This is a genomic window from Rhodococcus sp. ACT016, from assembly GCF_050477185.1.
Lineage (GTDB): Bacteria > Actinomycetota > Actinomycetes > Mycobacteriales > Mycobacteriaceae > Prescottella.
The window spans coordinates 5,593,494-5,651,164 of sequence record NZ_JBEAET010000001.1; the positions used below are offsets into that span (position 1 = coordinate 5,593,494).

The 57,671-nt window shown below is 68.4% G+C and carries 45 protein-coding genes, 1 tRNA gene, 1 other RNA gene and 1 pseudogene (2 of these 48 cut by a window edge); 24 read left to right on the plus strand and 24 right to left on the minus strand.

The window, feature by feature from the left end:
• Positions 1–558, minus strand: the 5' portion of a protein-coding gene (locus tag ACQ5DX_RS25635; protein ID WP_430335274.1) for a class I SAM-dependent methyltransferase. It extends 207 nt beyond the left edge of the window; the window shows 558 of its 765 coding nt (coding positions 1–558); the start codon lies at positions 556–558; the stop codon falls past the left edge of the window.
• A gap of 130 nt (positions 559–688) precedes the next feature.
• Between ACQ5DX_RS25635 and ACQ5DX_RS25640 the strand changes: the two genes are divergently transcribed.
• The 5 genes from ACQ5DX_RS25640 to ACQ5DX_RS25660 all read left to right on the plus strand — a co-directional run bounded on the left by ACQ5DX_RS25640 (position 689) and on the right by ACQ5DX_RS25660 (position 8,571).
• The gene (locus ACQ5DX_RS25640; protein ID WP_430335275.1) at positions 689–1,288 is read left to right on the plus strand and encodes a TetR/AcrR family transcriptional regulator; all 600 of its coding nucleotides are present in this window, start codon (positions 689–691) and stop codon (positions 1,286–1,288) included.
• Between the two features lie 28 nt (positions 1,289–1,316).
• The gene (locus ACQ5DX_RS25645) at positions 1,317–3,650 is read left to right on the plus strand and encodes an MMPL family transporter (protein ID WP_430335276.1); all 2,334 of its coding nucleotides are present in this window, start codon (positions 1,317–1,319) and stop codon (positions 3,648–3,650) included.
• Between the two features lie 100 nt (positions 3,651–3,750).
• Positions 3,751–5,484: an ABC transporter ATP-binding protein gene (locus ACQ5DX_RS25650; protein ID WP_430335277.1), complete on the plus strand. Its 1,734-nt coding sequence runs from the start codon at positions 3,751–3,753 to the stop codon at positions 5,482–5,484.
• Entirely contained in the window at positions 5,481–7,406 is a 1,926-nt protein-coding gene (locus tag ACQ5DX_RS25655; protein WP_430335278.1) for an ABC transporter ATP-binding protein, read from the plus strand. Before ACQ5DX_RS25650 ends, ACQ5DX_RS25655 begins: the two co-directional genes overlap by 4 nt.
• Before the next feature lies 1 nt (position 7,407).
• Positions 7,408–8,571: an acyl-CoA dehydrogenase family protein gene (locus ACQ5DX_RS25660; RefSeq protein ID WP_430335279.1), complete on the plus strand. Its 1,164-nt coding sequence runs from the start codon at positions 7,408–7,410 to the stop codon at positions 8,569–8,571.
• Positions 8,572–8,630: 59 nt separating this feature from the next.
• Here the strand turns inward: ACQ5DX_RS25660 and ACQ5DX_RS25665 are convergent, their stop codons facing one another.
• Positions 8,631–10,409, minus strand: a complete 1,779-nt coding sequence (locus tag ACQ5DX_RS25665; protein WP_430335280.1) for an acyl-CoA dehydrogenase — start codon at positions 10,407–10,409, stop codon at positions 8,631–8,633.
• Between the two features lie 192 nt (positions 10,410–10,601).
• Between ACQ5DX_RS25665 and ACQ5DX_RS25670 the strand changes: the two genes are divergently transcribed.
• Positions 10,602–11,063, plus strand: a complete 462-nt coding sequence (locus ACQ5DX_RS25670; protein WP_430335281.1) for a PPOX class F420-dependent oxidoreductase — start codon at positions 10,602–10,604, stop codon at positions 11,061–11,063.
• 41 nt (positions 11,064–11,104) lie between these two features.
• On the opposite strand, the gene ACQ5DX_RS25675 is transcribed toward ACQ5DX_RS25670, so the two are convergent.
• Complete coding sequence (locus ACQ5DX_RS25675) at positions 11,105–12,283, minus strand: hydroxylase (protein ID WP_430335282.1); 1,179 nt, start codon at positions 12,281–12,283, stop codon at positions 11,105–11,107.
• A 392-nt stretch (positions 12,284–12,675) separates the two neighbouring features.
• On the opposite strand from ACQ5DX_RS25675, the gene ACQ5DX_RS25680 reads away from it, so the two are divergent.
• A complete protein-coding gene (locus tag ACQ5DX_RS25680) occupies positions 12,676–13,515 on the plus strand; it encodes a class I SAM-dependent methyltransferase (RefSeq protein WP_430335283.1) in 840 nt (279 codons plus the stop codon).
• A 23-nt stretch (positions 13,516–13,538) separates the two neighbouring features.
• Positions 13,539–14,804, plus strand: coding sequence for a tRNA guanosine(34) transglycosylase Tgt (gene tgt, locus ACQ5DX_RS25685; RefSeq protein WP_430335284.1), 1,266 nt, complete (start codon positions 13,539–13,541; stop codon positions 14,802–14,804).
• On the opposite strand, the gene ACQ5DX_RS25690 is transcribed toward tgt, so the two are convergent.
• From ACQ5DX_RS25690 to gluQRS, 3 genes are all read right to left on the minus strand, one after another.
• Positions 14,771–15,523, minus strand: coding sequence for a queuosine precursor transporter (locus ACQ5DX_RS25690; protein ID WP_430335285.1), 753 nt, complete (start codon positions 15,521–15,523; stop codon positions 14,771–14,773). The two genes, tgt and ACQ5DX_RS25690, sit on opposite strands and share 34 nt — an antisense overlap.
• Before the next feature lie 133 nt (positions 15,524–15,656).
• The gene (locus tag ACQ5DX_RS25695) at positions 15,657–16,190 is read right to left on the minus strand and encodes a hypothetical protein (protein ID WP_430335286.1); all 534 of its coding nucleotides are present in this window, start codon (positions 16,188–16,190) and stop codon (positions 15,657–15,659) included.
• Between the two features lie 517 nt (positions 16,191–16,707).
• On the minus strand, positions 16,708–17,622 hold the full coding sequence (gene gluQRS / locus ACQ5DX_RS25700; RefSeq protein ID WP_430335287.1) for a tRNA glutamyl-Q(34) synthetase GluQRS: 915 nt from the start codon (positions 17,620–17,622) through the stop codon (positions 16,708–16,710).
• A gap of 208 nt (positions 17,623–17,830) precedes the next feature.
• Here gluQRS and ctaD point away from each other — a divergent pair, with 208 nt between their 5' ends.
• Positions 17,831–19,624: an aa3-type cytochrome oxidase subunit I gene (gene ctaD / locus ACQ5DX_RS25705; protein WP_430335288.1), complete on the plus strand. Its 1,794-nt coding sequence runs from the start codon at positions 17,831–17,833 to the stop codon at positions 19,622–19,624.
• 23 nt (positions 19,625–19,647) lie between these two features.
• On the opposite strand, the gene ACQ5DX_RS25710 is transcribed toward ctaD, so the two are convergent.
• Both ACQ5DX_RS25710 and ACQ5DX_RS25715 read right to left on the minus strand, forming a co-directional pair.
• A complete protein-coding gene (locus tag ACQ5DX_RS25710; RefSeq protein WP_430335289.1) occupies positions 19,648–20,205 on the minus strand; it encodes a TIGR03086 family metal-binding protein in 558 nt (185 codons plus the stop codon).
• The gene (locus tag ACQ5DX_RS25715; RefSeq protein ID WP_430335290.1) at positions 20,202–21,011 is read right to left on the minus strand and encodes a helix-turn-helix domain-containing protein; all 810 of its coding nucleotides are present in this window, start codon (positions 21,009–21,011) and stop codon (positions 20,202–20,204) included. The genes ACQ5DX_RS25710 and ACQ5DX_RS25715 overlap by 4 nt, the downstream gene beginning before the upstream one ends.
• Positions 21,012–21,089: 78 nt before the next feature.
• Between ACQ5DX_RS25715 and ACQ5DX_RS25720 the strand changes: the two genes are divergently transcribed.
• A complete protein-coding gene (locus ACQ5DX_RS25720) occupies positions 21,090–21,584 on the plus strand; it encodes a COG4315 family predicted lipoprotein (RefSeq protein WP_430335291.1) in 495 nt (164 codons plus the stop codon).
• 9 nt (positions 21,585–21,593) lie between these two features.
• On the opposite strand, the gene ACQ5DX_RS25725 is transcribed toward ACQ5DX_RS25720, so the two are convergent.
• The 4 genes from ACQ5DX_RS25725 to ACQ5DX_RS25740 all read right to left on the minus strand — a co-directional run bounded on the left by ACQ5DX_RS25725 (position 21,594) and on the right by ACQ5DX_RS25740 (position 25,523).
• Positions 21,594–22,640: an ABC transporter ATP-binding protein gene (locus ACQ5DX_RS25725; protein ID WP_430335292.1), complete on the minus strand. Its 1,047-nt coding sequence runs from the start codon at positions 22,638–22,640 to the stop codon at positions 21,594–21,596.
• Complete coding sequence (locus tag ACQ5DX_RS25730; RefSeq protein ID WP_430335293.1) at positions 22,637–24,193, minus strand: ABC transporter permease; 1,557 nt, start codon at positions 24,191–24,193, stop codon at positions 22,637–22,639. The genes ACQ5DX_RS25725 and ACQ5DX_RS25730 overlap by 4 nt, the downstream gene beginning before the upstream one ends.
• Complete coding sequence (locus tag ACQ5DX_RS25735) at positions 24,177–25,211, minus strand: iron ABC transporter substrate-binding protein (RefSeq protein ID WP_430335294.1); 1,035 nt, start codon at positions 25,209–25,211, stop codon at positions 24,177–24,179. The genes ACQ5DX_RS25730 and ACQ5DX_RS25735 overlap by 17 nt, the downstream gene beginning before the upstream one ends.
• A gap of 224 nt (positions 25,212–25,435) precedes the next feature.
• Positions 25,436–25,523 (minus strand) — tRNA-Ser (locus tag ACQ5DX_RS25740).
• Positions 25,524–25,620: 97 nt separating this feature from the next.
• Here ACQ5DX_RS25740 and ffs point away from each other — a divergent pair.
• Both ffs and ACQ5DX_RS25750 read left to right on the plus strand, forming a co-directional pair.
• An RNA gene (gene ffs, locus ACQ5DX_RS25745) (signal recognition particle sRNA small type) lies at positions 25,621–25,715 on the plus strand.
• 43 nt (positions 25,716–25,758) lie between these two features.
• On the plus strand, positions 25,759–27,051 hold the full coding sequence (locus tag ACQ5DX_RS25750) for an aminotransferase (protein WP_430335295.1): 1,293 nt from the start codon (positions 25,759–25,761) through the stop codon (positions 27,049–27,051).
• A 65-nt stretch (positions 27,052–27,116) separates the two neighbouring features.
• On the opposite strand, the gene fepB is transcribed toward ACQ5DX_RS25750, so the two are convergent.
• On the minus strand, positions 27,117–28,148 hold the full coding sequence (fepB, locus tag ACQ5DX_RS25755) for a Fe2+-enterobactin ABC transporter substrate-binding protein (protein WP_430335296.1): 1,032 nt from the start codon (positions 28,146–28,148) through the stop codon (positions 27,117–27,119).
• 71 nt (positions 28,149–28,219) lie between these two features.
• On the opposite strand from fepB, the gene fes reads away from it, so the two are divergent.
• From fes to ACQ5DX_RS25780, 5 genes and pseudogenes are all read left to right on the plus strand, one after another.
• Positions 28,220–29,380 carry an enterochelin esterase gene (gene fes / locus ACQ5DX_RS25760; protein ID WP_430335297.1) on the plus strand — a complete coding sequence of 387 codons (1,161 nt, stop codon included), beginning with the start codon at positions 28,220–28,222 and terminating at the stop codon, positions 29,378–29,380.
• A 124-nt stretch (positions 29,381–29,504) separates the two neighbouring features.
• A complete protein-coding gene (locus ACQ5DX_RS25765; RefSeq protein ID WP_430335298.1) occupies positions 29,505–30,839 on the plus strand; it encodes a hypothetical protein in 1,335 nt (444 codons plus the stop codon).
• Positions 30,840–30,886: 47 nt separating this feature from the next.
• Positions 30,887–31,471, plus strand: coding sequence for an HhH-GPD-type base excision DNA repair protein (locus ACQ5DX_RS25770; RefSeq protein WP_430335299.1), 585 nt, complete (start codon positions 30,887–30,889; stop codon positions 31,469–31,471).
• A 10-nt stretch (positions 31,472–31,481) separates the two neighbouring features.
• A pseudogene (locus tag ACQ5DX_RS25775) lies at positions 31,482–31,769 on the plus strand (ankyrin repeat domain-containing protein); the annotation flags it as partial.
• 479 nt (positions 31,770–32,248) lie between these two features.
• Complete coding sequence (locus ACQ5DX_RS25780) at positions 32,249–32,689, plus strand: VOC family protein (RefSeq protein WP_430335300.1); 441 nt, start codon at positions 32,249–32,251, stop codon at positions 32,687–32,689.
• A 493-nt stretch (positions 32,690–33,182) separates the two neighbouring features.
• Here the strand turns inward: ACQ5DX_RS25780 and ACQ5DX_RS25785 are convergent, their stop codons facing one another.
• Positions 33,183–33,386 carry a cold-shock protein gene (locus tag ACQ5DX_RS25785; RefSeq protein WP_430335301.1) on the minus strand — a complete coding sequence of 68 codons (204 nt, stop codon included), beginning with the start codon at positions 33,384–33,386 and terminating at the stop codon, positions 33,183–33,185.
• A gap of 1,713 nt (positions 33,387–35,099) precedes the next feature.
• Between ACQ5DX_RS25785 and ACQ5DX_RS25790 the strand changes: the two genes are divergently transcribed.
• Positions 35,100–36,971, plus strand: a complete 1,872-nt coding sequence (locus ACQ5DX_RS25790) for a DEAD/DEAH box helicase (protein ID WP_430335302.1) — start codon at positions 35,100–35,102, stop codon at positions 36,969–36,971.
• A gap of 86 nt (positions 36,972–37,057) precedes the next feature.
• Positions 37,058–37,543, plus strand: coding sequence for a hypothetical protein (locus tag ACQ5DX_RS25795; RefSeq protein WP_430335303.1), 486 nt, complete (start codon positions 37,058–37,060; stop codon positions 37,541–37,543).
• Between the two features lie 51 nt (positions 37,544–37,594).
• On the opposite strand, the gene ACQ5DX_RS25800 is transcribed toward ACQ5DX_RS25795, so the two are convergent.
• The gene (locus ACQ5DX_RS25800; RefSeq protein WP_430335304.1) at positions 37,595–37,993 is read right to left on the minus strand and encodes a VOC family protein; all 399 of its coding nucleotides are present in this window, start codon (positions 37,991–37,993) and stop codon (positions 37,595–37,597) included.
• A 246-nt stretch (positions 37,994–38,239) separates the two neighbouring features.
• Here ACQ5DX_RS25800 and ACQ5DX_RS25805 point away from each other — a divergent pair, with 246 nt between their 5' ends.
• The gene (locus tag ACQ5DX_RS25805) at positions 38,240–38,623 is read left to right on the plus strand and encodes a hypothetical protein (RefSeq protein ID WP_430335305.1); all 384 of its coding nucleotides are present in this window, start codon (positions 38,240–38,242) and stop codon (positions 38,621–38,623) included.
• A gap of 2 nt (positions 38,624–38,625) precedes the next feature.
• Here the strand turns inward: ACQ5DX_RS25805 and ACQ5DX_RS25810 are convergent, their stop codons facing one another.
• Entirely contained in the window at positions 38,626–39,936 is a 1,311-nt protein-coding gene (locus ACQ5DX_RS25810; protein WP_430335306.1) for an ammonium transporter, read from the minus strand.
• A 186-nt stretch (positions 39,937–40,122) separates the two neighbouring features.
• Here ACQ5DX_RS25810 and ACQ5DX_RS25815 point away from each other — a divergent pair, with 186 nt between their 5' ends.
• Both ACQ5DX_RS25815 and ACQ5DX_RS25820 read left to right on the plus strand, forming a co-directional pair.
• The gene (locus ACQ5DX_RS25815) at positions 40,123–42,357 is read left to right on the plus strand and encodes a DNA polymerase III subunit gamma and tau (protein ID WP_430335307.1); all 2,235 of its coding nucleotides are present in this window, start codon (positions 40,123–40,125) and stop codon (positions 42,355–42,357) included.
• Positions 42,358–43,395 carry a DUF6670 family protein gene (locus tag ACQ5DX_RS25820; protein WP_430335308.1) on the plus strand — a complete coding sequence of 346 codons (1,038 nt, stop codon included), beginning with the start codon at positions 42,358–42,360 and terminating at the stop codon, positions 43,393–43,395.
• On the opposite strand, the gene ACQ5DX_RS25825 is transcribed toward ACQ5DX_RS25820, so the two are convergent.
• Positions 43,326–43,895: a carboxypeptidase regulatory-like domain-containing protein gene (locus tag ACQ5DX_RS25825; RefSeq protein WP_430335309.1), complete on the minus strand. Its 570-nt coding sequence runs from the start codon at positions 43,893–43,895 to the stop codon at positions 43,326–43,328. The two genes, ACQ5DX_RS25820 and ACQ5DX_RS25825, sit on opposite strands and share 70 nt — an antisense overlap.
• A 38-nt stretch (positions 43,896–43,933) precedes the next feature.
• Positions 43,934–44,899, minus strand: coding sequence for an AraC family transcriptional regulator (locus tag ACQ5DX_RS25830; protein ID WP_430335310.1), 966 nt, complete (start codon positions 44,897–44,899; stop codon positions 43,934–43,936).
• Between the two features lie 215 nt (positions 44,900–45,114).
• On the opposite strand from ACQ5DX_RS25830, the gene ACQ5DX_RS25835 reads away from it, so the two are divergent.
• Positions 45,115–45,477, plus strand: a complete 363-nt coding sequence (locus ACQ5DX_RS25835; protein WP_127917123.1) for a YbjQ family protein — start codon at positions 45,115–45,117, stop codon at positions 45,475–45,477.
• 86 nt (positions 45,478–45,563) lie between these two features.
• Here the strand turns inward: ACQ5DX_RS25835 and ACQ5DX_RS25840 are convergent, their stop codons facing one another.
• From ACQ5DX_RS25840 to wecB, 6 genes are all read right to left on the minus strand, one after another.
• The gene (locus ACQ5DX_RS25840; protein WP_430335311.1) at positions 45,564–46,730 is read right to left on the minus strand and encodes a hypothetical protein; all 1,167 of its coding nucleotides are present in this window, start codon (positions 46,728–46,730) and stop codon (positions 45,564–45,566) included.
• Positions 46,731–47,065: 335 nt separating this feature from the next.
• The gene (locus ACQ5DX_RS25845; protein ID WP_430335312.1) at positions 47,066–48,235 is read right to left on the minus strand and encodes a hypothetical protein; all 1,170 of its coding nucleotides are present in this window, start codon (positions 48,233–48,235) and stop codon (positions 47,066–47,068) included.
• A gap of 338 nt (positions 48,236–48,573) precedes the next feature.
• Positions 48,574–50,133 carry a beta-propeller fold lactonase family protein gene (locus ACQ5DX_RS25850; protein ID WP_430335313.1) on the minus strand — a complete coding sequence of 520 codons (1,560 nt, stop codon included), beginning with the start codon at positions 50,131–50,133 and terminating at the stop codon, positions 48,574–48,576.
• Between the two features lie 531 nt (positions 50,134–50,664).
• The gene (locus ACQ5DX_RS25855) at positions 50,665–52,137 is read right to left on the minus strand and encodes a beta-propeller fold lactonase family protein (RefSeq protein WP_430335314.1); all 1,473 of its coding nucleotides are present in this window, start codon (positions 52,135–52,137) and stop codon (positions 50,665–50,667) included.
• 626 nt (positions 52,138–52,763) lie between these two features.
• Complete coding sequence (locus tag ACQ5DX_RS25860) at positions 52,764–54,317, minus strand: beta-propeller fold lactonase family protein (RefSeq protein WP_430335315.1); 1,554 nt, start codon at positions 54,315–54,317, stop codon at positions 52,764–52,766.
• A 276-nt stretch (positions 54,318–54,593) separates the two neighbouring features.
• Positions 54,594–55,775, minus strand: a complete 1,182-nt coding sequence (wecB, locus tag ACQ5DX_RS25865) for a non-hydrolyzing UDP-N-acetylglucosamine 2-epimerase (RefSeq protein ID WP_430335316.1) — start codon at positions 55,773–55,775, stop codon at positions 54,594–54,596.
• 270 nt (positions 55,776–56,045) lie between these two features.
• Here wecB and ACQ5DX_RS25870 point away from each other — a divergent pair, with 270 nt between their 5' ends.
• A protein-coding gene (locus ACQ5DX_RS25870; protein WP_430335317.1) for a LuxR C-terminal-related transcriptional regulator crosses the window boundary here: on the plus strand, positions 56,046–57,671 show its 5' portion. Its footprint extends 1,134 nt past the window's final position; the window shows 1,626 of its 2,760 coding nt (coding positions 1–1,626); its start codon is at positions 56,046–56,048; its stop codon lies beyond the right edge, outside the window.

The following is a 57,671-nucleotide window of genomic DNA, read 5'->3' on the forward strand; positions in this document are numbered from 1 at the left end:
GGACAGTTCGGTGACGCGCAGGCCCGACGACGCCGCGAGGTCCGGATACTCGTCGGGATCGACGTGGATGAACGGGGGAGCGAAGCCGGCGAACCGGTCCACCCATCGCACCGAGCCCGCCACCTCCATGGCCACCGTCTCGAGGCTCGGGCGGTCTCCGGCGCACACCATCTGGATCAGCACCCGCGCTCCCGGGCGGGCCGCCGCCGCGATCGATCCGAGGGCGCGTCGCTGCTCGCGCACCCAGTGCAGGGCGTTGAACGAGACCACCACATCGAATTCGGCGTCGAACGGCATGTCGCGGACGTCGGCGAGGACGAACTGCACGTGGTCGTCGGTCGCCGCGGCCTTCGCGATCATCTGCGGTGACGCGTCGACCCCGACGGCGCGGCCGTCGGGAAGCCGCGCGGCCAGCAGTCGCGTGACGAACCCGTCGCCGCAGCCGACGTCGAGCAGGTGGTCGTCCGAGCGCAGGACCAGTCCGTCGATCGCGCGGGTCGCCATCGTCCGCTGCAGATCGCTGGTCCGTGAATAGTGTTCGCCGTCCCAGTCGGCCATGGCATCAGCGTAGGTGCGCCGACGCGGATCGATGACGTGGATCACGCAACGGCGCGGATGTGCTCGAGTCCACAAAGGTGCACTCGACTGCAACATTGCAGAGCTCTGCAACTTCGGTACCTTCGAAGAGGTGAGTGAAGCACTCGGTCTGCGGGACCGGAAGAAGGTGGCGACGCGCATCGCGCTCAGCGAGGCCGCCGCCCGCCTTTCCAAGGAGCGGGGCATCGAACTCGTCACCGCCGAGATGATCGCGTCCGAGGCCGGCGTATCGGTTCGCACGTTCCACAACTACTTCTCCTGCAAGGAGGAGGCCGTTCTCCACCATCTCGAGGCCCAGGTCCTCGAGTGGGCAGAGTGGCTGCGGGAGCGTCCCGCCGACGAACCCGTCCTCGATTCGCTCGAGCACATCGTGCTGCGGGCGCTCACCGAGTCCGAGCAGCAACTCGAGGAGATGCAGGCACTCGCCGATCTCATCGACTCGAGCCCCACGCTGCTGGCCAAGAAGATGGAGATGCACGTCCGGCTCACACCGATGCTCGACGAGGTCATCACCGAGCGGACCGGTGCCTCCGGCCTGTATCCGAACCTCCTCCAGATGGTTGTGGGCGCCGCCTGCAAGGCGTCGCTCGATCTGTGGATGAGCGGCCGCTCCGGCGCCGACAACCCCGCGCAACTCGTCCGTGAGGCTTTCGACCACCTGCGGTCCGGCCTCGCTGTTCCCCCGCGCTAGACCCCACCCGATCACGAAGGAGCCGCGCATGGCCACCTATCTCTACCGGATCGGTCGATTCGCCTATCGGCGAAAAGGCACGGTCCTGTCCATCTGGTTGGCCATCCTGGTCCTGATGGGCGTCGGCGCCGCCACCCTGTCCGGCCCGACCAAGGACTCGTTCTCCATCCCGGGCACCCCCGCGCAGGAGGCGCAGGACCTGATGTCCGAGCGCTTCGGCGATCAGGGCAGCCCGATGGACTCGCTGTCGGCGCGGTTCGTCATCGCCGCCCCGGCCGGGCAGACGCTCGACACCCCGGAGAACCAGGCCGCGATGGACACGATGCTGACGGACATCCGCGGCATCGAGAAGGTCAGCGCGCCGGCCAAGGCCGACCCGGCCGCGGGAACGCCTGGCGCCCTGGTCAATCCGGTCACCGCGGACGCCGCTCTCGCGGAGATGGCCAAGGCCTCCGCGGCGAAGGAAGGGATGCCCGAGGACGTCGCGCTCGCGAACGCAAGGGCGTTGTCGCCGCTGAGTGCTGATCGCACCGTCGGTTACATCGAGGTGCCGTTCGACGGCGAGTTCAGCGACGTCGATCAGGCGATGCGCGACCAGATCAAGGCCGCCGCCGACATCGGCCGCAGCGCCGGGCTCAACGTGCAGATCAGCGGCTCGGCCGCCAACGAGGCGGAGATGCCGGGTGGCGTCACCGAGTTGATCGGCATCGCCGTCGCCGCCATCGTCCTCGTCATCACGTTCGGTTCGCTGGTCGCCGCGGGTCTGCCGCTCATCACGGCGATCATCGGCATCATGATCGGCAGCCTCGGCATCACCGTGGCCACCGGCTTCATGAACCTCAGCTCGATGACCCCGACGCTTGCGGTCATGATCGGCTTGGCCGTCGCCATCGACTACTCGCTGTTCATCGTCTCGCGCTTCAAGCACGAACTGACGCTCACCGACGACCGCTCCGAGGCCGCGGGACGCGCGGTCGGCACCGCCGGGTCCGCCGTCGTGTTCGCCGGCCTGACGGTCATCATCGCGCTGGTCGCGCTCCGCGTGGTCGGCATCCCGTTCCTGTCCGACATGGGTGCGGCCGCCGCATCCACGGTGTTCATCGCCGTCCTCATCGCGCTCACCCTGCTGCCGGCCATCCTCGGCCTGTTCGGCCGCAAGGCGTTCGCCGGCCGCATCCCGGGTCTGAGCCAGCGCGACTCCGAGGGCAACGACGGCAAGGTGACCTTCGCGCGCAAGTACGCCGGCGCGGTCGTCCGCCGTCCCGCAGTCGGACTGATCGCCGGTGTGCTGCTGCTGGGTGTCCTCGCGATCCCCGCCGCCAAGCTGGAGTTGGCGCTGCCCAACGAGGGCAGCGGCGACCCGGCGACCAGCGCCCGCCAGGCGTACGACCTGGTGAACGAGGGCTTCGGGCCCGGGAAGAACGGTCCGCTGCTGGTGGTCGTCGACGCGCAGGACGCGACCGTGCCGAAGGGCGAGGCGTTCGGCGCCGTCGTCGCGAAGATCTCCGAGCAGCCGGACGTCGTCAACGCGCAGGTCGTCGGCATGAACGAGGCCGGGGACACCGCGCAGATCCTGGTGACCCCGCGCAGCGGCCCCAGCGATCCGTCGACGATGGACCTGGTCGCGGACATCCGTGGTGCCGAGTCCGACCTGCACGACAGCATCGGCGTCAACTACGGCGTGACCGGTCAGACCGCGCTCGAGGGCGACGTCTCCGAGCGGCTGCAGGACGCGCTGGTGCCGTACCTCGCGGTGGTCGTCGGGCTGGCGTTCGTGCTGCTGATGCTGGTGTTCCGTTCGCTGCTGGTGCCGCTGACCGCGACCCTGGGCTTCCTGCTCAGCGTCCTGGCCACGTTCGGTGCCACCGTCGCGGTGTTCCAGGAGGGCTGGGGCGGACTGTCCGCCAACCCGCAGCCGATTGTCAGCTTCATGCCGATCTTCCTCATCGGCGTGGTGTTCGGCCTCGCGATGGACTATCAGGTGTTCCTGGTGACCCGCATGCGTGAGGAGTACGTGCACGGGGCGTCCGCCAAGGACGCGGTGACCCTCGGGTTCAACCACGGTGCCCGCGTCGTGACCGCCGCGGCGATCATCATGATCTCCGTGTTCGCGGCGTTCATCGCGGAACCGAACTCGTTCATCAAGTCGATGGGCTTCGCGCTCGCGGCCGCCGTCTTCTTCGACGCGTTCGTCGTCCGCATGCTCGTCATCCCGTCGGTGATGGCGCTGATGGGCGACAAGGCGTGGTGGCTGCCGAAGTGGCTCGACAAGATCCTGCCGAACGTCGACATCGAGGGCGAGAAGCTGGCCCGCGCGCTGCCGCGGGAGACGCGCGAACTCGAAGACGCCACGGTCTCCTGAAAGACACTGTGAACATTCGATGAAGAGGGAGGGATCGGACCCGAGAATGCGGGGCCGATCCCTCCTTTTTCGCCCTCTGGATTGGTAACCTTCGCAAACCATGCTGATCAGACTCCTCGGCACCTATCTGGGGCCATACAAGCGCGAACTTGCCGGCGTCGTCTTCCTTCAACTGGTCGCCACCGGCGCCGCGCTGTATCTCCCCAGCGTCAACGCCGACCTGATCGACAACGGTGTGGCCACCGGCGACACCGGCTACATCATGGCGGCCGGCGCGAAGATGCTCGTCGTGACGGTGGTGCAGATCATCTGCTCCATCGGCTCGGTGTACCTCGGCGCCCGCGCCGCGATGGGCTTCGGTCGCGACGTGCGCCGCGAGGTCGTGAGCCGGGCACGGAACTTCTCGTCCCGTGAGTTCGGCCGCTTCGGTGCGCCGTCGCTCATCACCCGCAGCACCAACGACGTCCAGCAGGTGCAGATGATGGTGGTGCTCAGCGCGACCATCCTGGTGATGGCCCCGATCATGTGCATCGGCGGTGTCATCATGGCGATCCGCGAGGACCCCGGGCTGTCGTGGATCCTCGCGGTCAGCGTCCCGCTCCTCGCGCTGACGATGATCGTGATGATCACCAAGCTGGTGCCCGCGTTCCGGACGATGCAGACCCGCATCGACGCGGTGAACCGCGTGCTGCGTGAGCAGATCACCGGCATGCGAGTGGTCCGCGCGTTCGTCCGCGAGCGTTCGGAGGCCGAGCGGTTCGACGAGGCGAACGGTGCCCTCACCGACACCGCCCTGCGCGTCGGCCGCATGACCGCGATGATGATCCCGATCGTCATGGGCATCGCGAACCTCACCAGCGTCGCGGTCATCTGGTTCGGCGGGCACGAGATCGACAGCGGCGGCATGGGCGTCGGCTCGCTGACCGCGATGCTCAGCTACATCATGCAGATCCTCATGTCGGTGATGATGGCGTCGATGATCGCAATGCTCGCCCCGCGCGCCGCGGTGTGTGCCGAGCGCATCACCGAGGTCCTCGACACCGAGCCGTCCGTCCTGCCGCCGGTCTCGCCGGTGACGGTGATGGATCGTCCCGCGCTCGTCGAACTGCGTGACGCGGAGTTCCTGTACCCCGGTGCCGACGAGCCCGTGCTGCGCGGTATCAGCTTCACCGCTGAGCCCGGCAAGACCACCGCGATCATCGGTGCCACCGGATCGGGCAAGACCACGCTGCTCGGCCTGATCCCGCGGCTGATCGACGTCACCGCCGGCTCGGTCGCGGTGTCCGGGACCGACGTCCGCGAACTCGATCCGGAGCTGCTTCGCTCCCACATCGGCCTGGTGCCGCAGAAGCCGTATCTGTTCTCCGGCACCGTCGCCAGCAATCTGCGCTACGGCAAGCCGGACGCCACCGACGACGAGCTGTGGCGTGCGCTCGAGATCGCACAGGCCGCGGACTTCGTCCGCGCCATGCCCGACGGGCTCGAGACCGCGGTCGCGCAGGGCGGCACCACGGTGTCCGGCGGCCAGCGGCAGCGCCTCGCGATCGCGCGGGCACTGGTGCGGCGCCCGTCCGTCTACCTGTTCGACGACTCCTTCTCGGCGCTCGATCTGAGCACCGACGCCCGGCTGCGCGCGGCGCTGCGGCCCGAGACCGAGGATGCCTGCGTGATCATCGTGGCCCAGCGCGTGTCGACGATCATCGACGCCGATCAGATCATCGTTCTGGAGGAGGGCGCTGCGGTCGGTATCGGTACGCACGAGCAGCTGCTCGAGACGTGCTCGACGTACGTCGAGATCGTCGAGTCCCAGCGTTCGGTCCAGGAGGCGCTGTGAGCACCGCGACCCAGTCCTCGCCTCCGATCCCGGGCGGTCCCGCGCCCGTCGCCAAGGCGGAGCACTTCGGCGCGTCCATGAAGCGGCTGCTCGGACGCCTGCGCCCGCACCGGGTGGCGGTCTCGTTCGTGCTGCTGCTCGCGGTGATCAGCGTCGTGCTGTCGGTCATCGGCCCGAAGCTGCTCGGCCACGCGACCAACCTGATCTTCGACGGCGTCATCGGCCGCCAGCTGCCCGCCGGGCTGACCAAGGACCAGGCCGTCGAGGGCCTGCGCGTGGCGGGCCAGAACCAGTTCGCCGACATGGTCTCGGGCATGGACCTCGTGCCGGGCGTCGGCATCGACTTCTCCGCCGTCGGCCGGGTGCTGGCACTGGTGCTCGCGCTGTACCTCGTGTCGTCGCTGGTGTCGTGGGCGGCCGCGTACCTGCTCAACAACATCGTGCAGGGTGTCGTGCGGCGGCTGCGCAACGACGTGGAGCGCAAGCTCAACCGGCTGCCGCTGCGCTACTTCGACACGAACTCGCGCGGCGACCTGCTCAGCCGCGTCACCAACGACATCGACAATGTGTCGCAGAGCCTGCAGCAGACGCTGAGTCAGCTGCTCATCTCGACGCTCACGGTGTTCGGCATCCTGGCAATGATGATCTCCATCTCGCCGCTGCTGGCGCTCATCGCGGTGCTCACGGTGCCGCTGTCGGCGATCGTCGCCGCCAAGATCGCCAAGCGTTCCAAGCCGCACTTCGCGTCGGTGTGGAAGACCACCGGTGAGCTCAACGGCCAGATCGAGGAGTCGCTCACCGGCCACGAACTGGTCACCGCGTACGGCCGTCACCGCGAGGTCGACGCCGAGTTCCAGGAGAAGAACGAGCAGCTGTACCAGTCGGGGTTCAAGGCACAGTTCATCTCCGGCATGGTGATGCCGGCGATCATGTTCCTCGGCAACCTGAACTACGTCGCGATCGCCGTCATCGGCGGTATGCGGGTGGCGTCGGGCACGATGAGCCTCGGCGACGTGCAGGCGTTCATCCAGTACTCGCGCCAGTTCACCCAGCCGCTCACGCAGATCGGCTCGATGGTCAACCTGCTGCAGTCGGGCATCGCGTCCGCCGAGCGCGTCTTCGCGGTCCTCGACGAGGAGGAGGAGTCCGCGGATCCGGATCCCGCCGCCACGCCGGCCCAGGCCCGCGGCCGCGTCGAGTTCGAGAACGTCCGGTTCAGCTACGACAAGGAGACCCCGCTCATCGAGGACCTGTCGCTCACGGCCGAGCCGGGGCAGATGGTCGCGATCGTGGGCCCCACGGGCGCCGGCAAGACGACGCTGGTGAACCTGATCATGCGGTTCTACGAGGTCGACGGCGGTCGCATCACGCTCGACGGCACCGACACCTCGCAGATGACCCGCGACGACCTGCGCTCGCGGATCGGCATGGTCCTGCAGGACACGTGGCTGTTCGGCGGCACCATCCGCGACAACATCGCGTACGGCCACCCGGATGCCACCGAGGAGCAGATCCGCGAGGCCGCCCGGATGAGCTACGTCGACCGCTTCGTGCACATGCTGCCGGACGGCTACGACACCGTCATCGACGAAGAGGGCAGCAACCTCAGCGCCGGTGAGAAGCAGCTGGTCACCATCGCCCGGGCGTTCATCTCGCAGCCGTCGATCCTGATCCTCGACGAAGCCACCAGCTCCGTCGACACCCGGACCGAGCTGCTGGTGCAGCAGGCGACGGCGGTGCTGCGCAGCGACCGCACGAGTTTCGTGATCGCGCACCGACTCTCCACCATCCGCGACGCCGATCTGATCGTCGTCATGAAGGACGGCCGGATCGTCGAGCAGGGCGGCCACGACGAGCTGCTCGAGCGGCGCGGCGCGTACTTCGATCTGTACAACAGCCAGTTCGTCGGGGCGGTGGAGTGAGATGACCATGCAGCCGTTGGACCTGTTCGGGATCGACGCCCTGCTCGACGAGCAGGAACGCGACATCCAGGGCACGGTCCGACGGCTCGTGGACGCGCGGCTGCGGCCCCGGCTGCCGGAATGGTTCGAGTCAGCGACCCTGCCGCGCGAGATCGCCCGCGAGCTGGGCGAACTCGGCCTGTTCGGAATGCACCTGCGGGGCTACGGCTGCGCCGGCACCAACGCCGTCAGCTACGGGCTCGCGTGCCTCGAACTCGAGGCCGGCGACAGCGGCCTGCGCAGCTTCGTCTCGGTGCAGGGCTCACTGTCGATGTTCTCCATCCACCGGTACGGCTCGGAGGAGCAGAAGCAGGAGTGGCTGCCGCGGCTGGCCACCGGCGAGGCGCTGGGCTGCTTCGGGCTCACCGAACCGGACTTCGGTTCCAACCCGGCCGGCATGCGCACCCGCGCCCGCCGGGACGGCGGCGACTGGATCCTCGACGGCACCAAGATGTGGATCACCAACGGCAGCCTCGCCGACGTCGCGACCGTGTGGGCGCAGACCGACGACGGTGTGCGGGGCTTCCTCGTGCCCACGGACACACCGGGATTCACCGCCAACACCGTGCACGGGAAGCTGTCGATGCGGGCGTCGGTGACGTCGGAGTTGGTGCTCGTCGGCGTTCGGGTGCCGGCGTCGGCCCAGCTGCCCGAGGCCCGAGGGCTCAGCGCCCCGCTGTCGTGCCTCAACGAGGCCCGCTTCGGCATCGTGTTCGGCGCGCTCGGCGCGGCCCGCGACAGCCTCGAGACCGCGATCGAATACGCCGGTACCCGTGAGGTGTTCGACCGTCCGCTGGCCGGATACCAGCTGACGCAGGAGAAGCTCGCCGACATGACCCTCGAGCTGGGCAAGGGCATGCTGCTGGCGATCCAGTTGGGCCGCATGAAGGATCGCGGCGAGATCACGCCCGACCAGATCAGCGTCGGCAAGCTCAACAACGTGCGTGAGGCCATCAAGATCGCACGGGAGTGCCGAACCATCCTCGGCGCCAACGGCATCACGCTCGAGTACTCGCCGCTGCGGCACGCCAACAACCTCGAGTCGGTGCTCACGTACGAGGGCACCAGCGAGATGCACCTGCTGTCGATCGGCCGGGCGCTCACGGGTCACGCCGCTTTCCGCTGACGATCACAGCGAGGCCGTCGGGCAAGTCGTGAATGGCTGTGGGGGAGTGGATCTTGCAATTAGAAGAGATCCGCGGACGTCTCCAGGAGGGTCGTGTCCAGTTTCTCCACGAGATCCAACATCGGATGCACTTTGGGTAGCTCGAAGGCGTAGAAGTACCGAGCGGCCGCGTGCTTGCCGAGATGGGTCTTGGAGTTGCCGGACGCCGCGAGCTGCTGTTCGAGCCATACCCATGCGAGTGCAACGTGCCCGAAGGCCTCCATGTAGGGGGTGGCGTTCGCCAGGACACGTGCCGGGTCCCCGGAGGACCACACTGAGGCAGTTACTTCCAGGACTCGCGGCCACGCCGTCGCGAGTGCTTCTCCGTGGTCTGCGACGTCGCCGGAGGACTGGCGCGCGGTCGAAATCGTCTTCTGTACACGCTCGTCGAGTAGCTGCAGGGACCGTCCGCCCTCGGCAATGACCTTCCGCCCCAACAGATCGAGGGCCTGGATGCCGTGGCTGCCCTCATGGATCGGATTGAGTCTGTTGTCGCGGTAGAGCTGCTCGACATCGTATTCGCGGGTGTATCCGTAGCCGCCGTGGACTTGGATGGCCAGATTGTTCGCCTCGAGGCACCATTGCGAGGGCCAACTCTTGGCGATCGGTGTCAGGAGATCGAGAAGCAACTCGAGATCGTGCGCCTCGCCTTCGTCTGCGGCGATGGTCTGCCTGTCGAGCAGGTGTGCGCAGTAGAGCAGAAGGCCGAGTGAGCCTTCCGCATAGGACTTCTGGGCGAGCAGCATTCGACGGACGTCGGGGTGCTCGATGATTGCGACGGGGCGCCCCGTCGGATCCGGATCGGTCAGCGATCTGCCCTGTGTCCGGACGCGCGCGTACTCGACCGATCGCTGGTATCCCGCATAGCCCAAGGCCGCGGCACCGAACCCGACGCCGAGCCGCGCTTCGTTCATCATGTGGAACATGTAGCGGAGTCCATGGAACTCCTGCCCCACGAGATAGCCGACAGCGCCGGGGGTGGCGTCCGGTGCGTAGGTGCCGTCACCGAAGTTCAGCAGCGTGTTGGTCGTTCCGCGATACCCCATCTTGTGATTGAGCCCGACGAGCGCGACGTCGTTGCGCTCGCCCGACTCGAGGAACTTGGGCACGATGAACAGCGAGATCCCCTTGACTCCCGCAGGCGCATCCGGTGTCCGCGCGAGGACGAGATGAACTATGTTCTCGGACAGTTCGTGGTCGCCCTCCGAAATCCACATCTTCGTGCCGGTGATCCGGTAGGAGCCATCCGCCGCGGCGACCGCGCGGGTTGTGATGTCGGCCAGCGACGACCCCGCCTGAGGTTCGGACAGGCACATGGTTCCGAAGTAGCGCCCCTCGAGCATCGGGCGGACCCAGGTGTCTATCTGCTCCCGAGTCCCGTGCGCTGCCAATAGATTTGCGTTTCCGATAGTGAGAAACGGGTAGGCGGAAAGTGCGATGTTTGCTGCTTGGAACCACATCATCGACGCGTAGGTGACGGTATGGGGAAGCTGCGCGCCGCCCAACTCCTCGCCGAATCGGGCACTCAACAGCCCCGATTTCAGGAACTCCTTCAGCGCGCCGGCGACCTCGGGAACGAGCTCGACCGTCCCTGCCTCGGTCCTACGGGGTTCGACCCGGTCGAGGAGCTTGTAGTGCGGCGCGAAGCAGCGCATCGCGATGTCCTGACTCAGCTGCAGAACTGCGTCGAAGGTCTCCCGGGAATGCTCCGAATACCGCGGATGCTCGGTGAGTTCCTCGACGTCGAGCCAGTCGTGGAGCACGAACGCGAGATCGTCTGGGTTGAGCGGCAACGTCATAGCTGGAGTCCTCGGTGTCGTCGGGGGTGTCGATGAGATCGGCTTCGGCCAGCAGGGAGCGCGACACGTAAACAATACCGTCAGTACCGGCGAAGTAGATCTGGTCCGAATATCGCCCGGGAGCGGTGTTTCGAGCATGTTCGCCGCCGTTAGGCTGAGATTGCACAGCCCGACCTACGAGGAGAGTGCGCCATGGCCGTCGCCACCGCCGAACACGTCACCCGCGAACAGTTGCTCGACTTCATCCGTCCCCGCCATCGAAGTGTGCTCATCACTCGTAAAAGTTCTGGCGGACTGCAGATTTCGCCGGTGACGTCGGGTCTCGACACGGAGGGGCGGATCGTCGTCTCCACGTATCCGGAGCGGGCCAAGGCCGTCAACCTGCGTCGGGATCCCCAGGTGAGCGTGTGCGTGCTGTCCGACGAGTTCAACGGCGCGTATGTGCAGGTCGACGGCACCGCCGAGGTCCTCGACATGCCCGACGCGCTCGAACCCCTCGTCGAGTACTTCCGGTGCATCTCGGGCGAGCACCCGGACTGGGACGAGTACCGCGAGGCGATGCGCACGCAGAACAAGAGTCTCGTCCGGATCACCATCGAGGACTGGGGCCCGATCGCGACCGGCGGCTTCCCGCCGAACCTCGCGCGCGACTGAACGACCGCCTGGCCCGCAGGCGCGGGCCAGGCGACACGTCGTCAGATCATGGCGCGGTGGATGCCCTGCGGCTCGCCGCCCAGTTCGGTCAGCGCGGACGCGTAGTAGATCGACCCGGGCACGTGGATGGCGTGCACCAGGCCGGCGTGGGCGTCGCGCCAGAACCGCTGCATCGACGTCTTCATCTGCAGCGCACCGCCGCCGGATCGGGCGAAGACCTCGTCCACGGCGCGCACGGCCCGCCATGCAGCCGCCGTCTGGGTGCGGCGGCCGACGGCCCGCTGCTCGAAGTCGACGGTCTCACCCCGCTCGGTCATGCCCCAGAACCGGTCCACGGTCGAGAGGACCGCGGCCCTGGATGCGGCGACCTCCGCGGCGGCCTCGCTGATCGCGAACAGCACGTGCGGATCCTCCTTGGTGGCGGTGCCCGCGACCGTGATCCGGGTCCGTTGCGCCGCCATGTGGCACGCCAGCGCGCCCTCGGCCATGCCGATCAGTGACGAGGTGATGCCGAGCGGGAAGATGCACGAGAACGGGAAGTTGTACAGCGTCTCGGTCCGGCCCGCCTCCTTCGGGGCGGTGCCGTCGAACACCTTCGACGCGTCCAGCGTGCGATGCGCCGGGATGAAGGCGTCCTTGACGATCAGGTCCTTGCTGCCGGTGCCGCGCAGGCCGACGACATCCCAGCTTTCGTGGTCGATCTCGTAGTCGCTGCGGGGCAGCAGCACGTGCAGGATCTGCGGTGGCATCAACCGGTTGCCGTCCTGATCGCCGACGGCCGCGCCGATCATGACCCACTGGCAGTGGTCGGTGCCCGACGAGAAGGACCACCGCCCGTTGAGGATGTATCCGCCGTCGGTCGGCACCGCGACGCCCATCGGCGCGTACGGCGACGCCATCCACGTGTCGGGGTCCTTGCCCCAGACCTCGTCCTGGGCCTTCGGGTCGAAGAATGCGAGCTCCCAGGAGTGGACGCCGACGATGCCGCCGACCCAGCCGGTGGCGCCGTCCATGGCACCGATCGCCATGGCGGTCTCCGCGAATTCGCGGGGGTGCACCTCGAAGCCGCCGTGACCCTTCGGCTGCAGCATGCGGACGACGCCGGCCTCCCTCAGCCGCTTGGCGTTGGCGTCGGTCAGGCGCATGAGCTTGTCGCCCTCGACGCCGTCGGCGCGGATCTCGTCCGCGTACTGCTCGATCCGATCCAGCACGTGTCCCATGATTTCTCCCGTTCCATCCGTGGTCCGATTCCCGCGACAACGAATCGATACTAGAACGTGTTCACTTCCGATGCGTAGGGGACTGGGTCATCGGGATCATTCGAGGGGCAATGTTGAGCCGAGGTGGCGATTCGGTCGCGATACCGCATCTAGCAGTATCGACAATGATCATTTCTGCCGTGTGGACGAGCGAACTGCGGGCATACGAGTCGCGACGAGAGCTTTGCCCCGCCGGGAATCGGACAAAAAACTGAAACAGGTTGCACTTCGGGTCTGCTCTGTGTGGAACGGGAGATCCCGGGTGCCGCGTGGGACCGATCGGACTCCAGGGTGGCCGTCGGCAACCCCTCGGGGGTCTTTCGCCGGGCCCCGTCGCGGCGCAGGCTCGGATCATGAGCGAATCACTTGTTGCGAAGGAAGCAGACCGCACGCTCAAGGCCAAACATCGGGCGGTGTGGGCCTCGGGTGACTACCCGGCCGTCGCCGCGGACGTCATCCCAGACCTCGGCGGGGTCCTGGTCCGGGCGTCGGGCGTGCACAGCGGACAACGGGTTCTGGACGTCGGCGCGGGAAGCGGCAACGCGGCGATCCCGGCGGCGTTGACCGGCGCCGACGTCGTCGCATCGGATCTCACGCCCGAACTGTTCGACGCCGGACGGCGGCTCGCCGCCAAGCGTGGCGCCGAACTCGATTGGCAGGCGGCGGACGCGGAGGCGCTGCCGTTCGGGGACACCGAGTTCGACGTCGTGATGTCGTGCGTGGGCGTGATGTTCGCGCCGCATCACCAGACCAGTGCCGACGAGATGATGCGGGTGTGCAAGCCGGGCGGCACCATCGGGTTGCTCAGCTGGACGCCGGCCGGGTTCATCGGCCGGATGTTCGGGGTCATGAAGCCGTATGCCCCGCCGCCTCCGCCCGGGGCGCAGCCGCCGCCGCTGTGGGGCGACGAAGCTCACGTCCGGGAACTGCTCGGGGATCGCGTCACCGACGTCGTCGCGCAGTGCGACACCGTCCGCGTCGACCACTTCGACAGTCCCCAGGGGTTCCGGGACTACTTCAAGGCCAACTACGGTCCGACGATCGCGGTGTACAAGGCGATATCCGCCGACCCGGACAAGGTCGCGGCCCTCGACGTGGAGCTTGCCGACCTGGCCCTACAGTTCGGCGTCGGCGAGGGTGCGTTCGCGATGGACTGGGAGTACCTGCTGCTCACCGCACACAAGGCGGCATAGCCGGCCTGTGACACTATGGCCACGTGAGTGATGTAGTGCCGACCCCGTCCGACCCGTTCTTCACGGTGGGCACCCGCCTGCCGGACCGGCTGGGCCGCACCGGCACCATCCACACCCCGCACGGCGACATCCAGACGCCCGCGTTCATCGCGGTCGGCACCAAGGCCACCGTCAAGGCGGTGCTGCCGGAGGCGATGAAGGACCTCGGCACGCAGGCCGTGCTCGCCAACGCGTACCACCTGTACCTGCAGCCGGGTCCGGACATTGTCGACGAGGCCGGCGGCCTGGGCAAGTTCATGAACTGGGACGGCCCCACCTTCACCGACAGCGGCGGCTTCCAGGTGATGTCGCTCGGTGTCGGGTTCAAGAAGGTCCTCGCCATGGAGGCCGTCGGCGTCCAGTCCGACGACGTCATCGCCGACGGCAAGCAGCGCCTGGCGCACGTCGACGACGACGGCGTCACGTTCAAGTCGCACCTCGACGGCTCGCCGCACCGGTTCACCCCCGAGGTGTCGATGCAGATCCAGCACCAGTTGGGCGCCGACATCATGTTCGCGTTCGACGAGCTGACCACGCTGCTCAACACCCGCGGCTACCAGGAGCAGTCCGTCGAGCGGACGCAGGCGTGGGCGGTGCGCTGCATCGCCGAGCACGAGAAGCTCACCGCCGAGCGCGCGCACCGGCCGTACCAGGCGTTGTTCGGTGTGGTGCAGGGCGCGCAGTACGAGGACCTGCGCCGGCAGGCGGCGTGTGGGCTCGAGTCCATCACTGGTGTGAGCGGCCGCGGCTTCGACGGCTACGGCATCGGCGGCGCGCTCGAGAAGCAGAACCTCGGCACCATCGTGCGCTGGGTCAACGAGGAGTTGCCCGAGCACAAGCCGCGGCACATGCTCGGCATCAGCGAGCCCGACGACATGTTCGTCGCGATCGAGAACGGCGCCGACACCTTCGACTGCGTCAACCCGTCGCGGGTGGCCCGTAATGCCGCGATCTATCACCCCGACGGCCGCTTCAACATCAACACCGCGCGGTTCCGTCGGGACTTCACCCCGATCGACGACGAGTGCGACTGCTACACGTGTGCCAACTACACGCGCGCCTACATCCACCACCTGTTCAAGGCGAAGGAGATGCTCGCCTCGACGCTCTGCACCATCCACAACGAGCGGTTCACCGTGCGTTTGGTGGACCGGATCCGGGAGAGCATCGAGGGCGGCTACTTCGACGAGTACAAGGCGGAGATGCTGGGCCGGTTCTACGGCAACAAGCCGTCCTCGACCGGCGCATAGGTCGGCTCGCGCTTCTTCACGTACGCGATCACCCGGTAGGTCACCGGCATCACCAGGATCTCGACGAGGGTCTTCCATACGAAGCCGACGATCACGTAGTTGACGAAGTCGTGCCACGTGGAGATGCCGATCGCGCCGGCGGCGATGGAGCAGAAGATCACGGTGTCGGCGAACTCGCCGACGACCGTCGAACCGATGAGCCGTGCCCACAGGTGCTTCTCGCGGGTGCGTTCCTTGATGAGCACCAGCACCGCGGAGTTGAGCAGCTGGCCGACGAGGTAGCCGGCGAGCCCGGCGATCAGCAGCCGGGGCACCACACCGACGACGGCGTCGAACGCGGCCTCGTTGTCGTAGAAGTCGGCCGACGGCAGCTGCTGGGTGATCCAGAAGCTCAGCGCCGCCAGCAGCAGCGAGCCGAAGCCGATGTAGATCGCGCGGCGGGTGGCCTTGAAGCCGTACACCTCGCTGAGGACGTCGCCGACGACGTAGGCGAGGGGGAAGAGGAAGAATCCGCCGTCGGTGATGATCGGCAGGACCTGGAACGGGCCGACCGAGACGTTCTGGTCGACGAAGAATGCCACCCCCTTGGTGGCGCAGATATTGGAGATCAGCAGTGTCGCCGTGAACAGCGCCACCATGGTGGCGTAGTAGCCGCGGTTGACGTGCGCAAAGGACGCCGGATCGGACGCGTGGGGCGGGGACTGTACTGACTCTGTCACCGCGCCATCCAAGCATTCGACCCAGTGTGACGCCGATCCGCACCCCGCCTGCGCCCGTTTTGCGCGCTTATCGCTGGTCCGGGGATCGTCCGGTCAGCGACAAGTGCGCAAAACGGGGCTCGGGGGGGCGCCGTCAGCGACTGACGGGACCGCCGACCGTGACCCGGTACGCGTAGGTAGACGCGATGATCGTCATCGGCACCGTGATGAAGAGGCCCAATCCGAGGGGGATCAGGCCCAGGATGTTCAGACCGATCAGGGCGAGCGCGAGCAACAGCAGGGTGCCCCAGTTCGAGGAAATCGCACCGAAGCTGGACTTGATCGCCGTGAGCGGGTCCTGGTTCTGGTCGATGACGAACTGCAGCGTCCACCAGCTCAGGAACACGAAGATCAGGCCCGGAATGATGAGCAGGATGAAACCGACCGTCGTGAGCACACCCACGAGGAAGCACGCGACGATGATCGCTCCGACGTTCCGGAGTTGGAAGAACGAGCCGATCGACGGTTTGGTGCCGTCCGTCTCCTGCAGCGCGCCCGTCACGAACGCGGCCTCGAGCAGATACCCGACGATCGTGATGACCAAGGTTCCGACGACGCTGGTGACGAACGTGTCCCGGTCGTTGAACGCCCAATTGAGCAGGCCCTGGATGATCCCTGCGATGAGCATGAGCACCACCCAGGAGAGGGCGTTGCCCGCGAATTTGTGCCAGGCGTACGAGATCGCGTCACCGACGCGAAGGGTGCCTCCGGGACCCGTCTGGCCGTAGCTGGCGTCGAATGCGGGTGGAGGCGGTGGATAGCTCCCCGGTGGGGGTGGATACCCGCCCTGGGGTGGCGGGAAGCCGCCGCCGGGTGGAGGCGGTGGGTAGCTCCCCGGAGGGGGCGGGTAGCCACCCGGTGGCGGGGGTGGGGGATAGCCGCCCTGCGGCGGTGGCGGCGGCGGAGGAGGCGGGTAGCCGCCCTGCGACGGAGGTGGCGGCGGCGGTGGGTAGTTCCCCGGCGGGGGCGGCGGGGTTCCCCCGGACTCCGGTCCGTTCTTGCCGCTCTCGGGGTTCTGATTCGGGTCTTGTCCACCAGTTGTCATGTATGCACCTGGGTCTCGTCGGGGTCTTCGGTGAAGTTCGCACTTCTGGTACGAGACCCTACGTGGCGAGTGGTCGGTTTGCGCGTCGTATACGGCCGCGTCAGCCCTGGAAGATCCACGGCTCCGCGGGAACACTCTCAGGATCCCACCGATCGAGAAGCTGAGTGAGAGTAACGATCTCGTTGTCGGCGGCCATTCCCAGCGACCGGGCGAGCAGCGCCAGGACGTCGGCGGGGGTGCGCCCCGACGCCGCCTGGTCCGCGAGGGTGACCGCGCCGTCGCGCTTGGCCAACCGCTTGCCCGCGGCGTTGAGCGCGAGTGGCACGTGCGCGTAGGTGGGGGCGGGCAGTCCCAGCAGCCCCGCGAGATAGGCCTGCCGCGGCGCCGACGACAGGAGGTCGTCGCCGCGGACCACCTGGTCCACGCCCTGCGCGGCGTCGTCGACCACCACCGCGAGGTTGTAGGCGGGGATCCCGTCGCCGCGCCGGAGCACCAGGTCGTCGACCATGCCGGTGTAGCGGCCGTGCAACTCGTCCTCGATCGTGAACTTGTCGGTGCCCGCCCGCAGCCGCAGCGCCGGTGGCCGGCCGCTCGCGCGGCGCTCGTCGCGCTCGGCGTCGCTCAGATCGCGGCAGGTGCCCGGGTAGGCGCCGGCGGGTGCGTGCGGGGCCGAAGCCGCCTGCAGGATTTCCTTTCGTGTGCAAAAGCATTCGTAAGTGAGTCCGGCGCGCTCCAGTCGCGCGATCGCGGCGTCGTACAGCGGCAGCCGCGACGACTGGTGGACCACCTCGTCGTCCCAGTCCAGGCCCAGCGCCGCGAGATCGGCTAGCTGTCGTTCCTCGGCGCCGGGGCGGACGCGGTCCAGATCCTCCACGCGGACAAGGAACCGGCGCCCGGTGGAGCGGGCGAACAGCCATGCCAGCACCGCCGTTCGCAGGTTGCCCAGATGCAGGTCGCCGGACGGGCTGGGGGCAAATCGTCCCGCATGTGCGGATCCGTCGACCAGTTTCGGCATTGGTGCAGCTTATCGAGGTGGCCGACGCTGTCCGGGACCCGGTCCGCTCGGCCCGATCCGTAGCCAAACGGCCCTCGGGAGGCGTAGCGTCCACAGTGCTGAGTCTGCGCCGGTCGCCAATCTGCCACTGGACGCTTCGGCAGACCGCGACCGGTGATGCCCTTGAAGGAGCGCGCCCGGCACCGGGACGTGCGGTCAGGAGGTCCCGGTGGCGACCGTAGCATCCAAACCTGTTGCCGTTCGGCCCTATCCGCCGCGTTGGGCCCGCAAGGGCGCGTTCCTCTACCGCGTGATCACGACGACCGATCCCAAGATGCTCGGGATCATGTACCTGATCACGTCGTTCGCATTCTTCATGTTCGGCGGTCTGCTGGCGCTGCTGATGCGCGCCGAACTCGCGGTCCCGGGGCTGCAGTTCCTGTCGAACGAGCAGTACAACCAGCTGTTCACGATGCACGGCACGATCATGCTGTTGCTGTACGCGACGCCGATCGTGTTCGGGTTCGCGAACTACATACTGCCGCTGCAGATCGGCGCGCCCGACGTGGCGTTCCCGCGACTCAACGCCTTCAGCTACTGGGCGTACCTGTTCGGTGGGATCATCGCGTCGGCCGGGTTCATCACCCCGGGCGGTGCCGCCGACTTCGGCTGGACGGCGTATTCGCCGCTGACCGACTCCCTTCACGCTCCCGGGATGGGCGCCAATCTGTGGATCATGGGGCTCGCGCTCAGCGGCCTCGGCACGATCCTGGGTGCGGTCAACATGATCACCACCGTGATCTGCCTGCGGGCGCCGGGCATGACGATGTTCCGGATGCCCATCTTCACGTGGAACATCTTCATCACCAGCATCCTGATCCTGGTGGCCTTCCCGATCCTCACGTCGGCGTTGATGGGGCTGTTCGCCGACCGGGTGGTCGGCGCAAACGTGTATGCACCCGCAAACGGTGGAGTCCTGTTGTGGCAGCACCTGTTCTGGTTCTTCGGTCACCCCGAGGTGTACATCGTCGCGCTGCCGTTCTTCGGCATCATCTCCGAGATCCTGCCCGTGTTCTCCCGCAAGCCGATCTTCGGTTACACGGGTCTGGTGTACGCGACGATCGCGATTTCCGCGCTGTCGGTGGCGGTGTGGGCGCACCACATGTACGCCACCGGTGCGGTGCTGCTGCCGTTCTTCTCGTTCATGACGTTCCTCATCGCGGTCCCGACCGGTGTGAAGTTCTTCAACTGGATCGGCACGATGTGGCGGGGGCAGCTCACGTTCGAGACCGCGATGCTGTTCGCGATCGGGTTCATCGTCACGTTCCTGTTCGGTGGTCTGTCCGGTGTGCTGCTGGCGAGCCCGCCGATCGACTTCCATGTCACCGACACGTATTTCGTGGTCGCGCACTTCCACTACGTGCTCTTCGGCACCATCGTGTTCGCCACCTACGGTGGCATCTACTTCTGGTTCCCGAAGATGACCGGCCGCCTGCTCGACGAGCGATTGGGCACGTGGCACTTCTGGATGACGTTCATCGGTTTCCACACCACCTTCCTCGTCCAACACTGGCTGGGCGCCGAGGGCATGCCGCGTCGCTACGCCGACTACCTGCCCACCGACGGGTTCACCACGTTGAACGAGGTGTCGACGATCGGGTCGTTCATCCTGGGCGCGTCGACCCTGCCGTTCCTGTGGAACGTCTTCAAGAGCTACCGCTTCGGGCAGGTCGTGACGGTCGACGACCCCTGGGGTTACGGCAATTCGCTCGAGTGGGCGACGACGTGCCCGCCGCCGCGGCACAACTTCACCGAACTACCCCGAATCCGTTCGGAGCGACCGGCATTCGAGCTGCACTACCCGCACATGGTCGAGCGGATACGGGCAGAGGCGCATGTCGGACCGGGCATGTCGAAACAACAGTTGACCGAGGTCATCGAGAGCAGCGATCGGGAGGCGGACAGCGATCGCACGCCACCGCCCGAGGAGGAGCGCCACGGCAGACCCAGCGGCGACACATGACGTCGCCGCCGGGTGCGGCTCGATCAGGCGAGGCGGCCGAGCGTCGCGAGGATCCGTGTCGGGCGGTCCGCGTCCGCGGCGACGTCGAGCGCCGGCCCGCACACGCCCTCCATTTGGAGCGAATCGCCGAGCTGTGCGATGACAGCGTCGAGCATGTCCAGGTCATGGTCCGGGATGTCCAGGTCCAGACCGGCGGCGCGGGCGATGTCCCAGCCGTGCACGATCAGGTCGAAGCAGTAGAAGGTACGCATCGTGGACGCCAGGTCGGTGCGCCCGAAGTGGCCGTCGTATTCGAGCCCGGCCTTCGCGGGGTCGTCGAGGATTGCCTGGACCGCGTCACGAGTGTGCCGCCATGCGCCGGCCGGATCGCTGGCCGTCGACGGGCCTTCCGGAATCGACAGACCGACGACACCCACCATCTGTGCCTGCGTGTCGACGATGTGCGCGACCACGTCGCGGGTGGTCCACCCCTCGCACGGGGAGGGGTTCTCCCAGCGATCGGCGGGGACGGCGTCGACGATCTCGGTGAGGGTCTCGGCCAGGCGGCGGTACAGGTCGGGGGTTGCTTCGATGGTCGTCATGCCGCCGATTCTCCGGCGGCGGGGAGGCTCGCGTCTTGCATCGATCGGACATCGAGGACCGACGCCCCGCCATGCCAGTCCGGTGCCTCCCCGGCCAGCAACTCGGTGGGGGTGACCGTCGCGATCCGCCGGCATTCCCGGGACAGGTGCGCCTGGTCGCTGTATCCGGCGTCGGCAGCGAGCGCGGCGAGCCCCCGATTCCGGTCCGCGCGCGCGAGGTACATGAACCGCTGCAGTCGCAGGATCGAGCGCAGCGTCGACGGCCCGTACCCGAACGCGTCGTTGCAGCGGCGCTGCAGTTGCCGTCCGGTCATCGACGACGCGTCGGCCAGCGCGGCGACGCTGCACGAGCGGCTGGACAGCGCCGACGTGAGCCACGCGGCGAGCAGATCGGTGCCGGGACGGTCGGCGAGCCAGCGGCGTCCCGCGGCCTGCAGCACCGACAGCCGGGCGGCAGTGCCGTCGGTGTGCTCGAGTCGGTCGACGAGCATGCGTTGGGCCGCCGATCCCAGGACGTCGGCGAGGTCGACGCGGGTGTTGCGGATCTGCGCCGCCGAGGTGCGCAGCGCGGGCGGCGCCGAGCCCGGGCGAAATCTGATGCCGAACGACTCGGTGCCCGGCGGCAGCGTGAACGACCAGGCGGCGGTCTCCGGTCCGCAGACCCGGATGCCCACACCGGGAATCCACAGCACGTCGATGCAGCCGTCCGGGACCAGCAGGTGCTGTCCCTCCGCGCACGCCGACCACGCACACACGAGCGATCCGGTCAGATCCGGCGTCACCGCCGTCGGCGTGTACCACCCCATGCGGCTCACAGTAGGTGCCGGCACCGACAGACCCGATCCGAACAGGGCCGGTCCGAAGGTCAGGAGAGGAGTCCGGGCATGAGGCGAACTCTGGCGATTCCGCTCACCGCGCTCGCGGCGGGCGCGGTGTTGGTCGGCTGCTCCGACACGGACGATTCCGGTCCCACCCCGTTGACGACGTTGATGCCGTCCACGGTGCCGGCGGCCGGCCCGGTGCTGTCGACGGCCCTGACGAACATCGGCGATGTGGTCGTCGACGTGGACGGCATGACCGTGTACGCCTACGACCGAGACCAGCCCGGCGCCAACGCCAGCGCGTGCGATTCCACCTGTCTCCAGATGTGGCCGCCGGTCACGAGCCGATCCACGCAACCGGGGGTGGATGGAATCGGCGGGGCGATCGGCACCATCCCTGGCCCACTGGGCGGCCACCAGGTCACGGTGAACGGCATGCCGGTGTACTTGTTCGCGGGCGACCAGCGGCCCGGCTCGGTCGCCGGCCAGGGCATGGACAGCCTGTGGTGGGCGCTCAACCCGGCAGGGGAGAAGATCACGAACACGCCGGGCGGGTGAGCGACCGCGTCACGCGACGGGTGGGAACACCTCGGCTTCGCTGAGCACCTCGAGGGTCACCCGGGTGCCGACCTGCGGCGTCTGGGTGCTGGCCTGCCGCACCCGGATCTCGGCGCCGCCGTCGAGGGTGATGTCGAGCATCGCGGGGGCGCCCAGGAACTCGGTCCGGGTCACCGTGCCGGTGCCGCCCTCGGTCACCGCCGTCGCGACGATCTGCTCGGGGCGGAGCATCAGTCGGCCCGACCCGCGGAAATCTTTGTTGCGGATCGGGATTCGTCCCAGCGCGCACGATGCGACCCCGTCCTCGACGTCGGCGGGCAGCAGCACGCACTCGCCGAGGAAGCGTGCGGTGAAGTCGTCGGAGGGGGAGTGGTACAGCTGCTCCGGGGTGCCCACCTGGGTGAACTGACCGGCACGCATCACCGCGACCTGTCCGGCGAACGTCAACGCCTCCTCCTGGTCGTGGGTGACCAGCAGGGTCGTCACGCCGGCCGCGGTCAGGGTCTGCGCGACCGACTTGCGCGTCGTCACCCGCAGGCCCGCATCGAGGGCGCTGAACGGCTCGTCGAGCAGCATCACCGCGGGATCGTGGGCGAGCGCTCGCGCGAGCGCCACCCGCTGTTGCTGGCCACCGGACAGTTCATGGGGGCGTCGTCGACCGTACGAGGTGTCGAGCGAGACCATCTCCAGCAGCTCGGTCACCCGGCGCTCGGACGCCTTGCGGCTGCGCCACCGCGGCCCGGGGAGCCCGTATGCGATGTTGCCGGCGACGGTCAGGTGCGGGAACAGGGCGCCGTCCTGCGCGACGTATCCGACGCGACGACGGTGCGGCGGCACCATGTTTCCGGCCCCGGCGACGACGGTGCCGCCGATCGACACGCTTCCCGCGTCGGGGCGCTCGAATCCCGCGATGATCCGCAGCAGCGTGGTCTTGCCGCAGCCCGACGACCCGACCACCGCGGTGATGGACCCGCGGTCCACTTCGAGGCCGACCCCGCGCAACACGTCCGACGGCCCGAACGACTTGGACACCTTGTCGATCGCGATCTCGCTCACGCGCCGGCCGCCTTCCGGGATTGACTGAACAACAGATAGGTCATCGGCAACGACAGCACGATCATCAACAGTGCGTAGGGCGCCGCCGCCGCATAGTCGAGCTCACTGGTGAGCGACCAGAAACGGGTGGACAACGTTCGAGTGCCGTTGGGGGCGAGCAGCAGGGTCGCGGTCAGTTCCGTCGCGATTGCCATGAACACCAGTGCGGCGCCGACGGCGGCCGACGGCGCGGTCAGCCGCAGCGTCACCTTCCAGAACGTCGCCGCGGGTCGGTGGCCGAGCGCGGCCGAGGCCTCCTCCAGCCCGACCGGGACCTGTGCCAGGCCCGAGCGCAGCGACACCAGCGCGCGCGGCAGGAACATCAGGACGTAGGCCACGATCACCATCGTCGTCGTCTGATACAGCGGATGCGCGTAGCGGATCGTGACCGTGATCAGCGCCAGCGCGGTGACGATGCCGGGCAGCGAACTGGTGACGTAGTTGGTGCCCTCCACGATCTTGCTGATCGCTCCGGGCCACCGGACCGCGAGCCATGCGACCGGAAAGGCGAGTGCCGTCGCCGCGAGGGCGCCGGCGATGCCGAACGTCAGGGTCTGCGACAGCGCCGGCCACATCTGGGGCGACTTCCACACCTCGGCGCCGCCGATCCGCAGCCACCGCACGATCGTCCAGACGGGCACACCGAGCGCCAGCACGGTGAGCGCGGTCAGGGACAACAGCGCCGGGACGGCACTGCGCCGCAGCCGCACGCGGGGCGCGTGGCGGGGAGCACCCGAGCCGATGCGGGCGTAGCGGGCGGATCCGCGCGCTGCGGATTCGGTGATGAGCAGGACCAGGCAGCACACGACCAGCACGCTCGCCAGCATGCTGCCGGCGGTGCCGTTGAACGTGGACTGGAACTGCTCGAGGATCGCGGTGGTGAAGGTGTCGAACCGCAGCATCGCGAAGGCGCCGTACTCGGCGAGCAGGTGCAGGCCGATCAGCAGGCTGCCGCCGAGGATCGGCAGCCGCAGCTGGGGTACGACGACCCGGAAGAAGACGGCCCAGGGGCCGGATCCGAGTGCGCGGGCGGACTCTTCGACGGCGGGGTCGAGGCGCCGCAGGGCCGCCGCGACGGGCAGCGCGACCAGCGGGAAGTAGGAGAGCGTCGCGACCAGGACGCCGGACCACAGGCCGTGCAGCGAGGGGATGACGGTCACCCACGCGTAGCTGTTGACGAACGCCGGGACGGCGAGCGGGGCGGCGAGAACCGGCCCCCACCAACGGAACCCGACGACCGTCGTGCGTTCGACCAGCCATGCCGCGCCGACGCCCAGGGTCGCGCAGATCGGGATGGTGACGACCACCAGGGACACGGTGTTGACCATCAGCTCGCCGACTCGCGGGCGGAAGATCAAGGCCGAGGCCGTCTCCCAACCGGTCGAGATCGTCGTGGTGACGACGTATCCGAGGGGGATCAGCGTGACGGCGACGAGTGCCGCCACGATCAGGAGGAGAACCAGCGGGGGGCGGGCCTTGGTCCGCCCCCCGGTGCGCTCAGAGAAGTCCAGCATCCGTCATCAGCTGAGTGACCTTCTGGCTGTTGAGCTTCGACGGGTCGATGTCGGGCGACTGCAGGTCGGCGAGGGGCACCAGCTGGGGGTTGGCGGCGACATCGCTGCCGACCGGGTACTCGAACGACGTGCCGGTCTGCAGGATCTCCTGGCCCGACTTGCCGGTGATGTACTTCAGGAACGCCTGCGCGGCCGCCTGGTTCTTGCTCGACTTCAGAACGCCGCCACCGGAAATGCTCACGAATGCGCCCGGATCCTCGTTCTTGAAGTAGTGCAGCTCGGTGTTCTTGCTGTTCTCGCCGGTCTTGGCCTGATCGCCGAACCAGTAGTAGTGGTAGATGACGCCGCCGTCGATCTCACCGGCGTTGACGGCCTTCATCACGGTGCCGTTGCCCTTGTAGGCGACCGAGTTCGTCTTCATCCCGGCGAGCCACTGCTTGGTGGCGTCCTCGCCCTTCTGCTCGAGCAGCGCGCTGACGATCGCCTGGAAGTCGGCGCCGGACGGCGACGCGCCCCAGCGGCCCTTCCACTCGGGGTTCTGCAGGTCCAGCAGGGACTTGGGCAGCTGGTCCGCGGTGAGCTTGTCCTTGTTGTAGACGAACACCGTCGACCGCGCCGCGATGCCGGTCCACTTGCCGGTCGACGGGCGGAACTGGGCGGGAACCTGGTCCACGGTGGCGGGGTCGACGTCGGTGAACTGCCCGGCGTTCTCGACCAGCGCCATTGCCGGCGAGTTCTCGGTGAGGAACACGTCCGCGGGCGAGGCGGAGCCCTCGGCGACGATCTGGTTCGCGAGTTCGGTGTCCGAGCCGTTGCGCAGGGTGACCTTGATGCCGGTCTCCGCGGTGAACCCGTCGACCCACTCCTGGGTCAGCGATTCGTGCTGCGCGTTGTAGACGGTGATCTCACCGGCAGTCCCGGAGTTGTCGGAACCGTTGTCGTTGGAGCATGCCGCGACGCCGATCAGCGTCGTCGCCGCGAATGCCGCGCCGAGGATCTTCTTCCACCGTGCTGCCATCTCGAACCTCTCATCGCTCTCATCGGCGGCCCCGATGAGGTTTGCCTAAGCAAGTTACACCTCGGCGGCGGGTGGTTCAGCGGGCAGTACTTAACGTCGGGACCCGTGGCCCGATGCGTCCCACCTGGTCGAACAGTGCCGGACCGGGACGGTGGGGGCGAGGCCGCCGGTCGAAACGAAAAAGCCCCCGACGGGCGAGGTAATCGCACGTCGGGGGCTTCCCGTGGCGGAGGATAGGGGATTTGAACCCCTGAGGGCGTTAACCCAACCCGCGTTCCAGGCGAGCGCCATAGGCCACTAGGCGAATCCTCCGTGGGGGAGCCTACCTGCTGGAGGGGTGGGAATGCCAAACGGGGTCCCCGGGAGGGGGTGGATCACTGCGATTCCCGATCGTCCGGTTACACTCGTAGGCGGATCCCGCGCGGCGCGCATCCTGTGAACTCCCCCAGGGCCGGAAGGCAGCAAGGGTCAACGGGCTCTGCCGGGTGCGCGGGGTCCCCTATCTCTTACCGTCCCCGACCGGTCGCGTCGGTGAAAGGCTGCCCGCATGCCTGTTCAAACCCAAATCGGGTTGATGAGTCACGAAGAGCTTCGCTCCGAACTCGAGCGTCAGAATGCGAAGTACGAGCAGCTCAAGGCGGAGAAGCTGAAGCTCGATCTCACGCGTGGCAAGCCGGCACCGGAACAGCTGGACCTGTCGAACGGCCTGCTCTCCCTTCCGGGCGGCGATGATTTCCGTGACGGCGACGGCACCGACTGCCGCAATTACGGCGGGCTGACGGGCCTGCCGGAGCTGCGTGCGATCTTCGGTGAACTGCTGGGCATCCCGACGGCGAACTTGCTGGCCGGCAACAACGCGAGCCTCGAGATCATGCACGACACCATCGTGTTCTCGCTGCTGCACGGCACCCCGGATTCGCCGCGGCCGTGGTCGCAGGAATCGGTCGTGAAGTTCCTGTGCCCCGCGCCGGGCTACGACCGCCACTTCGCGATCACCGAGTCGTTCGGCATCGAGATGATCGCGATTCCGATGCGCGACGACGGCCCGGACCTGGCGAAGGTCACCGAACTGGTCGCCTCCGATCCGCAGATCAAGGGCATGTGGTGCGTTCCGACGTACTCCAACCCGACCGGCGCGGTGTACTCCGAGGACGTGGCGCGTGCGCTGGCGTCGATGCCGGCCGCGGCCCCCGATTTCCGTCTCTACTGGGACAACGCGTACGCGGTGCATCCGCTGGTCGAGGAGTGCGCCCCGGCGCTCGACATCCTCGGCATGGCCGCCGAGGCCGGCAACGCGAACCGTCCGCTGGTGTTCGCGTCGACGTCCAAGATCACCTTCGCCGGTTCGGGCGTGAGCTTCTTCGGTGGCTCCGAGCAGAACTTGGCCTGGTACCAGCAGCACCTGGGCAAGAAGACGATCGGCCCGGACAAGGTCAACCAGCTGCGCCACCTGCGCTTCTTCAAGGACGCCGACGGCGTCCGCGCGCACATGGACAAGCACCGCGAGATCCTGGCGCCGAAGTTCTCGAAGGTTCTCGAGATTCTCGAGGACCGGCTGGGCGCGTCGAAGGTCGCGTCCTGGACCGAGCCCAAGGGCGGTTACTTCATCAGCCTCGACGTCGTCGACGGCACTGCCAAGCGGGTCATCCAGCTCGCGAAGGACGCCGGCATCGCGCTCACCGCGGCCGGTTCGGCGTTCCCGTACAAGCAGGATCCCGAGGACAAGAACATCCGCCTCGCTCCGAGCTTCCCGTCGATGGACGAGCTTGCCACGGCGATGGACGGCGTCGCGACCTGCGTCCTGCTCGCGGCCGCCGAGCACGCCCTCACCAGGGGCTGATCCCCCGAACGCCACAAGTGGCCGGGCACCGAAAGGTGCCCGGCCACTTGTGTTTCCACGCGAGTTCAGGAGAGTGCGGCCACGATGCGGTCGACCACGTTGTTCGCGCTGTAGTAGTCGAGGCGGAAGCTGTCGTAGTCGAGTGGGTAGACGGCGCCGCGCTGCACCGACGGGACGGCGGCGAGGGTCGGGTCGGCCTTCAGCTTGTCGGCGCCCGGCTGCTGTGCGTTGATGATGAACGTCGTCGCACCGGTCAGTGCGCGCGGCAGGTTCTCCATGTTCACCCCGACGATGTCGGACCGCCCGGCCGCCGCACCTTCGCCCGCGATCTCGGCGGGTAGGTCGGCGATCGTCAGGCCCAGTCGCGTCGCGAGGCGCCCCTGCGCCGATTCGGCGGTGAAGATCTTCGAATCCTCCGGCGAGTTGTAGGTGAGGATGTTCACCGGGGCGGCACCGTCCTGCAGTGCCGGCGCGATGGTGCTCTTCGCGCGGTCCACCTTGGCGTCGAACTCGGCGAGCAGTTCCTTCGCCCGGTCCTCCTTGCCGACGGCGGCGGCCAGTTGGGTGGTCAGCTCCTGCCACGACTTGTCGGAGTAGTCGAACAGCAGCGTCGGGGCGATCTTCGACAGGGTCTCGACCTGCTGGGCAGCCGAGTCGGCGCCGCTCGTCGAGACGACGATGAGATCCGGTGCGGCGGCGGTGATCTTCTCGACGTTCGGCGGGCCCTGATAGAGCACCTCGACGTCGCGGTCGGCGGCGATGTCGGCCCACTGCGTGAACAGGCCTTGGTCGTTGGTGACGGTGCTCTTGGGCTGTGCCCCGGTGCCGATCAGCGGCGCGTCGATCGACAGCAGCGACCCGGTGAGCGTGACGCTCGTGGACACGATCCGCTGCGGCTGGGCGTCGAGAGTGACTGGGCCCCTGGCGGTCTCGACGGTTCGCGGCCATCCGCCGGACTGGGTGGAGGTGGTCGCGACGTCCGCGCCCGCCTCGTCGGACGACGAGCAGGCGGCGGTGGTCAGGCCGATCGCGAGGGCGCCGACGGCGACCGCGATCCGGGTGCCGACGGAGCGTCGGCGAAGCGTCGTGGGTGACACGGGGGTTCCTCCTGAGGGGTGGGTGGCACGACCCTACTATTAGGCAAGCATCACCTAAGTAAGGGGTACCTATGTCGAACGTCACGTCCGCCGCCGACCTGGAGCGACGCCTGCGAACGGAAGGCGGGCCGTTGATCGACCCGGGCCCGCCGGGGTACGTGACCGCGACCTTCGTCTGGCGCGCGCCGGCGGGATCGCCGGTCCGCCATGTCCATCTCGAGGCCAACGGCATCACCGATCGCCGGGACCTGGCCGGCAGCGCGCTGCGGCAGGTTCCGGGCAGTGATGTGTGGACGCTGTCGGTCGAGGTGCCGGATCGGTGGCGCGGCGGCTACGGCTTCCTGCCGCGGGTGGACCCGATCACCCACCCCGGCGCGGGGCAGACCGAATGGGAGTGGTGGCGCGGTGTCGTCGCGGGCCTCGTGACGGACGACGAGAACCGCCTCCCGCCCGTCTCGTCGATGGGGTTGCCGGTGCGCTCGGAGGCGGTGATGCCCGGTGCGCCCGCGCAACGGTGGTGGGTGTCCGGCGCGCCGGCGCGAGGCGTCCTGACGGAGGAGCTGCGGGTACTCGCCGGGGTGCGCCGCAGCATCTGGCTCTACGAGCCGCCGGGCATCGCCGCCGCGGACCGTCCGGTGCTGGTCGTGTTCGACGGTCGCGTCTCGGCCGTCGAGGTTCCCGTCGCACCCGCCCTGGATCGCCTCGGTGAGCGCGGATACCGGGTGCCGCTGGTGGTGATGATCGACAGCATCGACCCGGGGTTGCGGTCGAGGGAACTGCCGTGCAGTGCAGACTTCCTGGCGGCGCTGACCGGCGATCTACTGCCGTACCTGCGTGAAACATGGTGCGCGACGGATGATCCGGCGTCGGTGTTCGTCGGCGGCTCGAGCTACGGCGGACTTGCGGCCACGTTCGCCGCGCTGCAGGCGCCCGATTACTTCGGTGGGGCGGTCAGCCTGTCGGGATCGTTCTGGTGGCCGCGGCCCGACATGGCGGGATACTCGGTGCAGGCGCAACTCGCCGACCTGGATGTCGGCACGTCCCGCTTCTGGATGGCGGCCGGGCTTCTCGAGCCGCGGCTGATCGAGGAGAACCGCGAGGTGCGGGACCTTCTCCGGGACAAGGGGTTCGACGTCGACTACCGCGAGTTCTGCGGCGGCCACGACTACATCCACTGGCGGGACCTCCTGGTGGAGGGGGCGGCGGCGCTGCTGGGCCGCGCCGCCGCCTGACCCCGGCCGGAGTCCGGCGCGATCGGCGGCAGTACGCGGCGTCGTTCCCGTTTGCGCGGAAAGCTGCCATACTCCCGGCAGGGTCGCCGCGCCGGACGCGGCGGGTTCGAAAGTGGTGAGTGCCATGGCCACCCCGGCCGTTGTCGACGGGCGTCGATCGTCTGCGGTGCCGACGCGTCGAGCAGGGATCCTCGACGTCTTCCTTCTGGCCCTGAACATCCCGGGCGCACCGGGTGATTCGGGTGACGGATCGGAACCGCCGTCCGGCTCGAGGTCGGAGTTCGCGCCGTTCCTGCCCGCGTCGAGCCCCGATCCGGCGCCTGTGCCGTTGGCGGTGCACCTCACGGCGGCACGGCAGTCGCACGAGTTCACGCGGGGCGAGCTCGTACTCGGAAGAGATTCCGCACCAATACATGTCGGCCGTCCGGGTAATTGCCTGTCGCTGTGGGCGGTCCCCGGCCACGGGGCGGTGCTCGCGTGCGAGGCATGGACCGCCGATCCGATCGAGGAACTCGTCGACTGGCGGGCGAGCCGGATCGACGAGACGTTCGACCGGCTGCTCGCGCCGTTCGGGCTGAGCGCCGACGCCCGTCTGTGCGACGTGTTCCCCGACGTCGACACCTCGCTGCCGGACGTCCGACTGTCCGAACTCGTCGCCGGTTCCCGGCACGAACGGGCGTCCGCGGGGCTCGCCGTCCAGGTGAGCAGCGACGGCGGCGGACGCGTCCGGCAGCGGGTGGACGCGGGCGGGACGGACGCCGCGGGATGGAGTTGGGAGCGCATCGCCCTGGTCGAACGGCCCGTGCGGGCCGGTGCGGCCATCGCCGTCCGCGAGGACGCCGGGGCGATCCTGTTCGACCTGGACGCGACCGCCGCGGACCACGACCACGACGTGTTCGGGGTGGGCGAGATGATCCGTGCCCTCGTGCCGTGGGTCGCGGTCCGGGGGCGGCACTCGGCGGACTACCGGTTGGTGCTCGACCATCTGCGTGACCACGACGCCCTCGAGGACACGCGCCTGCTCGCGGCGCTCGACGACGTCGCCGCCGTGCAGGCGCGACGCATGGAGCGGGTCCTGTTGGTCACCGAGGCGCGGCACGACGGTGTGTCGCTGCCGCGGATGTCTCCCGCGCAGCTGCGGACGGTGCTGGTGCGACGGTTGTCGGCGGAGATGACGGCGCTCGACGCCGAACTGGGGGAGGCGACCCGGGTTATCGAGCGGGCGCTGCTGCGCAGCGCCGAGCGGCGCGGGAACCGGCATTCCCGGATCGCCCAGGCGTGGTCGGTCGCCGCGGGCGTCATCGCGGTGGTCGCGGTGTTCGCCGCGCTGGCGGCGGTGCCCGCGGTGGACCAGCCGACGATGTTCGGGCACTGGCTCGAGGCCCTGGCGGCAACGATCGCCATCACCGCCGGTGTCGTCGTCGGCATGGTCCTCTGGCGTCGCCCTTCGGGCCGGTAGGCCGCGGATGGTGCCTGCGTCGTGCAATTCGATGGCAGGATCGGGGCATGGCACTCACGCTGAACCTCGTCGGTGACCCCGAGGCGGACGCGCTGCTCGCGTCCAACCCGCTCGCGCTGCTGATCGGCATGCTCCTCGACCAGCAGGTGCCGATGGAGACGGCCTTCGCCGGCCCGAAGAAGCTCGATGACCGGCTCGGCGGCCTGGACGTGCACAAGATCGCGGAGATGAACCCGGACGACTTCATCGCGGTGTGCGCGCTGCCGCCGGCGGTGCACCGGTTCCCGAAGTCGATGGGCGAGCGCATCCAGTCGCTGTGCGCGTTCATCGTGGAGCACCACGACGGCGACACCGCCGCGATCTGGACGTCGGGCGACCCGGACGGCAAGGAAGTGCTCAAGCGCCTCAAGGCGCTGCCCGGCTACGGCGACCAGAAGGCCCGGATCTTCCTGGCCCTGCTGGGCAAACAGATCGGCGTGCAGCCGACGGGCTGGCGTGAGGCGGCCGGATCCTACGGCGACGACGGCTCCCGCCGGTCGATCGCCGACGTCGTCGACCGGCAGACGCTCCTCGAGGTGCGCGAGTTCAAGCAGGCCGCCAAGGCCGCGGCGAAGGCGGCCAAGGGGAAGTAGGGACGCCTGCGTGAACGACGACGGGTCGCTGCTGTACGCGTGTGTTGCGAACGACACGGATCTGGTGCAGGAACGCGTCGTGGGCGCGACTGCCGCCCAGCTGAAGAAGTCCACGCAGGAGCACGGAACACCGCTGCACGCGGCCGCGCTGTGCGGTAATGCTGATGCGGTTGATCTGCTGATCGCTGCCGGCACGGATCTGGAGGCAGGCAACTTCGTCCGCAACAACCCGATGCTTGCCTGCATCGAGGCGGGCGAGCTCGGCATGGCCCGCTATCTGCTCCAGCGGGGCTCGTCGCCGACCCGGAAGGGACTGCAGAATCGCGGCGCGCTGAGCCTGCTGATCCTGCATTCCTGGGATCGCGACTTCGCGGAACACCTGCTGTCGCTCGGCGTCGACGTGAACGCGACCGCTCTCGACAAGCAGAACCTGCTCGGCGACGCGGCCGGCATCGACAACGGTGACGCCATCGACTGGCTCCTCGGACGAGGGATCGACGAGGCGTCCCTCAACGAGGCCCTGCGCGCGGCGTCGACTTCGCCCAGGCCCCGGCCCGGCAGATCTCGGTCACTACGGGGAAGACGAAGCTCAGCCCGTTGGACTACGCGCTGGAGCGCCTCGAAATTTTCCCCGACGCTGCGGAGATCGCCGAGAACATCGCGCTCATCGAGGGCAACGGCCGGTAGCGTCGACTCGTCCGGGTGGACACGCCGAGACCCCAGCGCAGACTCCGTCCCAGCATCGAATCGCCAAGGCAGCATTGCAGGATGGATTCCATGGCACACGTTCAACGTTTCGACCACGTCGGCATCACCGTCGCGGACCTCGACGCGGCGACGGCGTTCTTCGTCGGACTCGGTCTCGAGGTGGAGGGCACCGGGTCCGTGGAGGGCGAGTTCGTGGAGACCGTGTGCGGCATCCCCGGCGCGCACTGCAATATCGTGATGCTGCGGCCGCCAGGCGGCGGGTGCCGGCTGGAACTCTCGGCCTTCGTCACGCCCGATCACGTGCCCGGATCGCCGACGGCGATGGCCAACGAGCTCGGGCTGCGCAACGTGTCCTTCGAGGTCGGCGATCTGCAGGCGGCCGTCGACGCGGTGGCTGCGGACGGGTACGGGCTCGTCGGCGGCATCGGCGAGTACGAGAACAGTGTGCGCATGGCCTACGTGCGTGGGCCCGAAGGGATCATCGTGTCCCTGTTCGAGCAGATCGGCTGACGCACCGGTGGCCGCAGCCCCGTAGACATGATTCGAGTTTCGTTGCCCTGCATGTCATTGCGATTCGGGGCGGGGAGACAAGATCATCACGGAAACTCTCGATTCCATGGATCAGTCGAAGATCGATCACCAGGGGTTGGCGCAGTAGCTGTCGGCGCAGGCAGACCGTTCGGCCCGAACAGCCCGAGGTGACCGCGAATGTCCTCGAAACTGCGCTCGAGGCAGAGATGGACGAGCACCTCGGATGCGAGAAACCCCAGGCCGTCCAGCCCTGAAAGGCGGCATTGTTGCAAGGAATTCAGCAGAAGGGTGTGGTCCCAGGCGCGGCTGCCGCCGGGTATTGGCTGGGCGCCGCTACAGCCCGAGCGATCTGCGGCGCCGCGAGTCGGCGAGTTTTCCCGGCAATGAGAAACACGCCGGGCCCCGCCCCACAGAATGGGGGCAGGGCCCGACGGTGCTTCACATCCCCGCGAGGGGGAACAGCGGGGGTGGATCAGATGGCGGTGATACCGGTCGCCTGGGGCCCCTTGGGGCCCTGAGCGATCTCGAACCGCACGCGCTGGTTCTCTTCGAGGTTGCGGAACCCGCCGCTTTGAATCTCCGAGTAGTGCGCGAAGACGTCAGCGGAGCCGTCCGAAGGTGCGATGAAACCGAACCCCTTCTCGGAGTTGAACCACTTCACGGTGCCCTCTGCCATGTGTATCTCCTCTTGTCATGCTTTACAGCTCTGCCGAAGATTGGGCAGGGCTGGGTCAGTATCACACGACGGCGATTCCTGAGCAGGAGATCCAACCGCCCGCAACAAAGAATTTGCGAGCGTGGCTAAACGCGAACAAAAACTACGACCAACCAGAGTTAACCACACATTCTGCGGGAGATCCCGCGCCCGGCTGCACAGCCCGTGCGGACGAGTCGGCAGTGAGCACCACAAGCGTTGTCGCAGAAGACTACCGGGCACTGAAGAGCGCGGCGTGTATCTCCTCGCTGCTTCTCGGCGCTGGCCGAGGACACGTGGTCGCGGGGCCGGTGAGCTCTTGGATGGGAACGCTGTTCCCGCCGTCATCGGCCTTGGCTTCGGCTTCAGCCCGCGGGTCGTAGAAGAGTCGTCCGTCGACGGAATCATGTTTGCTGTTCACGGTGGGTCCTTACTTGTCGATATCGCATGGGGTGGCAGCCTCCAGGTCGCCTGCGCTCCGCACGAGGGTTTCGGCGGTCGGCATCGCCGGCGTCGTGTATGCGCCGCGGCTTACTCGTGTACTCGATCACCAAGCCGCGAGTCTGGTGTGAGTATCGCCAAGGGGTGAGAATTCTCCTGGCACCCTACTCCGCTGTACGGCTCGTCCGAAGAACCGGCCGCCGACCTCGGCTCCCGTTCAATGCAGAGCGCTGGGCCGAGGGTGACGTCTCTGTCCTCGGGATATCGAGGGGCCAAGCACCTGACGCCGGTGCCAGCCCTCACCCGTTGTACCTCAATTCGAGATGCAATGGGGATGAGCGGGACGCGCCGCGCTACTTTGACGGATTCCGGGCGCGGCGTGTGCTGCCGCTGATGCAGCTGCACGAGCCCCCGCAACTGTCGTCCCACTGTCGACCGACAGTGAAGGTCGACTGGACCGAGGTGGGTGCGTCGGATCGTGCAACGCCGCCGACCGAGCAGCATCTCGGGCGGGGCTGGCGAGGTCGGTCTTTCCTCTTGCGGTGTTGGGGTGAAGGCCGGTGGCGCGCACCCCGGGAGGGGGTGCGCGCCACCGGCTGTGCGAGGGTGCTGTTGGCGGGTCAGGATATCCAGGTCGGGGCCCGCATCGGCTCCCGAACGATCCGAGCGATCCGGACGGGGTGGTGGGTGGTGTGGTCTCGGCGGCGACGGTGCGGGAGACCTCGAGGACCGCATCCGGTGCCACACCGTTGACGGCGGTGATGGTGAGTTCGAATGGTCTTGCGGTGGTGTGGGTCCCGGTCGGGACACCGCCCGGGGCCAGTGAGAGTCCATCGGGGAGGGTGCCGGCCGTGACAGTGGTGGTGGGCGATCTCGACCTCGGGATACAGAGCCGGCGGTAGCATCACCGGCCGATCGAATCTTGCGAACGCGGGATGGTCACGATCCGACCGATGAATGTGGGCGAAGGTCGGCAGGCTTACCCATTCGCAGGCCCACTCCGCCGACTCGCTCGATGGGATCGGGGACATCCTCTTCATCCACGTGAACTGTGACCTCGGTGGATAGCTCCGCTTGCCTGTACAGCACCCACCACGTGGGCTCTGCCGAATCTCCCGCGACGGCTTAATCCGCGACGGACGAAGGACAGACGAACCGGCGCATCGTCAATGTCGGGAAAACCACACCTGCACTGCGGTTTTGATGCCGATTTCATTGGCGCGGAAAACACGTGCACCACTACCCTCGGCGGGCATGGACGAGTCGTACCCGAATCCCGGACTTCTGCAGGCCACCTTCCTGCCTGCGCAGGCTTCCCTGGCGTGGTGGGGCGTCGACGACATCGAGACGGCCCTGACCGCCCACGGCATACCGGTGGGCAGTCCCGCGGACGTCCGGCTCGCGGTGCCGGTCGATGCGACCACCATCGCGCCGCGAACCGTGCGGACTCGGACGGTCGAACTGGCCGCGGTGCTTCCGGGGCTGCGTGATCTGCACCCCGAACTGAACACCGGCAGCATCGGGGCATCGGTGTGGTCCTGGCGGCGAGCGGCTCAGCTGCCGGAGAACGCCGCCGAGTTCGCCGGCCTCGCGGCGACGATGCCCGCCGCTGCGCACGCCGCGCTGGACGGGGACGAGGTCTCCATCGACACTGCGGAAGCGGCGCTGCGCAGGTTTGCCGCGCTGGTCACGCTCACGGAGAACCTTCGGGCCGCCGGCATCCGAGCGACACTGCGCCCCTACCAGATTCTCGGGGTGGCCTGGCTCAGGGCGTTGGCCGGCGAGGGTGGCGGCGTGCTCGCTGACGAGATGGGACTGGGGAAGACGCTGCAGGCGATCTCGCTGCTCGCTGTCCGCGCGTCCGAGGGACCACACCTGGTGGTGTGCCCGACCTCTGTCATCGGAAACTGGCGCCGCGAACTCGGTCGGTTCGCCCCCGATCTCCGTGTGACAGTCCACCACGGCGCGAACCGGTCTCTGCCAACGGATCTCGACGTTGGCGGTGTGATCCTGACCAGCTACAGCGTGCTGCGTTCCGACGCACACGCACTCGCTGATATGCACTGGGACGCGGTGGTATTCGACGAGGCGCAACAGATCAAGAACCCCAACTCGTTGGGGGCCAAGGCCGCCGCGCGGCTGCCGGCGAGGCTGAAAATCGCGATGACCGGAACCCCGGTCGAAAACCGCCTCGAGGAACTCTGGTCGCTCTTACACGTCACCAATCCCAGCGTTCTCGGCACCCGCGCCCGGTTCCGGCAGCGGTTCGCGACCCCGATCGAGGCAGGGCGGTCGGCCTCGGCTGCGGCGCGGCTTTCCGCCGTGATCGGCCCGTACGTGTTGCGCCGCACCAAGGCAGAGGTTGCGACGGACCTTCCGCCGAAGCAGTACTCGACGATCGTGTGCACGCTGACGGACGAGCAGACCCGGCTCTACCGCGCCGCCGTGGAAACCGCCTTCTCGTCCGGCCTCGGCAGCGGCATCACCCGACGTGGCAACGTGCTGGCTCTGCTGACGACGCTCAAACAGATCTGCAACCATCCGGCGCAGCTGGAACCAGACGGGGACGGGTTGTCGGGAAGGTCCGGCAAGTTCGACCGCGCAACGGAAATGCTCGCCGAGATTGTCGAGGACGGAGACCGCGCGCTGGTGTTCACTCAGTACCGCACGATGGGGGAGTTGCTGTCGTCGCACCTGACTGCGGAACTGGGCCTGGGTACAGTCCCGTTTCTGCATGGCGGGCTCAGCGCGGCGCGACGAGACGAGCTCGTCGAGGCATTCCAGTCGGCCCCCGACGCGTCGCCGGTCCTGATCCTGAGCCTGCGTGCCGCGGGCTTCGGTTTGAACCTCACCCGCGCCAGCCACGTCGTGCACTACGACCGCTGGTGGAACCCGGCAGTGGAGGATCAGGCCACCGACCGGGCTCATCGGATAGGCCAACGCCGGACGGTCAACGTGCACACCCTCGTGACCGAGGGCACGATCGAGGATCACATCGCAGCGATGCACGAGTCGAAACGCGCGGTTGCCGAGTCGATCGCGGGCGGATCGGAGGCCGCGTTCGCGGACCTTCCCGACGCCGAGCTGCGCGCACTGCTCGACCTCGATGCGATCGCAACGCTGTGATGGGGGCGAAATTCGGCGTCACCGCTTGGGGACGCGCCTGGCTGCGAACAATAGAGTCGACGGCCATGTCGGCGCCGAATCCTGCTTTGCCCCAGGCTCGTACACTGGCCGGGCGCGGAGCGGTCACGATCGCCTCGGTCGGCGGCGGCGCGATCCGGGGCGAGGTGACCGTGCGGGGTAGGACGTTCCGGGTCGCCATCGACGTACCACTCTGGCGGCGAGGGGAAGTCACGGTCGTGCGCAAGATCCTCAGCAGCGTCGGTGCCCAGGATCGCCGGATCGCGGCGGGTGAGTTCCCGGACGCCATTGTCGCGGACCTGCAGCACAAGGGCATCTCGGTCGCCGTCGAGATTGCCGACAGCGCCGCAACCTGCGGGTGCACCAGCCGCCGACGCCCGTGCGTGCATCACCTCGCCGTCCTGTATTGCCTGGCACAAAGGATCGACGAGGAGCCCGCGTTGGCTGTCACCCTCCGGGAGAGGCGTGCCGCCCCGCCCCGATCGTCGCGGTCGGGGAGTATCGATCGGATACTGCTGACCGAGATGGACGCAGCGAGCTACTTCGGCGACTGAGCGGACGGCACCCACCTCGTTGCGAAATGGGGGCCTTCGGCGCTCGCGATATCAGCCCGGCGGCGCGAAGAACTCCAGCGCGATGTTGTCCGGGTCGCGGAACGAGAGCCCCGATCCATAGGTCGCGGTCTTGATTCCGCCGTGCGCGATGCCGAGTTCGTCGAGGCGGTCGCGCCAGTACTCGAGTTCCTCTGCGGTGCAGGCGAATGCGATGTGGTCAAGGCCGATCCGTCGTTCGTCGAACGCGGTGTCCGGCGTGTGGCCGACGTGGGTGTGCAGGCCGAACATGGTGCCGCCGCCGAGGACGTAGACGGCATGGTGGAATCCGCCGGATTCTTCGTCCTCGTCGAGAACCGGTGGCGTGCCGAACAGTCGCGTGTACCAGTCGGTGCTGGCCGCCATGTCCGACACTGTCACGGCGATGTGGGTGAGTGCGGGAAACGTCGTCACAGTGCATCTCTCCTTTTGTGATCACGACGCGCTGCGGACGTCTCGTGCGGCAGCTCTACTCCAACGCGAATGTAATTCACGGGCAACGCGATACGGCACCGGTTCCGGATGCGGTTCCATGACGATGCGGCGAGTTGACGGAATGGGCGTCTGTAACGGGCCGGATCGCATAACCGACCCATCGGTATGAGACTTTCACGGATTGCCCGAATTGCTCCGCTCGTGGCCGCTGGGTGTGTAGCTGTCGTGACCTGGTCTGCTCCGTCGGCGTCGGCTGACGTCGTCGACGTGACCGTCGTCCCCGGACTCAGCGCTGGTCCGACGACGCCGTACGGGGTCGGCTGCACGTACCTGGTCGTGGCCAGGACCACGAACCTGACCGAATCCGGCGTGTCCATCGGCGACTTCAACAGGGCATCGACGATGTTCCCGCAGGAACTGATCTGGCACACAGTCGATCCCTATTACGTCACGCCCGTCGTACTCGGTCATGCGTTCGCTCTGTGGACCCCGACAGCGGCCGGTGAGCATTCCCTGATGGCATATCAGACGTCCGCAGGCGGTCCGATCGAAACCGTCACCGTGAATCCCGGTGTGCCGATCGGACCCGCCTGCATCGTCGCACCCTGACGTCAGACCCCGTCGGTCTCCGTCTCCGGCCGCGGCCGCTCGTGCTCGCGGGAGAACAGGCCGGAAGGGGCGCCGTGGGCGAGGACCGCGTGCTCGTAGGCGGACTCGGCGTGCAGCGCCAGGTCGATGCCGGACGTCTCCTGTTCTGCGGTGACGCGGAATCCGATCCAGCGGTCGATGAGCTTGCCGAGGACGTAGGTGATGCCGAACGCGTAGAGGCCGACGACGACGACCGCCAACGCCTGTTTTCCGAGTTGGACGAACCCGCCGCCGTAGAGCAGTCCCTCGACGCCACCGGTCATCACCTGCGCGGCGAGCAGACCGATCAGCAGGGTGCCGACGACGCCGCCGACCAGGTGCACGCCGACCACGTCGAGGGCGTCGTCGTAGCCGAAGCGGAACTTCCAGCCCACCGCGAACGAGCACACGGCGCCGGCAGCGACGCCGACGATCGCGGCACCGACCATGCTGACCCATCCGCACGACGGGGTGATCGCGACCAAGCCGGCGACGACGCCCGACGCGGCACCGAACGTGGTGGGGTGCCCGTCGCGCTTCTGCTCGACGAACAGCCAGCCGAGCAGGCCGGTGCAGCCGGCGACGAGGGTGTTGAGGAACACCGCGGCCGCGGTGCCGTCGGCGGCCATCGCCGAGCCGGCGTTGAAGCCGAACCAGCCGAACCACAGCAGCCCGACACCGAGCAGCACCATGGGCAGGTTGTGCGGGCGCATCGGCTCGCTGCGGAACCCGATGCGCGGACCGAGCACCACCGCGAGCGCCAGCGCCGACGCGCCGGAGACGATCTCGACCACCAGGCCGCCCGCGTAGTCGAGCACCCCGAGCTTGGAGATCCAGCCGTCGGGCCCCCACACCCAATGCGCCACCGGCACGTACACCAGCAGCGCCCACACCGGCACGAAGACCATCCACGAGGAGAACTTGGCGCGGTCGGCGATCGCGCCGCTGATCAAGGCGGCGGTGAGGATCGCGAACGCCAGTTGGAACGTCGCGAACAGGAACTCGGGCACGCCGCCACGCGCGGTGTCGGGCGTGATGCCGGCCATCCCGAAGTGCTCGAGCCCGCCGATGAGCCCACCGCCGACGTCGTCGCCGAAGGCCAGGCTGTAGCCGACGAACAGCCACACCACCGTGACCAGCGCGATCGAGATGAAACTCATCATGATCATGTTGAGCACGCCCTTGGAGCGGACCATGCCGCCGTAGAACAGGGCGAGGCCGGGCGTCATCAGCAGAACCAGCGCGGTACTGATCAGCAGCCACGCGGTCGTGGCGGGATCGATCGTCTCGAGCATGTGAACTTCTCCTCACCGGCGGGGTGTCACCGCACGCGAGAAACGACGATCGCGTCCTGCAGTTTCGGCGACGGGGCAGGCGTGTTGCGTCTGTGTTTCGGAAATCTCTCGGCCGCCGATGCGGGTGCTGCGGGCCGGGTGCGACGCCTGCGGCCAACTGTCGGCTATCGCCGGTAGTCTTTCGCCGTGGCCCTGTACCGGAAATATCGACCAGCTTCGTTCGCGGAGGTCGTGGGTCAGGAGCACGTCACCGAGCCCCTGAGCACCGCACTCGACGCCGGACGCATCAACCACGCCTACCTGTTCTCGGGTCCGCGCGGCTGCGGCAAGACGTCGTCGGCCCGCATCCTGGCGCGGTCGCTCAACTGCGTGCAGGGGCCCACGTCCACGCCGTGCGGCGAGTGCTCGTCGTGCATCGCGCTCGGGCCCGGCGGCCCCGGCAACCTCGACGTCATCGAGCTCGATGCGGCCAGCCACGGCGGCGTCGAGGACACCCGCGAGCTGCGCGACCGCGCGTTCTACGCGCCGGCCGAGTCGCGGTACCGGGTGTTCATCGTCGACGAGGCCCACATGGTCACCACCGCGGGCTTCAACGCGCTGCTCAAGATCGTCGAGGAGCCGCCGGAGCACCTCATCTTCATCTTCGCGACCACCGAGCCGGAGAAGGTGCTGCCGACCATCCGGTCGCGTACGCACCACTACCCGTTCCGGTTGCTCGCGCCGTCGACCATGCGCGGGCTGCTCGAGAAGATCTGCGCGCAGGAGCACGTGGCGGTCGAGGACGCGGTGTACCCGCTCGTCATCCGCGCCGGTGGGGGCTCGCCGCGTGACTCGCTGAGCGTGCTCGACCAGCTCCTCGCCGGCGCCGGCGACGAGGGCGTCCGGTATTCACGGGCGCTCGCGCTGCTCGGCGTCACCGACGTCGCGCTCATCGACGAGGCCGTCGACGCGCTGGCCGCGGCCGACGGCGCCGCGCTGTTCGGCACCGTCGACAAGGTGATGGACGCCGGCCACGACCCGCGCCGCTTCGCCGTCGACCTGCTCGAACGCCTGCGTGACCTGATCCTCATGCGCGCGGTTCCCGACGCCGCCGAGCGCGGACTCGTCGACGCCCCCGGCGACGTGCTCGACCGCATGCGCGAGGAGGCCGAACGGATCGGCCCGGCCACGCTGGCCCGCTACGCCGAGTTGGTGCACGCCGGTCTCGGCGAGATGCGCGGTGCCACGGCGCCGCGTCTGCTGCTCGAGGTGATGTGCGCGCGGATGCTGCTCCCGTCCGCGACGGATGCGGAATCCGCTGTGCTGCAACGACTCGAGCGCATCGAGCAGGGTGTCGTGGTGCCGACGGCGGTGTCCGGCGCCGCCCCGGCCGCGCCGGTGTCGGCGCCGCGTCCGGCGGCCGTCGAACCATCGACGTCCGGTCCCGTCTACCAGCGTCCGTCGCAGCGTCGCGAGGCTGAGCCCGCCGCGGCCGCACAGGAGGCGACCCGGCCCGAACCCGCACCCGCTGCGGCACCCGCACCCGCTGCGGCACCGGCACCGGCACCGGCACCGGCACCTGCACCGGCGCCCGTTCCGGAACCGGTCCCCGCGCCGCAGGCCGAGGCCCCGCGACCACCCGAACCGGTGGCCGCCCCGCGTCCCGTCGAGACGCCGCGGCCCGCCCCCGAGGTGGCGCCGCAACCAGTCGAGCGCGCACCGGAGCCCGCGCCGGTTCCGCAGCCCGAGCCCGTGCGTTTGCCCGAGCCGGTTCGGCAGGCGGAGCCGGAACCCGCTCCGGTGCAGCAGGTTTCGTCTGACCGTCCCGACGCGGCCGCGCTCCGCGCCGTGTGGTCGGAGGTGCGGGCGAAGGTGCGTGAGCGCAGCCGCACGGTCGAGGTGATGCTGTCGGGTGCCACGGTGCGGTCCGTCGACGGCGCACGCGTGGTCCTCGGTCACGATTCCGCCCCGCTCGCGAAGCGACTGGTGGAACCCCGCAACAGCGACGTTATCCGGGCCGCCCTGCACGACGTGTTCGGGGGCGACTGGGAGGTCACGTGCGAGCACGGTGCTGCGGCGCCGGCCGCCGCGCCGGCACGGGCCCAGCAGACTCAGGCGAAAGCGCCTGCCGCGCCGCGTTTCTCGCGTCCGAGTCAGGGTCGTGCCGCTGCGGCGGCGCCCGCGCAGGCGGCGCCGCGCCCGTCCTCGTCGGACCTCGACGACATCCCGCCGCCCGAGGCGCCCGATTACCCGGACGATCCGGGCCCGCCGCCCGCCGACTACTACGACGACGCTCCACCGCCTCCGAGCACGCCGGAGGACGAGGAGGAGATGATGGCGGAGGCCGCCGTTCCCGTCGACCAGGCGAGCCGCCGCGATCCCGACGAGTTGGCCGGCGAAATGCTCGTCGAGGTCCTGGGCGCGCGACAGATCGACGGGTAGATGACGACGCGGTCGTTGGCCGAGCTGGTCGTGCGTGCCGTCAACCGCGTCGGCTCCGGTCCGGAGCGGCCGCTGTCGGCGCCGCCGTCGATGCGGCCACCCACCGGCCGCTGGTTCAACTGGGCGCACTACGGCGTGATGGTGCCGAATCTTCCTGAACCGTATCGGTATTTCGGGATCATGGCGATCGTGGGCACGCCCGAGGTCACGGTGTTCGCGAACGATCACGTCATCGCGACCGGCCCGCGGGACACCACGACGGTGGTGTCGTCGACGGCCGCGATGACGCACGGCCAGTTCCTGCACTACAGCACCGACCGCGACTGCGACTTCGCCGACGACGGCTCTCGACTCCGGTTCGGCGACGACATCACGATCGACGGCAGCTACCCGACGTTCGCGGTCACTCGACGCCACCCCGAGGTGGGCGTCGAGCTGAGCCTGCGCGCGACCGGTACCATCACCCGGTTCTTCGACATCCCGGGGCTGTACCGGCACTGGAGTCTGCTGTGCGAGTACGACGGCGTCGTCGGCGAGACGGCGGTCTCGGGGCTGTGTGCACTCGAATATGCCCGTGGCGCAGGACCGCACAGTGTGCTGCCGTCGCCGATCGCCTCGCGGCTCGAGCTGCCGGCGCAGGTCTTCACCTATCAGATCGTCGATGTCGACGACCACACCCAGGTGCTCCTCACCCATGTGAGCGGCCCGTTCGGGACCCCGGTGATCCGCACCGCCTACGTGCGGACCGTCGACGGCGGCAGCCACGGCTACACGGCGGGCTGCACCTTCACGGTCGACCGCTACGCCGACCGCCGACTGCGCACCCCGGACGGTCGGATCATGTCCGTCCCCGACCGGTACCGCTGGCGCCTGGTCGACGAGACGGGTTGCGAGGTGCTGCTGCTCGAGTGCGAGGCGGCCGGCGACTGGGCCTACGGGCTCGGCGCCGGATTCGTGGGCAGCTTCCGCTACACCGGCACGTTCGGCGGCGACGCGATCGAGGGCGTCGGGTACGCGGAGTACGTCGACGTCCGCTGACCTGCGGGTGCGAGCGTGAAGTCGTGAACGGCGCGGTCGACGTCGTCGGCCCCCGGGCACGGATCCAGGATCGCCCAGGCCGGGGCGTCGTGCCGGATCCAGTCGTCCCGCCGGAAGTACAGCCGCGCGGTCACGGTCCGCATGTCCGGTGCCTTGACGGTCACGTGCAGGTGCCCCGGTCGCCACGGGTGCCACCCCTCGTGCGCGACGAACCAACCGGCCGGCCCGTCGGTGCGGATCTGGTAGGGCGCGGGCTGCACCGTCGTCACGGCGAACCGGCCCTCGTCGTCGGATGCGCACGCGGCGGCGAGTCGGGTCCCGCAGCGGACGGTCCCCGAGCCGTCGCTGTGCCGAACGAGGACGGTCGCACCGCGTAGGCCGCGCCCGGCGTCGTCGTGGACGTGGCCCTCCAGCACGAGTGGAGTGCCGGCAATCTCCATGAGCGCGCACACCGCCGTGGCGGGAGTCGCCGTCGGGTGGAACCGGAGCGGGAAGATCACGGGAATTCCTTCGATCGAATCGGTGGGGGACAGGCGGATCAGGCGCTGCGGAGCACGGCGGAGGGGGAGGTTCCGAACCGGTCGCGGTAGGTCGCCGCGAACCGGCCGGTGTGTGCGAACCCCCATCGCAGTGCGATCGCGCCGACGGTGTCGTCGGGCCCGGCGTTCGAGAGGTCCTCGCGGACTCGCCCGAGCCGAACGTCGGCCAGGTACTCGGTCGGGCTCCGCCCCACATATCGGCGGAAGCCGTCCTGGAGGCGGCGGACACCGACCCCGGCCCGTTCCGCCATCTCCAGAACTGTCCAGGCGTGGGCGGGGTCGTCGTGGATCGCGTCGATGACGCGCTTGATGATTCGGGGGCGGGCCTCGGCCGACCCCGGCACGTCCTCCGGGACGGCGGCCAGAACGAATCCGGTCGTCACGGCGCTGAGTAGTTGCGCCGAGACGAGCTCGTTGCGGAGCACGGAGTGGGGATCGCGCATCTGCTCCGACAGAGAGTTCACGAATCGCAGCCAACTGGCGCCGACCGGCGTGGAGAGGTCGAGCTGCAACGGCAGCCGGATGCCGGCGCGGCCGAGCGCCCGGCTCGCCTCCTGCTCGAGATAGGTGCGGTCGATGCGCACTCCGAGGATCGCGCACGAGGCGCCCCAGCGGGGGAAGGTCGTGAGCACGTCGGGCGGGCAGATCGTCGCGGTGCCCGGAGCCGACGAGATCTCGTGCCGGCCGGTCCGCGATTCGAGGCGACCGGACAGCGGGATGTTCACCGCGACGGCGCCCGGATGCTCGGAACGGACGGAGACCTCTGCACCCCAGTCGATCCGGGCGATGCGAACCGGACCGATGCCCGCGTTCTCGAGTGTGGCCGACTCGGGGCCTGCCGACGAGAGTGGGATCAGCCGATGCGGGAAGTAGGCGTCGGCGACGACGCTCGAGACCTGCTCCCAGTCGGTGAGGCGGGTGTCATCCTCTGCCTGCACCCGGAGTGTGTCCGACGCGATGGACATCGTTCGCTACCTTTCGCCCGGTGAGTCCCATCCACATGGCGTATCAGGTAATTGAACCCTTGCCTCGGTTGTCGCACCAGAGTCCGGACGGTACGTAATGCGCCTCGGTGCGCTATCCGGACGACGGCTGCGTTCCCCGGATGTCGGTGGACCGTCCAGGCAGGGAAGGAAGACCGATGAGACAAATGGCTGGGGTCTCAAATAGCCTGACGGACATGCTTGTTGTGACAACGAACGACATTCCCGGGTGGGAGATCCAACGTGTGATCGGTGAGGTGTTCGGGTTGACCGTTCGGTCTCGGAACATCGGTTCGCAGATCGGTGCCGGCCTCAAGTCCCTCGTCGGCGGCGAACTGCAGGGAATGACCAAGAATCTCACCGAGAGCCGCAACGAGGCGATGGGGAGGCTGATCAACGAGGCCGCGCAGCGTGGCGGAAACGTCATTGTCGCAATGCGATTCGAGACGTCCGACCTCGGCGGCAACTGGTCGGAGATCTGCGCGTACGGCACGGCGGCCTACGCGGTCCCGGTCACCGACGCCGCGAGGCAGACCGCGGCGGAACTGGGCTACCGGTAGACGAGCTGTAGACAGGTGCGGGGTCGCGCACGTGAACGTGCACGACCCTGCACCGGCGTCAAGCGTTACTGCTGGTCTGCCGCTACTCAGGCAGTGGTGGCCTTACGACGGCGGGTGAACATGAACGCACCGCCACCGGCGAGCACGACGGCCGCGGCGACACCCGCGACGGCGGGGTTCACGAGCGGAACCGCGGCGGTGTCGGCGGTCGCGACCTCGAGGCAGTCGCCGGCGCCGGCGCACGAGCCGGGGACGCCGGCCGGCAGATTCGCCGGGTCGGCGAGCACGGAGACCAGGTTGTGGTCGCCCTGCTCGGCGTACGGCTTGGCGACGACGCTGTAGACCACCGTCACGGTCTGCCCCGGTGCAAGCGTTCCGTTGATGCCGAACAGGTCACCGGCACCACTGACGACAAGTGCGCCATCGGAACTCGTCGGCCCGGACACCAGGTCGGCGTCGTCGAGGACACCTGCGAGCGCCAGCGCGCGATCGACGGTGACCGGCTGTCCACCGCTGTTGGTCAGCGTGACGGTGTAGTTCACCACTTGGCCGTCCTGGATCGGTCCGGCAGCGTCCGAGGTGTGCGTCACCTGCAGCTGACTCGGCGCGGCATCGAGCGTCAGCGAGACGTTGTCGACGACGGCCTCGTTGCTGCCGAAGTCCACGATGAATTGGGCGACGACATTCACCGATCGCGTCCCCACCGGAACAGCGACGGTAGCTTCCCGGAACACGGACCCGGAAACGTTTCCGCGCTCGCGGGCCATCGGCGCGGGGAGCACCTGTGTCGCAAGGATGTTTCCGTCCGTGCCGAGGAACTGGTAGGTGACGCCGCCCCGGTCGTTCTGGGTGCCGAAGCCGCCGACGTGCGCCGACATCTTCGCCGTTACCTTGCCAGTGTCGATGCTCGCGGCGGACGGCGTGAGGTCCACCAGCTGGCTGGCGTCCTCCGATGCCCGCGTATCGGCGTGCAGCGCGTACGTACCACCGTTGAACGTGCCGAGCGCGCCGGTCGGGCCGACCAGGGTATTGGCGGGATATCCCCCTGCCGTATACGGGATAGGAAGGAAGTTTCTGCCCGTCCAACCCGTGGTGCCGTCCTCACCACCACCGTTGACGACCAGCTCTCCCGGCTGTGTCACCAGCGGGTCTGCGCTAGCCCCCGCCGGCGCCACCGTCACCGTCACGGCTGCGGCCGCTGCTGCGGCCAGTGCCAGACGCGCGGCACTTCGTCTCAACGAAGTCTTGCTCACCTTCACTCCATTCTGGACGCCCCCCGGTGACGGTGCCCCGCCACCGCGACAGGGATGGGTCTCTCCCCCTGGAGGGTGGCGCACACAAAAGGTCTAGAACGGGTGGGCAACCGGATCATGCGCTGTCCCGCATGGACTGTGCGCGGCACCGCACGCGGTGCCGCCTCGTTCGGGGTGTCGCGGAGTGCCAGTGCCGGTACTCCGAAAGTCGATGCCTTCTCTTGGATTCCGCCCGGAGCGCTGTCACCTGTCGGCGCCGACAGGTGTGGGGTCGCGCACGTGATCCGTGCGCGACCCCGCATCGGTGTCAAGCGTTATTGCTCGTCGACCATCGCTCAGGCGGTGGTGGACTTCCGGCGACGGGTGAACATGTAGACGCCACCGCCGGCGAGCACGGCGGCCGCGACGACGCCCGCGACGGCGGCGTTGACCATCGGCACGGCGGCGGTGTCGGCGGTCGCGACCTCGAGGCAGTCACCGAGGCCGGTGCACGAACCCGGAACGCCGGCCGGCAGATTCGCCGGATCGGCAAGCACGGCGACGAGGTTGTGGTCGCCCTGGTCGGCGTACGGCTTGGTGACGACGCTATAGACGACTGTCACGGTCTGTCCTGGTGCGAGCGTTCCGTTGATGCCGAACAAGTCACCGGCACCGTTGACAACAAGCGCGCCATCGGAACTCGTCGGGCCGGACACCAGGTCGGCGTCGTCGAGGACGCCCGCCAGGGCCAGCGCCCGGTCGACGGCGATCGGCTGTCCACCGGTGTTGGTCAGCGTGACGGTGTAGTTGACGACCTGGCCGTCGAGGATCGGTCCGGCAGCGTCCGACGTGTGGGTCACCGTCAGCTCGCTGGGCGGTGCATCGAGCGTCAGCGAGACGTTGTCGACGAAGCCGTTGTTGACGCCGTACTCGACAGTGAACTGGGCGATGACCTTCACCGAGCGCGTGCCCACCGGAAGCGTGGCGGTGGCTTCCCGGAACACGGCCCCGGAAACGTTTCCGCGATCGCTGGCCATCGGCGCGGCAAGCACCTGCGTCCCGAGGGTCTGTCCGCCTACGCCCAGGAACTCATAGGTCACACCACCCCGGTCGTTCTGGACATCCATGCCGCCGAGGTACGCGGACATGTGCGCGGTCACCTTGCCGGCGTCGATGCTCGCGGCCGACGGCGTGAGGTCGATGACCTGGCTGGCGTCCTCCGATGCCTGCGCGTTGACGTTCAGCGCGTACGTGCCACTGTCGAACGTACCGATCGCGCCGGAGGGGCCGACCAGCTTGGCGACGGGATATCCGGTTGCCACATACGGCATTGCCTTGAGGTTGGCGGTGCCACTCCACCCGGTGGTCCCCTGCTCGGCGCCACCATTGACGACCAGCTCTCCCGGCTGTGTCACCAGCGGGTCTGCGCTAGCCCCCGCCGGCGCCACCGTCACCGTCACGGCTGCGGCCGCTGCTGCGGCCAGTGCCAGACGCGCGGCACTTCGTCTCAACGAAGTCTTGCTCACCTTCACTCCATTCTGGACGCCCCCCCCCGGTGACGGTGCCCCGCCACCGCGACAGGGATGGGTCTCTCCCCCTGGAGGGTGGCGCACACAAAAGGTCTAGAACGGGTGGGCAACCGGATCATGCGCTGTCCCGCATGGACTGTGCGCGGCACCGCACGCGGTGCCGCCTCGTTCGGGGTGTCGCGGAGTGCCAGTGCCGGTACTCCGAAAGTCGATGCCTTCTCTTGGATTCCGCCCGGAGCGCTGTCACCTGTCGGCGCCGACAGGTGTGGGGTCGCGCACGTGATCCGTGCGCGACCCCGCATCGGTGTCAAGCGTTATTGCTCGTCGACCATCGCTCAGGCGGTGGTGGACTTCCGGCGACGGGTGAACATGTAGACGCCACCGCCGGCGAGCACGGCGGCCGCGACGACGCCCGCGACGGCGGCGTTGACCATCGGCACGGCGGCGGTGTCGGCGGTCGCGACCTCGAGGCAGTCACCGAGGCCGGTGCACGAACCCGGAACGCCGGCCGGCAGATTCGCCGGATCGGCAAGCACGGCGACGAGGTTGTGGTCGCCCTGGTCGGCGTACGGCTTGGTGACGACGCTATAGACGACTGTCACGGTCTGTCCTGGTGCGAGCGTTCCGTTGATGCCGAACAAGTCACCGGCACCGTTGACAACAAGCGCGCCATCGGAACTCGTCGGGCCGGACACCAGGTCGGCGTCGTCGAGGACGCCCGCCAGGGCCAGCGCCCGGTCGACGGCGATCGGCTGTCCACCGGTGTTGGTCAGCGTGACGGTGTAGTTCACGACCTGACCGTCCTGGAGCGGCCCGGCCGCGTCGGAGGTGTGCGTGACCTGCAGCTTGCCGGGGAGCGGGGGCATCCCGATCACGGACACGGTGTCGTTGCCGCTGTTGGTGACGTAGGTCTTGGTGCCGTCGGGGGCGAACGCGATCCCGTACGGATTCGCGCCGACGGGGATGGTGGCGGTGACGGCGTTGGTGGCGGTGTCGATCACCGACACCGTGCTGCCGCCGGTGTTGGCGACGTAGGCGCGGGTTCCGTCGGCGGTGATCTTCAACCCGTCGGGCGCAGCACCGACGGGAATGGTGGCGATCACGGTGCCCGTAGCGGTGTCGATCACCGACACCGTGTTGCTGTTCTGGTTGGCGACGTAGGCGCGCGTGCCCGCGGGGTTGATCGCCACGTCGTACGGCGCAGCACCGACAGGGATGGTGGCGACGATGGTGTTGGTGGCGGTGTCGATCACCGACACCGTGTCGCCGCCGGTGTTGGTGACGTAGGCGCGCGTGCCGTCGGGGGTCATCGCCACCCCGAACGGACCCGACTCGGCGGGGATGGTGGCGGTGACGGTGCCCGTGGCGGTGTCGATCACCGACACCGTGAAGCCCACCCAATTGGCGACGTAGGCGCGGGCGCCGTTGGGGGTGAACGCCACTCCGTACGGCCGATCGCCGACGGGGATCGTGGCGGTGACGGCGTACGTGGCGGTGTCGATCACCGACACCGTGTTGCTGACGGTGTTGGTGACGTAGGCGTGGGCGCCGTTGGGAGTGATCGTCACCCCGTATGGACCCGCGCCGACAGGGATGGTGGCGGTGACGGTGCCCGTGGCGGTGTCGATCACCGAGACCGAGTCGTCGCCGAGGTTGGCGACGTAGGCGCGGGTGCCGTCGGGGGTGATCGCCATCCCGAACGGCCGTGCGCCGACGCCGATGGTGGCAATGACGGTGTCGGCGGTGTCGGCATGAGCGGCGGGCATGACCGACAGCATCATCCCGATCGCCGCGACGACCGCAGCAACGAACCGCGACGTTAGGTGCCGACGGCGACCTGTGGCCGGGTGCGCTCGCCCCCCACTGGGGGATGAGAGAGTGGCGTTGGGGGGCATCGTAATTGGCTCCTTCGTGAGCGCCGGGGTGAACGCCGCCGGGCGGCGGCGTTCCTGGTGGTGCGGTGTGCGGGGCGCGATCGGAGAAGATCGGTCGGTCTGCCAGCCCTCGGCGCAAAGTCAGCACCGGCAACAGCGTGGTATTCCGTCCGGATGCCCCCCTGTGGCGGTGCCCCGCCATCTCCACAGGGGTGGGTCTCCCACTGGAGGATTCCTCATGCACGCCCGCAGCGCTGGCGTCGTAGACCGATAATGCGGCCGCTCGCATCGACTGTGCGCGGGCCCGCACCGACAGTGCGGGGGAACGCATCACTCGCCAGACAGCCGGTGCGAAGGACGCCGCCGGGCGCGGCCCGCTCGTGCGGTCACGGCATACCGGAAGATTTACGACGATCGGCGATCGTCATCGACAGACCTGCGTCGAAGCGAAATGCCATGCCCGGCTGGGTAAGGCGACGGTGCGGGGCCGCACACGTGAATCGTGCACGACCCCGCACCGCTGGTCACTCGTTATTGCCGGTCGACCATCGCTCAGGCGGTGGTGGACCTACGGCGGCGGGCGAACATGAACACGCCACCGCCGGCGAGCACTGCGGCTGCGACGACGCCCGCGACGGCGGGGTTGACCATCGGGACGGCGGCGGTTTCGGCGGTCTCGACCTCGAGGCAGTCACCGAGGCCGGTGCACGAACCCGGAATGCCGGCAGGCAGATTCGCCGGATCGGCAAGCACGGCCACCAGGTTGTGGTCGCCCTGCTCCGCGTACGGCTTGGTGACGACGCTGTAGACCACCGTCACCGTCTGCCCCGGTGCGAGAGTGCCGTTGATGCCGAACAAGTCACCGGCACCGTTGACAACAAGCGCGCCATCGGAACTCGTCGGGCCGGACACCAGGTCGGCGTCGTCGAGGACGCCCGCCAGGGCCAGCGCCCGGTCGACGGCGATCGGCTGTCCACCGGTGTTGGTCAGCGTGACGGTGTAGTTCACGACCTGACCGTCCTGGAGCGGCCCGGCCGCGTCCGACGTGTGGGTCACCTGCAGCGCACCGGGATTCGGTGCCTTCTCGGTCCCGATCACCGACACCGTGCTGCCGTCGGAGAGGGTGACGTAGATCTGGGTGCCGTCGGGGGTGATCGCCATCGCGGCCGGCTGCCCGCCGACGGGGATGGTGGCGGTGACGGTGCCCGTGGCGATGTCGATCACCGACACCGTGCCGTCGTGGCCGCTGTCGCCGCCGGTGGCGACGTATGCGTGGGTGCCGTCGGGGGTGAACACGATCGCGTACGGATTCGGGCCGACGGTGATGGTCGCAGTGACGGCGTTGGTGGCGGGGTCGATCACCGACACCGTGTTGCCGGCGGCGTTGGTGATGTAGACGTGGGTGCCGTTGAACGCCACCCCGTGCGGCTGCTCGCCGAGGGGGATGGTGGCGATGACGGTGCCCGTGGCGGTGTCGATCACCGACGCCGTGTCTTCCATCTGGTTGGCGACGTAGGCGCGGGCGCCGTCGGGGGTGAACGCCACTCCGAACGGATACGCGCCGACGGGGATGGTCGCAGTGACCGCGCCCGTGGCGATGTCGATCACCGACACGGTGCCGTCGAGATGGTTGGCGACGTAGGCGTGTGTGCCGTCGGGGGTGAACGTCACCGTGTCCGGCTGAGCGCCGACGGGGATGGTGGCGGTGACGGTGCCCGTGGCGGTGTCGATCACCGACACCGTGTTGTCGCCGCCGGTGGTGACGTAGGCGCGGGTGCCGTCAGGGGCGATCGCCACTCCGTACGGCGCAGTGCCGACAGAGATGGTGGCGGTGACCGTGCCCGTGGCAGTGTCGATCACCGACACCGTATTGCTGGTGTGGTTGGTGACGTAGGCGTGGGTGCCGTCGGGGGTGAACGCCACACCGTGCGGCTGCGCGCCGACGGGGATGGTGGCAATGACGGTGTCGGGGATGTCGGCGAACGCGGCGGGCACGATCGACAGCATCAGTCCGATCGCCGCCACGACCACAGCAGCGAACCGCGAGGTTGTGCGCCGACGGCGACCAGTAGCTGGGTGCACTCGCCTCCCGCCGGGGGATGAGAGAGTGGCGGTGTGGGGCATCGTCATTGGCTCCTTCGTGAGCGCCGGGTGAACCCCGCCGGTCGGCGGCGTTCCTGGAGGTGCGGTGTGCGGGGCGCGATCGAAGAAGAGCGGTCGGGCCGCCCGGATAGGTAGGTCGGCCCGCTGTCGGCGAAAAGTCAGCACGCGCAAACAGTGAGGAACTCCGTTCCGGGCGCCCCTGTGGCGGTGCCCCGCCATCTCCACAGGGGTGCGTCTCTCCCCCTGGAGAATTCACCATGCACACCCGCGGCGCGGGCGTAGTAGCCAGATCATGCGGTCGCTCGCATCGACAGTGCGCGGGTCCGCATCCACAGTGCGGGGACACGCATCGGTTCACACGTCACCCGGTGCGAAGGATGCCGCCGGCGAATTACGGGGTTTGGTGAGATCTCACTAGGCCGGGGCTCCGAGGTGACTATCGGACGCAGCTGAATGCTGTGTCTGGCTGGGTAAGACGACAGTGCGGGGCCGCGCACGTGAATCGTGCGCAACCCCGCACCGCAGGTCACTCGTCAGTCGATCGCCGCTCAGGCGGTGGTGGACTTACGGCGACGGGCGAACATGAACACGCCACCGCCGGCAAGCACGACGGCTGCGGCGACGCCCGCGACGGCGGGGTTGACCATCGGGACGGCGGCGGTGTCGGCGGTCGCGACCTCGAGGCAGTCACCGAGGCCGGTGCACGAACCCGGAACGCCGGCCGGCAGATTCGCCGGATCGGCAAGCACGGCGACGAGGTTGTGGTCGCCCTGGTCGGCGTACGGCTTGGCGCTGACGCTGTAGACGACTGTCACGGTCTGTCCTGGTGCGAGCGTGCCGTTGATGCCGAACAGGTCACCGGCACCGTTGACGACAAGTGCGCCATCGGAACTCGTCGGCCCGGACACCAGGTCGGCGTCGTCGAGGACGCCGGCCAGGGCCAGCACCCGGTCGACCGGGATCGGCTGTCCACCGGTGTTGGTGAGCGTGACGGTGTAGTTCACGACCTGGCCGTCCTGGATCGGCCCGACCGCGTCGGAGGTGTGGGTCACCTTCAGTTCACCAGGCGTGGCCGGCTTCTCGACCGCGATCACCGACACCGTGCCGCCTCCGGCGTTGGTGACGTATACGTGGGTGCCGTCGGGCGTGATAGCCACCCGGTACGGGTTCGCGCCGACCGGGACAGTCGCCGCGACCGTGCCCGTGGCGGTGTCGATCACCGACACCGTGCCGTCGCCGCCGTTTGCGACGTAGGCGCGCGTGCCGTCGGGGGTGATCTTCACCCCGTACGGCAACGTGCCGACGGGGATGGTGGCGGTGACGGTGCCCGTGGCGGTGTCGATCACCGATACCGCGTTGTCGCCGCCGGTGGTGACGTAGGCGCGGGTGCCGTCGGGGCTGACCGCCACCCCGAACGGATTCGTGGCGACCGGGATGGTGGTGGTGACGGCGTTCGTGGCGGTGTCGATCACCGACACGGAGTTGCTCGTCCAGTTGGCGATGTAGGCGCGGGTGCCGTCGGGAGTGAACGCCACCCCGTAGGCGTCCGTGCCGACGGGGATGGTGGTGGTGACGGCGTTCGTGGCGGTGTCGATCACCGACACGGTGTCGATCGCCGACACGGTGTGGTCGGCGATGTTGGTGACGTAGGCGCGGGTGCCGTCAGGGGTGATCGCCACCGCGTACGGCAACGTGCCGAGCGGGATGGTGGCGGTGACGGCGTTCGTGGCGGTGTCGATCACCGACACCGTGTTGCTGACTTGGTTCGTGACGTAGGCGCGGGTGCCGTCAGGGCTGATCGCCACCGCGTACGGCGCCGTGCCGACGGGGATGGTGGCGGTCACGATGCCCGTGGCGGTGTCGATCACCGACACGCTGTGGTCGGCGAAATTCGCGACGTAGGCGCGGGTGCCGTCGGGAGTGATTGCCACAACGGCCGGAGACGCGCCGACAGGGATGGTGGCGGTGACGGTGTCGGCGTACGCGGCGGGCACGATCGAGAGCATCAGCCCGATCGCGGCGACAACCGCAGCAACGAATCGCGAGGTAGCCGGGTGCGCTCGCTTCCCGCCGGGGGGCGCGAGAGTAGCGTTGTGGGGCATCGTCATTGGCTCCTTCGTAAGCTCCGGGCGAACGCCGCCGGCGGTGGCGTTCCTGGAGGCGCGGTGTGCCGGCCGCGATCGGAGAAGATCGGTCGGTCTGGGGGCGGTGCCCCGCCACCTCCACAGGAGTAGGTCTCTCCCCCTGGAGGATTCCCCATGCGCGCCCCCAGCGCGGGCGCGCTGACCCGATAATGCGGCCGCTCGCATCGACAGTGCGCGGGCCCGCACCGACTGTGCGGGGGCACGCATCGGCTCACACGCCACCACGATTGGGTATCAGGGGAGCGTCGCGGCCTCCGGCTGCAACGTCGGGACCCTCACCAGCTCGGCGATGGCTGCGGCGGCGCGCTCGCTTGCGCGCCCGTCGCCGTACGGGTTGCCGGCAGTCGTCATCGCTCGGTAGGCATCGCCGTCGAGGAGCAGTCGAGAGGCCTCGCCGAAGATCGTGGCCGGTCGGGTACCGACCAGCAGCGCGCATCCGGCGTCGATCGCTTCGGGGCGTTCGGTGGTGTCGCGGAGCACCAGTACCGGCACTCCGAAAGTCGGTGCCTCCTCCTGGATTCCGCCGGAGTCGGTGAGCACCAGATGCGAATGGCGGAGCGCTGTCACCAAGTCGGTGTATTCGAGCGGCTCGGTGAGCAGAATGCGTTCGTGCGCGCCCAGATTCGCCGTCAGGGTCTCCCGCACCATCGGATTCGGGTGCATCGGGCACAGAACGACGATGTCGGGCACGGCCTCGACGACCCGTCGTACCGACTTCGCGATCGCGCTCATCGGTGCACCCCACGACTCGCGGCGATGCAGCGTCAGCAGGACCAGTCGTCGACCGCTGGCCAGCGCGGTCTGCAGAGCGGGGTCGACGGGCGGAATGTCGCTGGAGGCCACGGTGAGCAACGCGTCGACGACGGTGTTGCCCGTCACCGTGACCCGATCGGGCGTGACACCCTCGTCGAGCAGGTTGCGGCGGGCCAGGTCCGTGGGGCAGAGGTGCAGTGCCGTCACGGCCGCGGTCATCCGCCGATTGCCCTCCTCCGGAAACGGGTTGTGGAGGTCGTGCGAGCGCAGCCCGGCCTCGAGGTGGACGACGGGGATGTTCTCGCTGAACGCGGCCAGCGCGGCCGCGGTGGAACTGGAGGTGTCACCGTGAACTACCACTGCGTCGGGGCGCTCGGCGCGGAGTACCGCGCTGGTGGCGGTGGTGACCCGGCCGGACAGTCGGCCCAGCGGCTGCCCCGGCTCCATGAGGTTCAGATCGTGGTCGGCAGAGATACCGAACGTCGCGTGGACCTGGTCGACCAAGGTGGTGTGCTGGCCGGTGACGATCACTGTCGGGTCGAGCGAGGGATGGGACTCGAGTGCCTTGACCAGTGGTGCGCACTTGATGGCTTCTGGGCGGGTTCCGTAGATCACCGCGATTCGAGCCGACCGTGACCCGCTGCGCTCGGATTGGTGCGACAAGATCGCTGCCCCTTTCGCTCTCCCGATCCGAGGTCCGACTGTCGGAACGGTGCACTCGTCGACAGTCAACCCCGACTCTCGACGCAGCCGGGACTTGCGGAGCGACGAGGCGGAATGCCGTACAGATCGGTGCGGTATCCCGCAGTTCCCGCATTGATTCGGTGGATCTCCACCGATTCGCGGTGGCCCGTGTGGCGGAAGCAAATGGTCAAGCGTTAGATATAGGCGATTCAAGATCGTCATTACTGAAGAAGGGGCACGACGGCAACGATGAACGACGGGGGATTCCGCGGCCGTGCGGCGGAGCCGATCTCCACCCTTCGCCAGGTTCAGGATGCGTTCGAGGCGGCCGAGCTCGGTCTGGGGTCCGCGTTGGTGGTGACCGGGCCTGCCGGGTCGGGGCGTACGCGTCTGCTGGGTGAGTTGGTCGTCACTTCGTCGTTCGAGACGGTCTCGATCGGCGGTGCGTCGAACGTGTCCGAGTACGTCGATTACAGCTTGATGGCGATGCTGGGCCGGTCGGGTCGGTTGCGCGACGGCGGCGGGCGGGCGGCGGGGTTCGAGATCGGCGAGTCCACGGTGGCGGCCCGGGCCGAGCAGTTGCTCGATGTGATCGCGCGGCACGCGGACCATCAGGGGCCGTTGGCGATCCTGGTCGACGATGCCGACCGGATGGCGCAGGGTTGCCAACAGCTGCTCGCGTATGTGGGGCGGCGGCTGGCGAATCATCGGGTCGTGCTGTTGCTGGTCAGTGGTGTCGAGCCGCCGGAGCCGTTCCTGTCGTTGCCGCAGGTTGCGGTGCCCCCGTTGGGGTATGCCGCCGCGTCGGCGCTGATGGCCGAGGCGCTCGGGACGGTTCCGGCGCCGGCGCTGGTCGACGAGTTGCACCGCATCTCGCGCGGCAAACCGGGGGTGTTGCTGGAGCTGTGTGAGACGGTCACCGACGGGCAGATCGCGGGGATCGAGTCGATCCGCTATCCGATCGTGGTCGGTGGCTCGCGTGCGTCGCGGTGGACCGAGATCGACGACCGGTCGACCGAGAGTCAGCGGACGCTGCTGGCGCTGCTGGCGGTGGCGAAGTCGGTACCGGTGCCGGATCTGCTCGAGGTGGCGACGAACGCGGACAGCGCCGACCCCGGGCGCGAGCTGGACGGGTTGCTGTCGTTGCGGCAGGTGGAGCGGGTCGGGGACCGGGTTCGGATCGGCAACCTGCTGGACCGGTGGGCCGTGTACGGGGCCGCCACTTCTGCGCGCCGGTCGCTCGCGCACACCCTGGTCGACGAGCGCGGGTATCAGCGCGAGCTCGGGGGCGGACGTGGCGGCGACGCGGACGCTTCGGTGCTGCGGCCGATCGACCCGGACCTCGCTGTGGAGCAGGTCCTGGCGACCGCCGAGGCGTTGGTCCGTGAGTCGTCGTGCGCGCTGGCGCTGTCGGTTCTGCGTGAGGCGATCGCGGTGTCGGCGGGCGCGAGTGCGAGCACGCTGCGGTTGGCTGCTGCGAGGCTTGCGCTGGACATGGGATTCCGGAGCGACGCGGAGAGTCTCGCGGACGAGGTGGTGTGGTCGGATGCGTGCGTGCGCGACCGTGCCGCAGCCGAACTCGTCAAGGTCGAGGCGCGTTATCTCGCCGATCGACCCATCAACGTCGAGTCGGTCGTCGACGCAGTACGCGAGTTCTCCGAGGAGGCACCGGCCACCGCGATGAACCTGGCCGGCATGGCGATCATCTTCCAGCTCGAGCAGGACCAGTTCTACGGTGTGTACGAGCTGCACGGGCTGGCGGAGCACATCCACGCCGGTCAGACCGGTAGCCCCGCCGACGCGCTCACGCTGGCGCGGATGAGCCTGGCGCTGGCCCGGGAGAACTCCGAGGAAGCGCTGTCCCTGCACAACGCG

Excerpts from the sequence above, each read along its gene's own strand:
- ACQ5DX_RS25850 (WP_430335313.1), bottom strand. The coding sequence starts at position 50,133 with ATGCCCCCCAACGCCACTCTCTCATCCCCCAGTGGGGGGCGAGCGCAC.
- ACQ5DX_RS25750 (WP_430335295.1), top strand. The coding sequence starts at position 25,759 with ATGCCTGTTCAAACCCAAATCGGGTTGATGAGTCACGAAGAGCTTCGC.
- ACQ5DX_RS25790 (WP_430335302.1), top strand. The coding sequence starts at position 35,100 with ATGGACGAGTCGTACCCGAATCCCGGACTTCTGCAGGCCACCTTCCTG.
- ACQ5DX_RS25710 (WP_430335289.1), bottom strand. The coding sequence starts at position 20,205 with ATGACGACCATCGAAGCAACCCCCGACCTGTACCGCCGCCTGGCCGAG.
- ACQ5DX_RS25680 (WP_430335283.1), top strand. The coding sequence starts at position 12,676 with ATGAGCGAATCACTTGTTGCGAAGGAAGCAGACCGCACGCTCAAGGCC.
- ACQ5DX_RS25665 (WP_430335280.1), bottom strand. The coding sequence starts at position 10,409 with ATGACGTTGCCGCTCAACCCAGACGATCTCGCGTTCGTGCTCCACGAC.
- ACQ5DX_RS25660 (WP_430335279.1), top strand. The coding sequence starts at position 7,408 with ATGACCATGCAGCCGTTGGACCTGTTCGGGATCGACGCCCTGCTCGAC.
- ACQ5DX_RS25720 (WP_430335291.1), top strand. The coding sequence starts at position 21,090 with ATGAGGCGAACTCTGGCGATTCCGCTCACCGCGCTCGCGGCGGGCGCG.
- gluQRS (WP_430335287.1), bottom strand. The coding sequence starts at position 17,622 with ATGCCGAAACTGGTCGACGGATCCGCACATGCGGGACGATTTGCCCCC.
- ACQ5DX_RS25780 (WP_430335300.1), top strand. The coding sequence starts at position 32,249 with ATGGCACACGTTCAACGTTTCGACCACGTCGGCATCACCGTCGCGGAC.
- ACQ5DX_RS25695 (WP_430335286.1), bottom strand. The coding sequence starts at position 16,190 with ATGCTCATCGCAGGGATCATCCAGGGCCTGCTCAATTGGGCGTTCAAC.
- ACQ5DX_RS25730 (WP_430335293.1), bottom strand. The coding sequence starts at position 24,193 with ATGCTGGACTTCTCTGAGCGCACCGGGGGGCGGACCAAGGCCCGCCCC.
- ACQ5DX_RS25785 (WP_430335301.1), bottom strand. The coding sequence starts at position 33,386 with ATGGCAGAGGGCACCGTGAAGTGGTTCAACTCCGAGAAGGGGTTCGGT.
- ACQ5DX_RS25770 (WP_430335299.1), top strand. The coding sequence starts at position 30,887 with ATGGCACTCACGCTGAACCTCGTCGGTGACCCCGAGGCGGACGCGCTG.
- ACQ5DX_RS25650 (WP_430335277.1), top strand. The coding sequence starts at position 3,751 with ATGCTGATCAGACTCCTCGGCACCTATCTGGGGCCATACAAGCGCGAA.
- fes (WP_430335297.1), top strand. The coding sequence starts at position 28,220 with ATGTCGAACGTCACGTCCGCCGCCGACCTGGAGCGACGCCTGCGAACG.
- ACQ5DX_RS25830 (WP_430335310.1), bottom strand. The coding sequence starts at position 44,899 with ATGTCCATCGCGTCGGACACACTCCGGGTGCAGGCAGAGGATGACACC.
- ACQ5DX_RS25645 (WP_430335276.1), top strand. The coding sequence starts at position 1,317 with ATGGCCACCTATCTCTACCGGATCGGTCGATTCGCCTATCGGCGAAAA.
- ACQ5DX_RS25835 (WP_127917123.1), top strand. The coding sequence starts at position 45,115 with ATGCTTGTTGTGACAACGAACGACATTCCCGGGTGGGAGATCCAACGT.
- ACQ5DX_RS25670 (WP_430335281.1), top strand. The coding sequence starts at position 10,602 with ATGGCCGTCGCCACCGCCGAACACGTCACCCGCGAACAGTTGCTCGAC.
- ACQ5DX_RS25675 (WP_430335282.1), bottom strand. The coding sequence starts at position 12,283 with ATGGGACACGTGCTGGATCGGATCGAGCAGTACGCGGACGAGATCCGC.
- ACQ5DX_RS25715 (WP_430335290.1), bottom strand. The coding sequence starts at position 21,011 with ATGGGGTGGTACACGCCGACGGCGGTGACGCCGGATCTGACCGGATCG.
- ACQ5DX_RS25735 (WP_430335294.1), bottom strand. The coding sequence starts at position 25,211 with ATGGCAGCACGGTGGAAGAAGATCCTCGGCGCGGCATTCGCGGCGACG.
- ACQ5DX_RS25810 (WP_430335306.1), bottom strand. The coding sequence starts at position 39,936 with ATGCTCGAGACGATCGATCCCGCCACGACCGCGTGGCTGCTGATCAGT.
- ACQ5DX_RS25820 (WP_430335308.1), top strand. The coding sequence starts at position 42,358 with ATGACGACGCGGTCGTTGGCCGAGCTGGTCGTGCGTGCCGTCAACCGC.
- ACQ5DX_RS25860 (WP_430335315.1), bottom strand. The coding sequence starts at position 54,317 with ATGCCCCACAACGCTACTCTCGCGCCCCCCGGCGGGAAGCGAGCGCAC.
- ACQ5DX_RS25765 (WP_430335298.1), top strand. The coding sequence starts at position 29,505 with ATGGCCACCCCGGCCGTTGTCGACGGGCGTCGATCGTCTGCGGTGCCG.